A 57671-nucleotide genomic window follows, 5' to 3' on the forward strand; every position below is an offset into this window, starting at 1 on the left:
TTGTGCACCCCAAACTGTTCATTCTACTTGTATAGTTTACATGAAAATAATAAAAAACTCTTTTTATGTGATTGAATGGAGGGCTGATTTTTTCGCTCAGAGTAATTGACATAAAAAATGCACTAGTTTTGCACAACTATTTTTTATAATAGAAAACGTAGCGACACAAAATACCCTATGTTGCGACATAACGTCATGTCATTTTATTTATAAAATGACAATTCCATTCTATTGTGTATGTGAGATAGAGAGGGTTTTCGTATTCACCTCGCATCGGATAAGAAAAATTTCCTATCTCACACTTTTTTTAAAAGGAGATCATACACATGAATTCAAAAGAAGAAATTTCAAAAAAAGAAAAGCAAGATCGTAATACGGTTGTCATGTGCGTTGCCGTATCTATGGTTATTATTATAAGTTGCGTAAATAAAATTTTGGGGATTTTATAATATAAAAAAAGCTGATTGCTTCTTAAGAAGCAATCAGCTTTTTTCGTTGTTAGGGGGAGTATTTCTATATAATAAACCAAGGTAAAATTGCTAATCCAGAAGTTATAATTGCTGTAGTAAATATTAAAAGCATAGCTCGTTTGTTTTGTTTCATGTCACATTCTCCTTTACATATCAAGTACATGCGATCAGTGTGAGATGTGGTTCCCCACTGAGTAAAGTGTCACTTTATATTTTTAGTATAATGAATGGTAAGGATTGGTACGATCGATAAAGGTGACATGAAGATTACATTGTTGTAATGAAAAAAGCATCTTTCTTAATAAAAAGATGCTTTTGGAAAACTATATTGAAGTATTAATCATTTAAGAACAGAACCATATGTTCCTCGTCCCAATATTGACCGTTATGTTTTAATGAGCGCTCTTGTACGCCGTAAGTTTGGAAACCTAATGATTCATATAATTTTTTGGCACCAGCGTTACCAACTACAACATCGAGCATAAGTTGTTCTACATGTAATTTATCGGCATTTTCAATAATTGCTTTAATAAGAGCTCGTCCTGCTCCAAGGCCACGCGCTTTTGGGGAAACGAAAACGGAACCGATTTTTGCTTTATGTTCTTGTTTAATAAAAGGCTTTGTTTCTAAAGTAGCAATGCCGATTAAATCATCATCTTTGAAGACCCCTAGAGTATACTTATCCGGATTGCTTAATCGTTTTGCCATAGCAGCTACAGGATCCTCATGTTTCAAAACATCTTCATAGGAAGAGCTAAAAGCTTCCGGGTTCTTCGTTAAACCTTCCATACAAACTTTTAAATATATTTCTGCGTCCTCTGTCGTTAATAAGCGAATTTCCATAGTTGTAACCTCCTTGGTCGATTTCAAATAAAATAAATCCATTACTTTTATAAGATTGTGTATGTGTTTTGTTAGCAGTCTCTTTTAATTTGTAAAAGAATGAAAAGATATATGCTACAATGTTTTGTTTTTTTAATATGTAATGAAATTATATATTAACTTTATTAACTATTCAAGTCTTTAATATATTACATTTTCATAACTAAAATAACTCCTCAATTTAGGAGTTATTTTAGTTATGCGATTGATAACCATCAATTCGATGTGGATGTGTGTAAATATTGCAGGATTCATTTCTGATAAATCCTACGACTGTAATGCCTAAATCGTGAGCGAGTTGCAATGCTAGTTTTGTTGGGGCAGATTTAGATAGAACAATTTCACATCCGATTTTTGAAACTTTGAGTAAAATTTCGGATGAAATACGTCCGCTAAATGCGATAATTTTTCCTTTAACAGATATATCATTGCGTAAACAATGACCGTATATTTTGTCTAATGCATTATGTCTTCCGATATCCATTCTTGATAGAAGGATATTATTTCGATCACATAGCGCGGTATTGTGAACACCACCAGTTTGGCGAAAGGTAGTGGAAGATTGTTGTAAAGTATTCATTAAGTAAAAACATTCTTCAGGAGTAATTTTTACATGTATATCATGTAAGTCTTTTGCTTTTGCCGCATCGTTTACGAAAATAAAACCTTGTCTACCTTTTCCGCAGCAAGAAGTGATGTATCGTTTATTATATAAAGTTTGATAGAGCGGATTCACTTTTGATGATTTTACATGGACAATTCCGTTATCTTTTTGAATCCATAGTTCTTCAACATCGTTATAGGAAGAAATAATCCCCTCAGAAATTAAAAAACCAATTACCATATCTTCAATATAATTTGGTGTGCATACGACTGTTACATATTCTTCACCATTCAATTTAATAGTAATAGGAGATTCTGTAACAATCTCATCCAGTTGTTTTGAAAATGTACCAGATTGATAACGTACAATTGTATAAGTCTCTTGCGTAGGCCCCATATTTAATTCCCCTTTTATATGTATTTCTCTCCCACATTTATCATAAAACAATGGAAAAAATAAAAACACCTATTAACAAGAAGATCACAGATTATTTTGGTTATTATTGTATATGTACGATATAATAGAACTGTAGAATAGTGATATTTTCAAGCTTTCGTAGTTATACCTTATAACATCTAGAATCGACTTCATAAGAAAGTATTTGGGTAGAGCGTTTCAAAAATATGTACAGTAATGCGATTTTGAAAACGGATTCATGATTGTGTTGTACAGTTGGTTGTAAGGAGAGGGGAAACTATGGCAGAACAGACAGTCCGTGTAACCGTAGATGGTAAAGAATTTTCTGCATCAGGTGAAAAGACGATACTACAATTATTTAACGAGAGTAATTTGGAACATCCTCAAATTTGTCATGTACCAGAAGTAGATCCAATTCAAACTTGTGATACGTGTATTGTAGAAGTAAATGGAAAGTTATTGCGTGCTTGTTCAACGAAATTAGAGAACGGTATGCATATCGAAAGACAGTCCCAGCGTGCAAAAGAGGCACAGACTGAGGCAATGGATCGAATATTAGAGAATCATCTACTGTATTGTACCGTTTGTGATAACAATAATGGTAACTGTAAAGTCCACAATACAGTACATATGATGGGAATTGAGGAACAGAAATATCCGTATGAGCCGAAAGTAAGTGCGTGTGAAGTGGATATGTCACATCCATTTTATCGATATGATCCAAATCAATGTATTGCTTGTGGGCAGTGTGTAGAAGTATGTCAAAACTTACAAGTGAATGAAACTATATCGATTGATTGGAGCTTAGACCGTCCACGTGTTATATGGGACAATAGTGTAAGTATAAATGACTCATCTTGTGTAAGTTGCGGGCAATGTGTAACAGTATGTCCATGTAATGCGTTAATGGAAAAAACAATGCTGGGTGAAGCCGGATTCATGACTGGATTGAAACCGGATGTGTTAGATCCGATGATTGATTTTGTAAAGGATGTAGAGCCTGGATATAGTAGTATTTTAGCAGTTTCAGAAGTAGAGGCTGCGATGCGTAAGACGAAAGTGAATAAAACAAAAACAGTTTGTACATTTTGTGGTGTAGGTTGTTCATTTGAAGTATGGACGAAAGACCGCCACATTTTGAAAGTACAGCCTGTTTCAGATGCGCCGGTTAACGGTATTTCCACATGTGTAAAAGGAAAATTTGGATGGGATTTTGTAAACAGTGAAGATCGTATTACAAAGCCATTAATTCGCCAAGGAGATATGTTTGTTGAAGCTTCATGGGAAGAGGCTCTTGAAGTTGTTGCATCCAATATGCAGCATATTAAATCAGAATATGGAAGTGATGCATTTGGATTTATTTCTTCTTCGAAAGTAACGAATGAAGAAAATTATCTTATGCAAAAACTAGCCCGTCAAATATATGGAACGAATAATGTAGACAACTGTTCCCGTTATTGTCAATCTCCAGCAACAGACGGTTTATTTAAAACTGTCGGTATGGGCGGGGACGCTGGAACAGTGAAAGATATTGCGGAAGCTGGCCTTGTCATTATCGTTGGAGCAAATCCAACAGAAGGACATCCTGTACTTGCAACGCGTGTAAAACGTGCTCATAAATTACATGACCAAAAATTAATTGTGGCGGACCTTCGTAAACATGAAATGGCAGAGCGTGCGGATTTATTCATTCATCCGCGCCAAGGAACTGATTATGTATGGCTCGCTGGTATTACGAAATATATTATTGATCAAGATTGGCACGATAAAAAGTTCATAGCTGAAAATGTGAAGAATTTTGATGAATATAGCAAAATGGTAGAAAAGTATACGCTTGATTATACAGAAGAAATTACGGGGATTTCGAAAGAAAATCTGAAAGAAATGGCTCGTATGGTATATGAAGCAGATGGTACTTGTGTACTTTGGGGAATGGGTGTAACTCAAAATACTGGAGGAAGTACAACTTCAGCAGCAATTTCAAATCTATTGCTTGTTACGGGTAATTATCGTCGTCCTGGTGCAGGAGCATATCCATTACGCGGACATAATAACGTACAAGGCGCTTGTGATATGGCAACATTACCAAACTGGCTTCCAGGTTACCAAGCAGTTTCAGATGATGCGCTCCGTGCGAAATTTGAAAAAGCATACGGTACTACAATTCCGAAAGCACCAGGCTTAAATAATATTGCAATGTTACTTGCGGCAGATGAAGGAAAACTGCGTGGTATGTATGTTATGGGTGAAGAAATGGCTTTAGTAGATTCGAATGCCAACCATGTACAACATATTTTAGCGAATTTAGATTTCCTTGTTGTTCAAGATATGTTCTTATCGAAAACAGCTCGTTTTGCTGATGTTATTTTACCGGCAGCACCAAGCTTAGAAAAAGAGGGAACATTTACGAATACAGAGCGCCGTATTCAAAGATTATATGAAGTATTGAAGCCGCTTGGTGATTCAAAGCCAGACTGGTGGATTTTACAAAAAGTAGCTCGTGCACTTGGCGGGGACTGGAATTATGAAAATCCAAGTGAAATCATGGATGAAATTGCATCGCTTGCACCTTTATATTCTCAGGCAACATACGATCGTTTAGAAGGATGGAATAGTTTATGTTGGGGTAGCCATGATGGCAGCGATACACCACTATTATATGTGGACGGATTTAACTTCCCAGATAAACTAGCTCGTCTATCATTAGATGAATGGGTACCACCAGTTGTAGCGCCAGATGAGTATGATTTACTTTTAAATAATGGTCGTATGTTAGAACATTTCCATGAAGGGAATATGACGAATAAATCGGCTGGTATTTTATCTAAAGTATCTGAAGTGTTCGTTGAAATCTCGCCTGAACTTGCCCTAGAGCGCAATGTGAAAGATGGTGGTCTTGTAGAATTAGCATCACCATTTGGGAAAATTAAAGTACAGGCACTTGTTACAGATCGTGTAACGGGGAAAGAGCTATATTTACCGATGCATGCAACGGTAAATGAAGAGGCAATCAATATTTTAACTGGAACGGCGACAGATCTTTATACGTGTACACCAGCGTACAAACAAACGATGGTAAAGATGCGTGTACTACGTGAAAAAGGGAATCGTCCGTTACCATCTTCAAACCCGAGAGATAAAAAGCGTAATCCGCAAAACGGTGTTGAAATCCAGCAAAAATGGCAAAGAAAACAATACGTATCACTTGTGGACTAGGGGGCGGAGATAGTGGCGAAAGAAATTACTGTAATTAAAAAGAAAGTTGTAACAGAGGAAGAACAGAAACAGCAAGTAGCAGATGAACTTCTAAATGAGCTATCTAATAATCGTGAAGCAGTAGAAGAAATGATGCAGCTTTTAGCACAGTTGCAGAAGGCTGGTATATTAGATGCGGCAATTAGTTTACTTGCTGCGAAGGAAGATGTTTCAAAAATCGCTGTGGAGCAATTAAATCGTGAACCCGTTAAAAATGCGTTAAACAATATGATGGGGGCAGGAGAAGCGTTATCTTCAGTTGACCCAGAAATAACGAAGCAAATTACGTCAAGTTTAGTTACAGGATTGCAATTTGCAACAGACGAATTAAATAGTGGTAAAAAAACAAAAGTGATGGATTTCTTTAAAGTATTAAAAGATCCAGATATCAATAGAGCTATTACATTCGGTTTTAGCTTCTTGAAAGCATTTGGACAAGGGTTAGAGAAAAAATAGAATAGATGAAAAAGTGATGGGAAGTAGCCATCACTTTTTTCATTATATGTATAAGAGTGTTCATGTTAAGCGGAATATATTATTATTAAAAAGATGGATTAGAACTGGAAATATGGAATCCATCTCAAATACCGTTTTAGAATTTGGAGGAATATATGCAACACCGTAAAAAACTATCTATACCAGGAGTAATGAGACATTCCTTTCAAACAGTTAAATTTGCTTTTTGGAATGTATTAACTTTTCAACTTGCTTATAAATTATTAGCAGCGATTGTGTTTGTTCCACTATTTGGAATAATTTTTAATAAATTATTGTATTTTGGTGGTTATGCAAATGCGACAAATGATGAATTATTAGCGTTTTTAAAGACGCCTTATGGCATCTTAGCAATCGTGATTTTGTCATTGTTAGCACTGTTTCTTATCTTTACGGAATTTGCGGTGCTTATTATTATTTCGTATTTCGCTCATAAAAGACAGAAGGTGAAATTACGTCCGATTTTATATAAAACGGTAACGTATTTACCTACTCTTTTCACATATTGCTTACCAGGATTTATTTTATATGCTGTCGTATTGTTGCCTCTTTTAAATATGGGATATGAAACGGCATTAATCCCGCAAATTCAAATTCCTAACTTTATTACAGGAGAACTGTTTAAGACAACGATGGGGCAAGTTGGTTATTACACGTTCTTTGCTGTAGTCGCGTATTTGAATCTTCGATGGATTTTCGTTCTACCTATTGTTGTTTTAGAGCAAAAATCATTTCGCGTGGCAGCACGTAAAAGTGCAAATTTAGTAAAGGAAAGCTTTTTTAAAGTACTACTCTTTTTAGTAGGATTTTTTATTTCAATTGGAATTGTATATGTCGTATTTTTGGGAATATATTTATTGTGCTTATGGGGTGTTTATGAATTTACAAACCCGAAAGGAACATTTGCATTATTAGCAGAATCAACGATTTCTGTATTTTTAACGAGTACATTGTATTTATTTAGTTTTATCGTGACGCCATTTTATATTATGGCGATTACGCGATTATACTTACAAAAGGTACCGGTTGAAGATGTTTTATTAGAAGAAGGATTAGATTATTCGAAAACGAAAGCAGATAAATGTTTCTTCCAAAAACATCGTTGGAAATTCATTGGCGTATACATTGTAGGAATTATTACTGCCGGAATGGTTGTTGCCTTCATTGTAACGTTTATTTCAAATTCGTATAAAGAACCGATTATTATGGCGCACCGCGGGTATATATCAAAAGGCGTAGAAAATACGAAAGAAGCTGTGCAAGGTGCTATTGATGCAAAAGCAGACTACGCTGAAATAGATGTATTACAAACGAAAGACGGTGAACTAGCGGTTATACATGATTTGAAGCTGAAACGTCTCGCAAATGCAAATGTGCATGTGTCAGATTTAACGATGGCTGAGTTAAGGCAACTTACCCTTAGTCAAGATGGACTTTCAGGACAAATAAGTACACTTGATGAAATCATTAAGCTAGCAAATGGCAAAATCAAACTTAATATAGAAGTGAAGCTTCATGGGGGCGAAAAAGACTTTGTAAACAAAGTCTTAAAAACGATTAAAGATAATGAATTTGAGAAGCAATGTGTAATTCAAACGTTACACTATCCGCTTATTAAAGAGTTTAAGCGTGCAAATCCAGATATAAAAGTAGGGTATATATTGTATGCAAGTAGAGCTAACTTAAAGAATGTGAAGGCTGACTTTTACGTAGCAGAAGAATATATGTTAAATAAGAAATTAGTAAAAGAAGCAAGGAAGTTAAACAAACCAATTTACGTATGGACAGTAAATGATATGGAAAATTTAAAGGCATATTATAAGTTAAACGTAGATGGTATCATAACTGATTACCCTGAAGATGCACGTGAAACAATTAAGATGTTAAAAGAGCAAGAAGCGGAAGAAAGTGATCTGTTTGATAAAATTACTGAAACGACAGATGATTTGTTTTTAAAATTATTTATAAGTTACCCAGCTGCTAGCTAAATGCTAGCAGCTGTTTTTTTGTGAAAAGAATATATCTCTAAAGTATTAAGTAAAGTAATAACTGTATATGTATACGTTATCGCTTAGTTTTTTACATTGTTACATTATTGTCAAATAATAAATGATTACTGTTTATTTTGAAGAAGTATAATAAAAATTGAGTGAAAGATAATGGAATGTCACGAAACCCCTAATAGAATCAATGTTTTATATATTTACACTATTCTAAATATATAAACTTTAGAAAAATGATATGTTAGCGTTTTCATAACTTTTAAGTTATGCTAGAATAAGGACATAAGTTATTAATTATTACAAAAAGAAAAAAGAATCTCTTTTTTCTGTTAATTATAAGGGGGCATTTCATTATGCGTATTGGGGTACCAGCAGAAATTAAAAACAACGAAAACCGTGTGGCAATGACACCAGCAGGTGTTGTACATTTAATTCGTAACAATCACGAAGTATTCATTCAAAAGGGTGCAGGTTTAGGATCTGGTTTCACAGACGCTCAGTATGTTGAAGCGGGAGCAAAAATTGTTGATACAGCTGAAGAAGCTTGGAACATGGAAATGGTTATGAAAGTTAAAGAACCAATTGAAAGCGAATACAAACACTTCAGTGAAGGCTTAATCTTATTCACATACTTACACTTAGCTCCAGAGCCAGAATTAACAAAAGCGTTAATTGAGAAGAAAGTTGTTGCGATTGCATATGAAACAGTACAATTAGAAAACCGTTCTCTACCATTACTTGCACCTATGAGTGAAGTAGCTGGTCGTATGGCTGCACAAATTGGTGCGCAATTCCTTGAGAAAAACAAAGGCGGTAAAGGTATCTTACTTGCAGGTGTTCCAGGAGTTAAACGTGGTAAAGTAACAATCATCGGTGGTGGACAAGCTGGTACAAATGCTGCTAAAATTGCAGTTGGACTAGGTGCGGATGTAACAATCATCGACTTAAGTGCAGAACGTCTTCGTCAATTAGATGACATTTTCGGAAACCAAGTAAAAACTTTAATGTCTAATCCTTACAATATTGCAGAAGCTGTAAAAGAGTCTGATCTTGTAATCGGTGCAGTATTAATCCCAGGTGCAAAAGCGCCAAAACTTGTAACAGAAGAAATGATTAAATCAATGGAACCAGGTTCTGTTGTTGTAGATATCGCGATTGACCAAGGTGGTATTTTCGAAACAACTGACCGTATTACAACTCATGATAACCCAACTTACGAAAAACACGGCGTTGTTCATTATGCAGTTGCAAACATGCCAGGTGCGGTTCCACGTACATCAACTCTTGCATTAACAAACGTAACAGTACCATATGCAGTACAAATTGCTAACAAAGGCTACAAAGAAGCTTGCCTAGGCAACTCTGCATTACTAAAAGGTATTAACACATTAGATGGCTATGTAACATTTGAAGCAGTTGCAGAAGCTCACGGTGTAGAGTACAAAGGTGCTAAAGAATTATTAGAAGCAGAAACAGTATCTTGCTAATAGAAGCATTATACAAAACAAAATCGAACAATATATAATACAACATGATAAGAGCTAAGAGATAATACCTCTTAGCTCTTCTTAGTAAAAGGGGGCATACATCGTGGCCAACCTATTTAAAAAGAAATCCGTTACGCAATTGTTAGGGGAAAGTAAAAGTAAAACTTTGACGAAAACGCTAGGGGCATTTGACCTAACAATGCTAGGGATTGGTGCGATAATTGGTACAGGAGTTCTAGTATTAACTGGATTAGTAGCAGCAAGAGATGCTGGTCCAGCAGTTATTTTTTCATTTATGATTGCAGCAATTGTTTGTGGATTTGCAGCATTATGTTATGCAGAAGTTGCATCTACACTTCCTGTTTCAGGTAGTGTGTACACATATTCGTATGCAACAATTGGTGAGTTTGTTGCTCATTTAATGGGATGGACATTACTATCCGTATATGTCGTAACGACTGCCGCAGTAGCTGGCGGATGGACTGGTTATTTCAATAATTTAGTGAGTGGACTGGGACTTGAAATTCCGAAAGCGTTGCTAACAATTCCAGCGCAAGGTGGTATGGTAAACTTACCAGCAGTTATCGTTACGTTAGTGATAACTTGGTTATTATCACGAGGTACGAAAGAAAGTAAGCGTGTGAATAACATAATGGTATTAATTAAAATTGGTATTGTTGTTTTATTCATTGCAGTTGGTGTATTCTACGTGAAACCAGAAAACTGGATACCATTTGCACCTTACGGTTTAAGTGGAGTGTTCGCAGGGGGAGCAGCAGTATTCTTTGCTTTCTTAGGATTTGATGCATTAGCAACTTCTGCTGAAGAAGTAAAAAATCCGCAACGTGATCTACCAATTGGTATTATTGCTTCGTTAGTTATTTGTACAATCATTTATGTTGTAGTTTGTCTCGTTATGACGGGTATGGTTTCTTATAAAGAGCTAGATGTACCAGAAGCGATGGCATATGTGTTAGAGGTTGTAGGACAAGATAAAGTGGCTGGTGTAATTGCTATTGGAGCTGTAATCGGTATTATGGCTGTAATTTTCGCTTACATTTATGCGACAACACGTGTATTCTTCGCAATGAGTCGTGACGGTTTATTACCAAAATCTTTTGCGAAAATTAACAAGAAGACTGAAGCGCCAACATTTTCAGTTTGGTTAACAGGAATTGGTAGTGCTTTAATTGCTGGATTTATCGATTTAAAAGAATTGTCGAATTTAGCGAATATTGGAGCGTTATTAACATTCGCCATGGTTGGTGTAACTGTTATCATTCTTCGTAAAACGCATCCTAAATTACAACGTGGATTTATGGTACCACTTGTACCGATCTTACCGATTATTTCAATTGCATGTTGTCTATTCTTAATGGTAAATTTACCGTTAACAACATGGATATACTTTGGTATTTGGTTAGCGATTGGAGTAGTTGTATACTTTGTTTATTCGAAAAAACATAGTCATTTAAAAGACGATGGAAGTTCGCAGGATAATTTAGAACAAGCTAATTAAAGGGATATAAACACAGTAAGCCTTGTGCGTCTAGGGAGCGCGCAAGGCTTTTTCTTTTGTTGAAATAAAGGGAACATATATTACTTTGTTGAATTTTTATGTCGGAATATGAAAAAAGGGTGTGCGAATTGTACATCCTTTTTTGTATGAGAATATAGAGGATGCGGAAAATATGTATATGCCTTACTAAAATGTGAACGGAATGTTCATAAAAAAAATTCAGATTTCATTGACACATATGAGTAGGCGCTCATATAATAAGAGTATAAGATATATGAATGATTGTTCATATGTTCAATTAAAGAGGTGAGCTATTATGGCTGGAAATAAAGTAGAAACACCACAAGAGACATGTTCTCAAACGATAATTCATGAAGAAGTTGTAGAGCAAGTAAAACAAACAATTCCAACTGATGAAAGTTTAAGTAAAGTAGCAGAACTATTTAAAGTATTAGGTGACCGTACACGTACGAGAATATTACATGCGCTATTTGAAGCTGAAATGTGCGTTTGTGATTTAGCTTATTTATTAGGAATGACACAATCATCTATTTCGCATCAGCTTCGTGTGTTAAAGCAAGCGAAACTTGTGAAGAATCGTAAAGAAGGAAAGGTTGTTTATTATTCGTTAGCTGACCAGCACGTAATTCATATCTTCGAGCAAGCGTTTGAACACGTAAACGAAGAAGAATAAAAAGAACGCGAGGAGGGAGAACGATGGCTGAAGCGTTAGTGAAAAAGAAACTGATGTTAGAAGGTTTAGATTGCGCGAATTGTGCAATGAAAATTGAAAAAGGTGTTGGGAATATAGAAGGAGTAAATTCTTGCTCTGTAAACTTCGCAACAAAGACAATGATCTTAGAAACAGCACAAAATAAAGAAAACGAAGTTGTTACGGAAGCAAAACAACTCGTTACAAAATTAGAACCGCATATTAAAGTGCAAGAAGAACAAAAAAATAAAATTGCTAAAGAAGTATTTATATTAGAAGGTTTAGATTGCGCGAACTGTGCAATGAAAATTGAAAATAAAGTGAAGGAAATGCCAGCTGTCTCAGAAGCAACTGTTGATTTCGTATCGAAGAAACTACGAGTAGAAGTTGCGAATAAAAGAGAACTAGAAGCAACTGTAGCAAATATAACAAATGTCGTTCAAAAGTTAGAGCCAGATGTGAAAGTTGTTCGTGAAGAGAAGAACGGTCATGACCACGGACATAGTCACGATCATGGTGAAGCAAACGTGAAAAAGATGGTAGGGAGATTAGTGGTCGGCGGAATTTTGACAGCAATTGCTGCATTAGCGAGCTTACCACAAATGGTAACAATTCCGTTATTCGTCCTTGCTTATTTATTAATAGGTGGAGATATCGTTTGGAGAGCGGTAAGAAACATAACTCGCGGCCAAGTATTTGATGAAAACTTCTTAATGGCAATTGCAACTGTAGGAGCCTTTGCAATTCAGCAATATTCAGAAGCCGTAGCAGTAATGCTATTTTATCAAGTAGGAGAACTATTCCAAAGCATTGCGGTAAACCGCTCTCGAAAATCAATTACTTCATTAATGGATATTCGTCCTGATTATGCGAATGTAAAGATTGGGAATGAAACGAAACAAGTATCACCAGAAGATGTACAAATTGGCGATTATATTATCGTTAAGCCAGGTGAGAAAGTACCATTAGACGGAAAAGTAATTGAAGGAACATCAATGGTAGATACTTCAGCATTAACTGGTGAATCTGTACCACGTGAAGTTGAAGTTGGAAATGATGTATTAAGTGGCTTTGTGAACCAAAACGGTGTATTAACAATTGAAGTTACAAAAGAGTTTGGTGAATCAACTGTATCGAAAATTTTAGATTTAGTTCAAAATGCAAGCAGTAAAAAAGCACCAACAGAAAACTTTATTACGAAGTTTGCACGTTACTACACTCCAGTTGTAGTTATTACAGCGGCAATCATGGCGTTTATTCCACCACTTATTTTAGAAGGAGCTACATTCTCTGAGTGGATTTATAGAGCTTTAGTGTTCTTAGTAATCTCTTGTCCATGTGCGTTAGTTGTATCCATTCCTCTTGGATTCTTTGGAGGTATTGGTGGTGCATCTAAAAGTGGTGTGTTAGTAAAAGGTAGTAACTATTTAGAAGCTTTAAATGATGTGAAATATATTGTTTTTGACAAAACAGGAACATTAACAAAAGGTGTTTTCAAAGTTACAAAAATGGAACCGAGCGAAGGTACTACAAGTGAAGAGTTATTAGAGTATGCGGCATTTGCTGAAGTATATTCTAACCATCCGATTGCCCAATCTATTCGAAAGGCATATGGAAAATCAATTGATGAAAAAATAATCGATGATTATAACGAAATTTCTGGTCACGGTACAGTTGTAAAAGTACAAGGAAAAGAAATTTTTGCAGGTAATGCAAAATTAATGAGAAAAGAAAATATTGAATTTAAACAACCAGAAACAGTAGGTACATTAGTTCACGTTGCTGTAGATGGAAAATATGCAGGTTATATTGTTATCTCTGATGAGGTGAAAGAGGATTCGAAACAAGCGATTCAAAAGTTAAAAGAACTAGGTATTAAAAAGACAGTAATGTTAACTGGTGATGCAAAAACAGTTGGTGAAGCTGTCGGTAAAGAATTAGGCTTAGATGAAGTTCATGCGGAATTACTACCGCAACAAAAAGTAGAAGAGATTGAAAAAATTGATGCAGCGAAGCACGGAAAAGAAAAAATTGCCTTCGTTGGTGACGGTATTAATGATACACCAGTATTAGCCCGTGCAGACGTTGGTATTGCGATGGGTGGTTTAGGATCAGATGCAGCAATTGAAGCGGCAGACATCGTTATTATGACTGATGAGCCTTCGAAAATTGCGACAGCTGTAAAAATTGCAAAACGCACAAGAAGTATAGTATGGCAAAATATCATCTTTGCTTTAGGTGTAAAAGGGATCGTTCTATTACTTGGTGCCTTTGGTATTGCAACAATGTGGGAAGCTGTTTTCTCAGATGTTGGTGTGACACTACTTGCAGTGTTAAATGCAATGCGTGTATTACGAGTGAAGGATTTATAAAAAGAGGACGCAACCTGCGTCCTCTTTTTTATTAGTGATTTTGTTGAAATTGATTCAATAAAATAATATCAAATATTATTTTACTTTTAAATAGTATAATATTAAAATTTACAAATAAAAAACATTCGTCTTATTATTTTAATATATTTTTACAAATATCCATATAGTATTGAAAAAAACAGAGAAGGAGAAACTTCTCTGTTTACTTTTGTATGTTTTTTTCAACTTGTTCTCGAACAGTTTGAATGTAATTCATTTTATGATCCCAACATTCTTGGCTTAAATCGACAGGATACTCTTCGGGATTTAAAGTTCGCATGTATTCTTCCCAAAATAGAGCGAGACTCTGTTCATTATATTTTTGAATATCTAATATACTTGGTAGTTCATATGTTCTTTCACCGTTAACGAAAATGTCTTTATGGAGTTCACGGGCTTCAAAGTTTGTTACGAATTTACTTATATATGTGTGAACTGGATGGAACATTTTTAAGCGCTCTTCTTTTTCAGGTTCTTCAGAATCTAACGCAATATAATCGCCTTCTGCATGATCGTTAACCCGATTGATAATACGATAAATTCGTTTCAGTCCTGGAGTGGTAATTTTTTCAGGATTAGATGAAATTTTAATCGTATCATTTAATTTTCCGTCAGTATCTTCAATCGCAACTAGTTTGTAAACAGCCCCTAATGCAGGTTGCTCAAAGGACGTAATTAATTTCGTCCCAACGCCCCATACGTCAATTTTTGCTCCTTGAGATTTAAGGTGCATAATTGTGTATTCATCTAAATCGCTAGAAGCGATAATTTTTGTATTTGTAAACCCTGATTCATCTAGTAGTTTTCGTGCCTTTTTCGATAAATAAGCCATATCACCACTATCAAGACGTATACCATAGAAGTCAATACGATCCCCAAATTCTTTTGCAACACGAATTGCATTTGGAACACCAGATTTCAATGTGTCATATGTATCAACGAGAAAGACGCACTTTTTATGAGTTTCAGCGTATTTCTTAAATGCGACGTATTCATCGCGATATGCTTGAACGAACGAGTGCGCATGTGTGCCAGCTACAGGGATCCCAAAGCGTTTCCCAGCACGAACATTGCTTGTAGAGGAGAAACCACCAATAAAGGCAGCACGCGTCCCCCAAAGGGCAGCGTCGAACTCGTGGGCACGTCTTGTGCCGAACTCTAAAAGCTCATCATTATTTGCAGCATGTTTCATACGGGCTGCTTTTGTTGCAATTAATGTTTGGTAATTCACAATATTTAAGAGAGCGGTTTCAATAATTTGTGCTTCACCGAGTGGTGCATCAACGCGTAATAAAGGCTCGTTATTAAATACAACTTCACCTTCTTGCATACTACGAATCGTCCCAGTGAATTTCATATTTTGTAAATAATGAAGGAATTCTTCTTCAAATTGTAATTCTGCTAAATAAGCGATATCGCTTTCAGTAAAGCTGAAATTTTCTATGTACTCTACAATTTTCTCAAGGCCAGCAAAAACAGCGTAGCCGTTCTCAAATGGAAGCTTTCGAAAGTATAAATCAAACACGGAACGGCGATTATGAATACCATCTTTCCAATATGTATAAGCCATGTTGATTTGATATAGGTCTGTATGTAAGGCATAACTATCGTCTTTATAATGAGTCATCGCGAGAACACCTCCATAATTTGGTTATAGTATACCAATTTTTCACCATTCGTAGCAAAGAAGAGATATTGAAGTGAAGTCAAGAGAGAAAAAAATGAAATTATGCATATTTTTTAGAAAATTTATATTTATCAATTTATATTTCTCCAAATTTTATGTATTATTAGAGTAATGGGGTAATGAGAATGGAGGAGGACAATGCAACAAACATTAGAAAAAATAGGCAAACAAGTCTTTTACAAACGGCTTCAGCAAAAAATGACACAAGAAGAATTATGTCAGGGCATTTGTTCTGTCTCATACTTAAGTAAGATTGAAAATGGAAAGATCGAAGCATCAGAAGAAATTCTACAATTGCTCTGCACAAGACTAGAAATTGCCGTGACGGATTTGAGAGATGTAGAAGAAGATGTGAAGGGGAAGCTGGATGAATGGTTAAATGCACTAGTTCATTTAGACAAGCAACAAGTAGAACGTATATATGAAGAGTTGCAAGGTGAAATGAAGCATGTGTTGGATTTTGAAATTATAAATTATTATAAACTGCTGTATACACGTTATTTAATTATGAAAAGGGATATTTCTGCACTCGAAGAAGAATTAGATAAGTTGAAGAAGGTATATAAAAAATATTCTCCATTTCAGAAGTTGTTATATATGTATAGTAGAGGATTATTGTGCTGTTTACAGTATAGATGGAAGGATGGGCTAGATTACTTATTAAAAACAGAAGTAATGGCCAAAGAACAAGGGTATCATGAAACAGGCTTGTATTATAATATAGCGCTTGCATATACTCATTTAGATATTCATCATCTTGCAATTCATTTTGTAAATATGGCATTAGAAGGATTTCGTAGTGAATATAAGTTTAGAAACATAATTAATTGCCAAATCCTTATTGCGGTAAGTTATACAGAAAAAGGTCAGTATGAAGAAGCTTTAAAAATGTATGAGAGTATATTGAGAGAGGCCACATCTTTTGCTGATAAGGATGTACTATTAGCTATTACTTTAAGTAATATGGGAAGTATCTATTATAAAAAAGGCAAATATCAGCAAGCGAAAAAATATTATTTAGATAGTCTACAACTTCAAAAACAAATAGATTTAAACTATTTAGATACAATATACGAAATGGCATTAGTATGCATTAAATTAGAAGAATTGGAAGAGGCAAGGACATTAATTGATAAGGGAATTGATGCAGCAAAACAGGAAGAGAGATTTAATGCAAAGTTATATTTGCTTTTAATGCTTAGATATAAATATTTTGAAGAAGCAAAAGATTATAAAGCATTTTTGGAAAATGAGGCTATCCCGTTGTATAAATCTGCAGGAAATAAAATAGAATTAAAGAAAGTATACGTTGAACTAGCAGAACATTTTTCCAGTTTATCGAGATTTGAAGAAAGTAATCGATATTATAGGTTAGTTATTGATTTAATGAATGATAATAAGGAGGAATAAACATGAAAAAGATGATATTTGGAGTATTGGCGTTTATATTGACTCTTACAGTTGCTGGAGGAATACATCAATATAGCAGTAAACCTGATATTGTTGGTCAACAAGCTAAAACTGTTGAACAAGTTAATTTATAATCTCCACCCTTTCCAATCGGAAAGGGTTTTTTCAATATTTGTTCCTCAAAATTCTACAAAACTTGAGAAATAAATTAATTGAATTTTTAGTATATTAATAGTGGAAACATAATGCTAATATGAAACTACTCTTTTTCAAAAAAATTTTTATTAGGGGGAAGGTTCATGAAAAAGAAAAGTTTAGCGTTAGTGTTAGCGACAGGAATGGCAGTTACAACGTTTGGAGGGACAGGCTCTGCATTTGCGGATTCTAAAAATGTACTCTCTACGAAGAAGTACAATGAGACAGTACAGTCACCTGAGTTTATTTCTGGTGATCTAACTGGAGCGACTGGTAAGAAAGCGGAATCTGTTGTGTTTGATTACTTAAATGCAGCAAAAGGTGATTACAAGCTAGGGGAAAAGAGTGCGCAAGATTCTTTCAAAGTGAAACAAGTGAAGAAAGATGCTGTAACTGATTCAACAGTAGTACGTATGCAACAAGTTTACGAAGGAGTACCTGTATGGGGTTCTACTCAAGTAGCTCATGTAAGTAAAGACGGTTCTTTAAAAGTATTGTCTGGAACAGTTGCACCTGATTTAGACAAGAAGGAAAAGTTGAAAAATAAAAATAAGATTGAAGGCGCAAAAGCGATTGAAATCGCGCAGCAAGATTTAGGGGTAACACCGAAATATGAGGTAGAACCAAAAGCGGACTTATATGTATATCAAAATGGTGAAGAAACAACATATGCATACGTTGTAAATCTAAACTTCTTAGATCCAAGTCCAGGAAACTACTACTATTTCATTGAGGCAGACAGCGGTAAAGTATTAAATAAATATAATAAATTGGATCATGTAACAAATGAAGATAAATCACCAGTTAAGCAAGAGGCTCCTAAACAGGATGCGAAAGCAGTAGTAAAACCTGTAACAGGAACAAATAAAGTAGGGACTGGTAAAGGTGTATTAGGAGATACGAAATCACTTAATACAACGTTATCTGGTTCATCTTACTACTTACAAGATAATACGCGCGGGGCAACAATTTTCACATATGATGCGAAAAATCGTACTACATTGCCAGGAACTTTATGGGTAGATGCAGATAATGTTTTCAATGCAGCGTATGATGCAGCGGCAGTAGATGCTCATTACTATGCAGGTAAAACATATGATTATTATAAAGCTACATTTAATAGAAACTCTATTAATGATGCAGGGGCACCGTTAAAATCAACAGTTCATTACGGAAGTAAGTATAATAATGCATTCTGGAACGGCTCACAAATGGTATACGGAGATGGAGATGGTGTAACATTCACTTCATTATCTGGTGGAATTGACGTAATTGGTCACGAATTAACGCATGCTGTTACGGAAAATAGTTCGGACTTAATTTATCAAAATGAATCAGGAGCGTTAAATGAAGCGATTTCTGATATCTTTGGTACTTTAGTAGAATTCTATGATAACCGTAACCCAGATTGGGAGATTGGTGAAGATATTTACACGCCTGGTAAAGCAGGAGATGCGCTTCGCTCTATGAGTGATCCGGCGAAATATGGTGACCCAGACCATTATTCTAAGCGTTACACTGGTACTAGTGATAACGGTGGGGTTCATACAAACAGTGGTATCATTAACAAACAAGCTTATTTATTAGCAAATGGTGGTACGCATTCGGGTGTAACTGTAACGGGCATTGGTAAAGATAAGTTAGGTGCGATTTACTACCGTGCAAATACACAATATTTCACGCAATCTACTACATTTAGCCAAGCTCGTGCTGGTGCAGTACAAGCTGCAGCTGATTTATATGGTGCGACTTCTGCGGAAGTAGCAGCAGTTAAGCAATCATTTAGTGCTGTTGGTATTAACTAAGGATTTAAAGGATAGCTATTAATAAGATACCTCAAAAATAAAGAAGGAGCATAGGCTCCTTCTTTATTTTTTTCTCCATTTTTTCCACAAATAGAACAATCCAATGCAACCTGCGATTGTCACAATCCACTTCGCTTCATTTGTTCCGTTCATGACTTGGTATGCCGAATATACTTCAATCAATAATGCCGGTATTTTACCTATTGTACTGGCAATACTGAAGGAGAGTAATGACATTTTCCCTAGAGCTGCAAATAAAGTCACGATACTTGATGGGATGAAAGGTATCAATCGAAACGATAGAACGAGTAGAAAGGCCTCTCTACCTTGTACATAAAGAAGACGCTCTACCTTTGGGTACTTATTTACTTTATCGTGAGTGAACTTTTGAAGGCCTATTCGGTAAATATAAAACGAGATAATAGCCCCTAAGGCCTCACCTGCGATCGAAATGATTGTGCCATTTGTTACACCGAAGAGCTGTATATTAATGGCGGTTAAAAAGATGCTAGGAATAACGCCTAAAAGACTAATGATGATGTTAATTAAGATACTAAGTGGAATTGCGATTGAATAGTATTCTGTTAAGAAATTTTGAATCGTTTCAGCCATTGTTTAAAATCCTTTATCTTTTTTTGCATTACACCATATTTCGTTTGTATAGGCAAGGGTAAATTTACATAATGTAGAAAAATGTTGATAAGAAGGGGTCTTTATACCTTATATGGGTATTAGGTATATAAAAACAGGGGTATTTTAAAATATTTTGAAAAACACTATAAAAACCTTTGTATGAAAGAGTTTTATAGTTATATTATCAGTGTTTTCATATGGGAAATAATCATAAAATATAGGGGGTATATATTATAAAAGTCGAAAAATAGAGGATTGATGAAATTGCGCGGGTAAATATGGAAAATATATGGAAAAAATGAAAACTGATAGATTTTTTCGTTGTGAAATTGACTTTTAGTGAAGTTGCGATAATAATCATGAAAGAGGTGATATGATGAAACGAATAAGTAGTCTTTTCTTGAGTGGTTTATTGGCACTAATGCTGATCTTAAGTGGATGTGCAGGAAAAGAACAAAAAACAGAGAAACAAACAGGGAATCAATCGACATCAGTAGAAAAAATTAGTGATAATATTTTAGATGAAATGGAAGGGCCACCTAAAAATGGTCATACGATTGAAAGACATGTAGGCAAATCAGAAGAAGATTTGAAGAATCGCTTGAAGACAGATAAAGTATCAGCAGCAAGTACATACTATGACAAGGAAACAGCAACGAAAGCTGTAAAAGATAGTTTGAAGCAGCATGATAAGGAAATTCAAGACTGGTTAAAAAATTCTAAAGAGGCTCGTCTCGTATTAAATACAACACATTCATTCCCGGTTGGAAAAACGGTAATAAAGAAAAATATGAGTGTAAAAGACAAGTTGGTAAAAACTGTTACTGTTTTAGCAAGAGATAAGTCAGGAGAATTAGGGTTTAAGATTATTACTTCTTATCCATCTGATAAATAAGAAGGGGGAGTACATTATGTATACGACATTACAATACTTTCTTAAATCGTACTGTACGTTAAGTATTCATGAGGATGAAATAGTAAGCGTGATGGAAGAGTTTATTGAACAAGAAGACGAAGAAATTGTTTTGAAATTACGTGATGAATTAATAAATATGAAGAAAAAGAACGCGTGGGAAGAGGCGTGTGTATTAGCTGCGAAGCAAGGCAATCGTATGTGGTCTTTAGAAGAAACGAAAGACCATCTTGAAACTTTTTTACTATTACTGCAAAAGAAAAAGGCGTGATATAATCACGCCTTTTTCTTTATGCTATTCGGTTGATATTATCTATTCTTTTGGAGCGCTTTTATATACGCTTTTTGAAATTTGTCCATTTGATATTACTGCCCCGTTTTGTGTTACTTTTTTATACGTAACCGCTGTGATTTTATCACTAGTCCTACTAATTACTTGAGAAGAAACTTCAACATTTTTACCAGTATTTGTACCGAAAATGCGTGTAGTAATACTACCTCCATTTGAAAATGCTTGAATATAAATATGATTGCCCGTATTATTTTTAAATTTTAAATCTGGACCATAATCTGCTACTGCTGCATCTTGCCCAAGTGGTAAATAATTTACCGGCATAGAATGATTGCTTCGAGAAACAATGCCTAAATCTGCCCTTAAAGCTGCGCTGTATAAAGTACTACTGACTTGGCAAACTCCTCCGCCTGCACTTTGTATTACTTTACCTTGTGAATATACTGCTGCAGATTTATAACCATGTGCAGCATCAGTTACGCCAACGCGGCCATTAAAACTAAATGTTTCATCAGGTGCGACAATAACCCCACTTAAAGTATTGGCTGACTTATTTACGTTAAATGATTGATTTCCGTTACGGCCAGCCATTGGCGTAGAATATTCAGCAATGACTTCTTTAATACCCATTTTCTGTATGTCTTCTGTAGAACGTTCTGGTTTTATAAATGTAACTGGCAATGTAACATCTGATTTACCAGTAGTAATAGCTTCGTTTGTTAAACCGTTTAGTTTCCCTTTATCAATTTTTTCTCCGTTTTGGCTTTGACTAACATTTACTGTTGAGCCTTCAATACTCAATTCTGCATTAACAGGATTTTTTAATGTTTCATTATATTTATCTTTTATAAAGGTTTCATAAGCTGTTGCATTTAATTGTGGTGTTAATTTATAGTCACGTTTTAATTCACCGTTTTCAGCTTGCTTACGCATTTTGTAACGATTCATTACGTTTCCTTCTTGTTCTTTGAAGATTTTGTCAATAATATCTTTTTCTTTATAATTTATCCCTAAATCTTTCCATGTGTAAGTTTGTTTATCGTTTTGGAATATGTAGGTAAGGGATTTTTGATCTAACTCAGTTACCTTTTGATTAATAATTGCTTGAATATCTTTCTTATTTTTTCCTTCGAGAGAAATACCTTCAAATGTAGTATTTGGTAATGCAGTAGTATCTAATTGATTATTTAATTTGGATACATATTTATATCCCCCAACACCGCCTACACAAAGTAATATGCCCCCAGCAATTGCAGAACCAATCAGTATTTTACTTAGCTTCATTTATTTCCCCCCAGAAATTTATGTATAAATATATGTATTACATTTTTTGTATAAAAATGATGAAAATAACATTATGTACGTACTAGTATACTATTATTTTCACTGTGTGTGTAATGTTTTCATAAAAAATGTTACATCGCTGTAATAATTGTCACTTCTTGTCACAATGTGTATGAAAAATATGTTGAAAAATATAATAAAAAGGCTGTCTAGAAAGATCTAGCAGCCTTTTTATTATAATTTTTTATGTTCATTTTTATTCGTAACACCGAGATGTTTTTGAAGGGTAGTTGAAATAGTGTCGACGCTTTTTTCATTTGGAACGTAATAATAAATACCACCTATATATTTATCTGTACCTTCTACTTGCATTTTTTCCATCTTTAAATTTGAATCCATTGAATTTTTTGTAATTGTCATCATATCATCAAACGTTAAATTGGTTTTTAAATCCTTATCGACAGCGTCTAGTAGGCCACCGATTTTATTAATGGAATTAAGAGATAGTGCCTTTTCAGCAATGGCCTCTAATACAAGCTGTTGTCGTTGGCCACGCATATAATCACTATCGATATGACGAGTTCTAGCTAGCGCCAATGCTTCTTCTCCATTTAAATGTTGACGTCCTTTTTTTAGATGAATTGCATCTGCTTCATCTTTACTATTTTGCTCTGTGAACTCAACTGGAACGTCTACAGTAATACCACCAAGAGAATCAACAATTTTAATAAAGGATTTAAAGTTGAATTTTACATAGTAATCAACTGGAACATCTAAAAAGTTCTCTACCGTATCAATTGTGCTGTCTACACCACCGAATACGTGCGCATGTGTAATTTTATCGTATTTATCACGTGATTTAATGTAGACGCGTGAGTCACGTGGAATGCTTACAAGTTTAACGGATTTATCGTTTTTATTAATTGTTGCAAGTAATAACGCATCTGTTCGAGTCGCTTTTCCATAACCTTTTTCCCTAATTTCACTTTCATCAACACCCATAATAAGTACGGAAATGTTGTCGGTCATAGGTTTAACAGCTTTTTCACGTTTGCTGGACTTATCTCCTCGACCTAGTTCAGCATAAGCATTATTTAAGACGGACTTTGCTTTACTGTATATATGGAAGGAGTAGCCTCCTGCTCCAAGTGCTACAATTAGTAATGGAATAAGAAGGAACCAAAGTAGGCGTTTTTTCTTTGAGCGTCCTTTTTTGGCTCGCGTATTGTTGTTCGTGTCGGATTTCATCATTTTTTCTCCTTTAAAACTATCAAAGTGTATACATTTAGAAGTGTATTCAAACACATAAAAAATATTTTACGCTAAATAAAAGCGATTGTACATGTATAAAAAATAGATGTCTTGATTATTTATAAGACATCTATTCGTTATTGTATACAAAAGATAGGGATAAGAAAATGATAAAATTTTACCTAATTACAACATAATGCTTACGATAATTGCAGATAAAATGCTAACGAGAGTAGCTCCATATAGTAATTTAAGGCCAAACCTCGCGACAACGTTTCCTTGTTCCTCGTTTAGTCCTTTTACCGCACCTGAAATAATACCAATGGAAGAGAAATTGGCAAAAGACACAAGGAAAACAGAAATAATACCAACTGTACGGGGAGAAAGGCTATTAGAAATTTTACTGAGGTCCATCATTGCAACAAATTCATTCGTTACAAGCTTCGTTGCCATAATGCTGCCAGCTGCGACAATTTCAGAACTTGGTACACCGATAAGGAATGCGATAGGTGCAAATACATAGCCGATTAATTGTTGGAACGTAATACCGAATATAATGAGGAACAGGTCATTAATACAACTAATTAATGCGACGAATCCGATGAGCATAGCGCCGACAACAATGGCTACACGAAAACCATCAAGAATGTATTCTCCAAGCATTTCAAAAAAGCTCTGTTTTTCACCTTTGATTTCTAAAATATCTTCGTCATCTTTAACGTCGTAAGGGTTAATGATGAGTACGATAATAAAACCGCTAAATAAATTGAGAACGAGTGCAGTTACTACATATTTAGGTTCAATCATTGTCATATAGGCACCTACGATAGACATAGATACGGTTGACATAGCAGAGGCACAAAGTGTATAAAGACGGTGTTTTGGAATTTGAGCTAATTGCTTTTTCACTGTAATAAAAACTTCTGATTGGCCGACAATGGCAGAGGCGATAGCGTTGTAAGATTCTAATTTCCCAAGACCATTTATTTTACTAAGAAAGTACCCGATCCAATGAATAAAAAATGGTAGTATTTTGAAATGTTGTAATATGCCAATTAAAACAGAAATAAAGACGATTGGTAATAATACATTAAGGAAAAATGGCATTTCACCTTTATTTGCAAGACCACCAAATACGAAATTTATTCCATCAGCAGCATACTCGAGTAGCTTGGTAAACAAACTGGAAATGATTCTAATTAGTATGAGGCCGACTTCTGTATTTAGTAGTAAATAGGTTAAAATTAACTGTATAATAAGCATGATAAAAATTGGTTTAAATTTAATATGCTTCTTATTATTGCTAGCAATATAAGCGAGCAAGAAAACAACAATTAGTCCGACGAAAAAAGTAATGAATTTCATGATAAGCCCCCTAAAAGAGATATTCTGCTATATATGTTTTTCATTTCAAGAGAGAATATGCATCTTTGGTAAAGAAAGGAATAGAGAGAGTATGAATATATGTAGAGTGCATCACGTTGCAATTATTTGTTCGAATTATGAGACGTCAAAGGATTTTTATACTAGAATATTAGGATTTAAAGAACTGAATGAAGTATATAGAAAGGAACGAGATTCTTATAAATTAGATTTATGTGTAGGAGAAGAGTATCAAATCGAATTATTTTCATTTCCAAATCCGCCTGAGCGCAAAAGTTTTCCAGAAGCAGCAGGTCTTAGACATTTAGCATTTGCTGTTACAAATATAGAAGAAGCTGTGAAGCATTTAAATCAATGTGGTGTTGAGACAGAATCGATCCGTATTGATGAAATAACGGAGAAGAAATTCGTCTTTTTCCAAGATCCCGATGGTTTACCTTTAGAATTGTATGAGGTTTGAAAATTGGTGGATTTTATATAGAGTTGCTTTCCAATAATTGAAGAAACTAAAGTGAAACTTCTTTTTAAAAGGAGGTGTAACTTTAGCTAAGAAAGCTAAAGGACATATGTGGATATTTTAAAATTATTGATGGTAGTCATTCTTATTGGGTTAACAGCATTTTTTGTGGCTGTTGAGTTTGCAATTATTAAGGTACGTAGCAGTCGTATTGATCAACTCGTTAGCGAAAAAAGACGAGGTGCACTGGCAGCTAAAAAGGTAACGTCAAATTTAGATGAATATTTATCGGCCTGCCAGCTAGGTATTACAATTACTGCTTTAGGGCTCGGGTGGTTAGGGGAACCAACTATTAAACACTTACTCGAGCCGTTGTTTTTAAAATTACAATTCTCACCTGCAATTTCCAGTACAGTTTCATTTATTATTGCCTTTGCAGTAATTACATTTTTACATGTTGTCATTGGGGAACTTGCTCCAAAGACATTTGCTATACAAAAAGCAGAACAAGTTAGCTTATTGTTATCGAAACCACTTATTTATTTTTACCGAGTTATGTATCCGTTTATTTGGGCTTTGAATGGTTCAGCGAGGGTTGTAACTGGTTTATTCGGATTACATCCAGCTTCTGAACATGAAGTAGCTCATTCAGAAGAAGAATTAAGGTTAATCTTATCTGAGAGCTATGAGAGCGGAGAGATTAACCAAAGGGAATTTAAATATGTAAATAATATTTTTGAATTTGATAATAGAGTAGCAAAAGAAATTATGGTACCTCGTACGGAAGTTGTAGGCTTATATGAGGACGAACCATTTGAAACACATATTAAAGTAATCGCACAAGAAAAGTACACGAGATATCCTGTATTTGGTGAAGATAAAGATGAAATTATTGGGATGGTTAATGTAAAAGATTTATTTATTCGTTATATGGATGGGAATCGGGACGAGGAGTGCTCGATTATGCCATATACAAGGCCAGTTATTGAAGTGCTAGAAAATATTCCAATTCATGATTTACTATTACAAATGCAAAGAAAACACATTCCATTAGCTGTATTGTATGATGAATATGGTGGTACAGCAGGGATTGTTACACTAGAAGATATTTTAGAAGAAATTGTTGGAGAAATTCGAGATGAATACGATGAAGATGAGAATCCACCTATAGAGCATGTAAGTGAAGGGTATAAAATCGTAGAGGGAAAAGTGCTTATTAGTGAAGTAAATGATTTGCTTGGCATACATTTAATTGCTGATGATGTAGATACAATTGGTGGCTGGATTATGGTACAAAAACAAATCGTTGCTGAAGGAGATGTTATTGAGAAACACGGTTTTTATTTTAAAGTCCTTGAAAAGGATATGCATCAAATTAAACGAGTGGAAATAAGGAAAGTAGAAGAATGATTTTCTATAAACTTTAATAAAAAGGATATACAGAAAAATAAATGTTTGCGCTTTCAAAAAAGGTGCTATATAGTGAAGGTGGATACTGAAAAATTCTTCTGAATGATACTCGTGTTTTTAGAGGGCGGATTTTTTGGATAAGGATTTAGAATGAAAAAGTATAGGTGATAAAAATGATAGCAACGAAGGATATACGTATAGAAAAAGATTTTTTAGGTGAAAAAGAAGTACCAAGTGCAGCTTATTATGGTGTACAAACATTACGTGCCGTAGAAAACTTCCCAATTACAGGATATCGCATTCATCCATCACTCATTACAGCAATGGCAATTGTGAAAAAAGCGGCGGCGCTTGCGAATATAGATACTGGTTACTTAGCTAAAGACATTGGATATGAAATTGCAGAAGCAGCGCAAGAAATTGTTGATGGAAAGTTTCATGATCAATTTATCGTGGATCCTATTCAAGGCGGAGCCGGAACTTCTATTAATATGAATACAAACGAAGTAATTGCGAATAGAGCGTTAGAACGTATGGGATATGAAAAAGGGGCGTATGCGAAAATTAGCCCAAACACTCATGTGAACATGGCCCAATCAACGAACGATGCGTTTCCAACAGGGATTCATATTGCAACTCTTATGATGTTAGAAAAGCTTCTTATTACAATGGAAGAACTTCATTCTGCTTTTCGTAAAAAAGCAAAAGAGTTTGATCACGTTATTAAAATGGGACGCACACATTTACAAGATGCAGTTCCAATTCGCCTTGGGCAAGAATTTGAAGCGTATAGCCGAGTGCTTGCGCGTGATATAAAAAGAATTAAACAGTCTCGTCAACATTTATATGAAGTGAATATGGGGGCGACAGCTGTTGGTACAGGATTAAATGCAAATCCTACGTATATTGAACAAGTAGTAAAACATTTAAGAACGTTTAGTGGATTCCCACTTGTTGGTGCAGAGCATTTAGTTGATGCAACGCAAAATACAGATGCATACACAGAAGTATCTGCAGCACTTAAAGTATGTATGATGAACATGTCTAAAATTGCAAACGATCTTCGTATTATGGCGTCTGGTCCACGTGTTGGGTTAGCTGAAATTCAATTGCCAGCACGTCAGCCGGGTTCATCGATTATGCCAGGTAAAGTAAATCCAGTTATGGCAGAAGTGATTAACCAAGTCGCATTCCAAGTAATCGGAAACGATCATACAATTTGCTTAGCATCAGAAGCAGGACAATTAGAGTTAAACGTAATGGAGCCTGTGCTTGTATTTAATTTAATTCAATCTATAAGTATTATGAATAATGGATTCCGTGTATTCCGTGAATATTGTATTGAAGGAATTACAGCAAATGAAGAATTGCTGAAGCAATATGTTGAGAAAAGTGTTGGAATTATTACAGCAGTTAATCCTCATATTGGTTATGAAGCAGCATCTCGTATTGCACGTGAAGCAATTGAAACAGGAAAATCTGTTAGGGAGTTATGTTTAGAACATGGTGTACTGACAGAAGAGGAATTGGATATTATTTTAGATCCATTCGAAATGACTCACCCTGAAATTGCTGGAGCTTCTTTATTAAAAAATAAAAAAATGTAATGTGAAAAACACCGATCCATTTGGATCGGTGTTTTATTTTTAAAAGATATTAAATACAGCGTTTAATTGAAGTAAGCTAATAACAGCTAAGAAGATTAAACTGTATTTCATTGCTGTTTTAAATAGAGCAGATTCTTTCCCAACTAGTCCAACTGCGGCACAAGCAACTGCTACAGATTGTGGTGAAACCATTTTTGCCATTGTACCACCTACTACGTTTAAGGCAACGAGTGTAGAAGGAACGATGTTTAACTGGTCTGCTGTTACTGCTTGAAGTGGTGCGAATAAAGAACCACTTGAAACTACTGAACCTGTAATGAATACGCCAATCCATCCTAAGATTGGAGAAAGAACTGGGAATGCATTACCAGTAGAAGAGAATGCAAGTCCAAGTGTAGACGACATACCAGAGTAGTTCTCTACGTAAGCTAAAGCGATAACGCTACAAATTGTATATACTGGAGCTTTTAATTCTTTCATTGTTTCAATCATTAATTCTTTAACCATTTTACCTTTTACGCGGTAAACGATAAGTGAAACGATAATTGCTAGTACAATCGCAGTAGTTGTAGAAGAGAATACATCGAATTTGAAAACAGCTGCGAAAGGTGTATCAGCTTTTGTAATTGGTGTAGTTTTCATAACAGCATTATGAAGACCAGGGAACTGAATGTTAAATACTAAGTTTGCTAACGCACCATCTGGAGCAAATAAAGCTTTAATCGGTTTTAAGTTAAAGATTGTTACAAATGCAGTTAAGAATACGAATGGAGACCAAGCATATAAAATTTGATTGAATGTATGTGATACTTTAGTTTCTTGTTTTTCTTCTTTAGTAGAAGATTTTGGTTGCCAAACACGTAAGAATAATGCAAGAGCAATCATACTTACAACGGCTGCGAAAATGTTAGTAAGTTCTGCACCTAAGAAGTAAGTTACAAGGAACTGAGTAATTGCGAAAGAAACACCACTTACAAGAATACCTTGCCAAGTTTCTTTAATACCTTTAATTCCATCGACCATTGAAACAAGTAAGAAAGGTAAGATGATACTAATGAAAGGTAAAATAAGAACAGTTTGACGACCGATAGTTAATGCGTCAAGTTCAGTTAATTGTGCTGGTACTGTAACTGGAATACCCATAGCACCCATAGCACCACCAGCGATATTAGCTACTAAACAGATACCTGCTGCTTTTAATGGGTTAAATCCCATACCTACAAGTAGTGCAGCTGTAATAGCAACTGGAACCCCTAAACCAGCTGCGCCTTCTAAGAAAGCACCGAAAGAATAAGCGATTAATAACACTTGTAAACGTTGATCATTTGTAATGCTTGAAATACTATCGCGAATAATATTGAATTGCTCTGTTTTAACAGTTAATTTGTAAAGGAAAATTGCAGCGATAACGATAGTACAAATTGGATAAAATCCAGATAAAACACCGAACCCGGCAGATGCTACAGCTACTGTTGCTGGCATTTTATAAACAAATATTGCAAGGATAATAGCGACAATCACACTATAAAGACCAGCCATGTAACTTTTCATTTTGAATCCCATTAAACAAATGATGAAACAAAAGATTGGAAGTGCTGCGATTAGTGCAGATAACCAAATATTGTTTAATGGGTCATAAATTTGTGTCCAAGTACTCATAATAATGACAACTCCTATCTATTATATGTGAAGAAATTCACATTATTTGTGAAACTATTCACAATCAACTTACATGCTTAGTATATTCTCCTTCAACACTATTGTCAACGTAAAAAAGTATAATTATTCCATAATAGTGTTAAAAGAAAAGCTTTGTTCATAAAGTGGACAAAAAACACACTCAAATGAATTTAAGTGTGCTGTATAAGTTATTTGCATATTATTTTGCTTATTCAGATGGCATGTTCCTTATAGGTGTATATTAGATGCCATCTTTTATATCGAGTATAAAGTTTGATATATGAACTGATTTGTCCTGTTTGATCTAGTGAGGGAGGAATGGTGAGTGGATTTAATAGGAAGTTTTGCACAACAGTCCAACCGCTTGCAATACGAATAAAAAATTAGAAACAAATTTTTAATACCACATCATCTCTTTTTACTGAAAATTCCTTTTAGCGTAACAAAAAGGTTAAGTATAGTTCAGCTACATTACGATAGGTTATCAATTATAGACGGTATTTTACAATACCGTTACTGTGCATTTCAATGAGGTGAAAATATAACAAAAAGCCTGATAAAACAACGTTTGCAAGCAAAGTATTCGTAGGCCATTATTTTGCTTTTTCGTTATATCATATAGTATAATATTCAAAATCAACAAGGATTTTTTCCTGAATTTTTGTTGATGAAAATGGAAAAATTTTTCGGCTTTATAGGTTGATAAAGTTATGTCGTAACAGGAAATATAAGAACAGATATATAAATAAATAAAAAGAACATAAAAACGCAAATAAAAACGAAAATGAGGGGAACTTTATGAGCCAAAATCAATTCGAATGTCGTATTTCAGAAGAAGATGTACAAATGTTAAGAGCGTTAGCTCACCCACTTCGTCTACGTCTAGTAATGGAACTTATGCAAAGAGGAACATGTAATGTAACACAACTACAGGAAGTATTAGAAATTCCGCAATCAACGGTTTCACAACATTTAACGAAGTTAAAGCAAAATAAAGTAGTGCGCTTTGAAAGACGAGGATTAGAAGTGTATTACCAAATCCATAATGATAAAGTAAGTGCGGTAGTAAAAACATTATTTTCTTAAAATTTGAATATTATGGAAAAAGACGTGTAGAATATACGTCTTTTTTTATTTGTCAGAAAGGTAGCGAGAGAGTAAATATTAGCATGTGAGGAAGAAATGACTATCAATCAACATGCTGCTTTACGGAATATATTCTAAAAGGAAAAGAAAAAATAGAAAGGAGTGTAGTAAGCAAAAGGAGGGATATTAGTATGGATGTGAAACGTGTGAAACAAATCTTATCTTCTTCAAGTAGAATTGACGTTACATATGAGGGCGTACCAGTATGGATTGAGAGCTGTGATGAGCAGAAGGGGAGTGCTCAAGTGTATGATGTATCTAATCCTGGTGAGAGCGTTCATGTGGACGTGACAGCTTTAGAGGAGAAATAATAAAAAAGACGCTTCTAATTTTAGAAGCGTCTTTTTGTGTGTTATTCCATCATACTCGCAACTTTTTTAGAGAAGAGAAGGAGTACAAGTCCTAAGACGATAACGATAATACCGATACTTGCAAATACTTCAAGGTATCCTAATGATTGTGTAAAGGAAGCAAGTTTACCAGCTAACCAGTTAGCCATACCTGAACCAGCTAACCATACACCCATTAGTAATGATGCTAATTTAACAGGTGCAATTGCACTTACCATTGATAGACCGATTGGTGATAAGAATAGTTCTCCAATTGTATGGAACATATAAGTGATAACGATGAATAATAAGTTTGCTTTAACAGTTATATCAGCTTCACTACTTCCAGTTTTTAGAACCGCTAATGTTAAAACCAGGTAACCTATACCTAGTAAAATCATACCAAATGCCATTTTTGTTGGTATTTTTAAATCGCCACGCTTTGATTTAGAAAGTTTTAACCATAGCATAGATACGAATGGTGCAAGGAGTACGATGAACGCTGGATTAACGGATTGGAACCAAGATGTTGGAACTTCCCATCCAAAAATTGTACGATCAACAAATTTATCTGTATAAAGTGTTAAAGAACTACCAGCTTGTTCAAAGCCTGCCCAGAAGAATACTACGAAACAAGTTAAAATTACAATTGCCCAAGTGCGATTTTTTTCTTGTTTTGTTAAAGGTTTCTTTTCGATTGCAGGTTGATTTTTTGTTTTTTTACCAACAATTGTTGTTCCTGCTGTACCAAGGTAGCGAGGAGCTAATAAGTTGAAAACAATTTGTCCAATAATCATACCGATACAAGCTGCTAAGAATCCGTATTTATATCCCATAACCATAACGCCATCAACGCTTGTTTTAAAGAAATCTTCTGCTAAAAATCCACAAATAAGTGGAGCGAAGAAAGCACCTACGTTAATACCCATATAGAAGATAGTAAATGCACTGTCACGACGTGAATCATTTTCACCATACAATTCACCTAACAGTGTAGAAATATTTGGTTTGAAGAACCCATTACCAATAACTAATAGTATTAATCCTAGAAATAGTCCTGTTTTTGTATTCATTGAGAATAGTACAAAGTTGCCGATTGCCATAATAATTCCGCCGAGAGTAATGGCATGACGTCTTGTGATATAATGATCAGTTAGCCATCCGCCTATAATTGGCATGAAATATACTGCCGCTGTAAAAGTACCATATAATTGCACTGCGACTGCCTTATCAAATCCTAACCCACCACTAACAGCAGCAGTTGTTAAATAAAGAACTAAAAGGCCACGCATTCCATAATAACTAAATCTTTCCCACATTTCTGTTAAGAACAACAAATACAACCCTGGTGGATGTTTTTTTGGTGATTGTTGCTCTCCAGCTTTGTCTAATTTTAAAGCTGCATCCATTTTTGTTTCCCCCTAATCCTGTATAACGGATATTTATGTAATCATTTTAATTTACAAAATATTTAGAAGTCAATAGAATTATATGGAAATAGAAAGAAAATTTCTAAAAAAGTTCTATTTTTCTTCAACCGTTACTGTATTTTGCCCTGAAAACGAGATGATAAGCGTTTTCAAATGTAATAATTGAATTCTAAAAGAAAATAAAATAGTGATTAATCAGAAAATTTAGATTACAACATCTATTCTGATATAGAGAAAATATATTCTATTTACTTTTATAATATAACATATTGGGAATAAAAATACAAAATGAAATAATGTGACACTTCAGTGAAATGAAAAAAACAGCTCCATCAAAGAGAGAGCTGGTTAGAATGAAATTATTTAACAAAGCGCTTTTCGATATCATCTAGTAATAGGTTAGCAGCCATTACACCGCCAGCTGTATTCCAAATAACATCGTCGACTTTGTATGCTTTACCATTTTTTACGGCATTTAAATTTTTAAATAGAGGATCGTTTATGTATTCTTTTTCTAGTTCAGATCCTTTTTTCTCATTTCCTTTATCGAATGTGAAGTAGAATAATACGTCACCATCCATAGCAGAAATACGCTCTTTAGATACGTTACGCTCTGCAAAATCATCTTTGTTTTGATCGCCAGGACGTTTAAATCCAAGTTCTTTTAAAATAACACCAGAGAATGTATCGCCATGATAAATACGAACATCACCAGGCATGAAACGAACCATAGAGATTTCTTGATTTACTTTATCGCCAAGTTTGCCTTTTAAATCTTTCATACGTGATTCGTAATCAGCTACAACTTTTTGACCTTCTTTTTCTTTATTTAATGCTTTTGCATAAAATTTGAAGTTATCTTTCCATTCCCCACGTAATGTTTCTGAGAACACAGTAGGTGCAATTGCTTTTAGTTGTTCGTACACTTTTTCGTGACGCATTTTGTTACCGATAATTAAGTCTGGTTTTAAAGAAGCAATTGTTTCAACGTTAACTTGTCCTTCATCACCAACAACTTTTACATCTTTCATTTTATCCTTAATATGTGGATACCATGGGTCACCCGTCCAAGACTTTACAGCACCAACTGGTTTCACACCTAATTCAAGTAAAGCTTCAGTTCCTTCATTTGTTAAGATAACTACACGTTTTGGATTAGCAGGAACTTCTGTTTTACCCATTGCATGTTCTACAGTAACCACTTCTTTTTTATTATCTTCTTTTGTAGATTCTTCTTTGTTATTTGATTTTCCACAAGCGCTTAAAAGCATTGAAAATGCTAGTAAAAATACAAATACTGTAAACGATTTTTTTCGCATGAAATTCATTATGTACCCCCTACATGTTGAGAATATTTTTCAATAGCAAGCATGATATTAAGCCTTTATCTTTTGATTGTCAATACATATGGTTGAAAATAATTCTCATTTCCGTTGACAATAAGAATTAAGTTGAAATACACTTACAACGTATCATTATACATTGAAGGGGAAACGCTGCATGTTATTAAAAACAAATCAAGCAAAATGGATTGGATTATTTGTTGGAATCATTGCAGTCGTTATTTGTATTTGGGGAAGTATTATTTTCGGATATACAAATACGAGCTGGAAATTAGCGCTAGATGCTTTTTTCCATTTTAATGGTTCTAATGAACATATTATTATTCAAAATGTGCGCCTTCCAAGGGCACTTATAGCAGCAAGTGTTGGTGCTAGTTTAGCCATCGCGGGTTGTCTTATGCAAACTTTAACTAAGAATCCACTTGCTTCTCCAGATTTTATTGGATTAAATTCAGGTGCTGCGTTCTTCATAGTTGTAGCAATTGTAATCTTTTCAGTAACATCATTATCAGCTTTCACATGGATTGCCTTTTTAGGAGCTGCGGTTGCAGCTGTACTTGTATTTGCTTCTAGTTCTTTAGGAAAAGAAGGGACTACTCCTCTTAAGTTAACGTTAGCAGGGGTCGCAATTAGTGCGTTATTTTCATCATTAACACAAGGATTACTTGTGTTAAATGAAAAAGCACTTGAAGAGGTATTATTTTGGCTTGCTGGATCTGTGCAAGGGAGAAAGTTAGAAATTTTACAATCTGTATTCCCATATTTATTAATAGGATGGATTGCATCTCTTATGATGGCAGGGAAAGTAAATACATTGATGATGGGAGAAGACGTCGCGAAAGGACTTGGACAACGAACAATTTTAATGAAATCATTCGTGTTACTTATTATTGTACTGTTGTCTGGTGGTTCAGTTGCGGTTGCTGGTCCAATTGGATTTATTGGAATTATTACTCCGCATTTTGCTAGATTTCTTGTTGGAGTTGACCACAGATGGAGAGTACCTTATAGCGGATTGTTAGGGGCAATACTACTAATATTGGCTGATATAGCAGCAAGATATGTCATTATGCCACAAGAAGTACCAGTAGGAGTTATGACAGCATTTATTGGAGCACCGTTCTTTATTTATATTGCACGTAAGAGAGGGCTTAGCAAATGAAGAAATATATTCCGTTTCGTATAGGAAAAGGCGAGCTCTCGTTTTTAATGTATAAACGAGCTTGTCTCGTCTTGTTAAGTTTACTAGTTGTTTTAATAGGATTATTCTTTGCGAGCGCAGGTATGGGAGACATGAAAATTGCTCCTTATGACGTATGGCAAGCAATTACCGGAAATGGCGATGCAATGTCAAATATGGTTGTAAATAAGTTTCGTATGCCACGTATTTTAATTGCTATCCTCGTAGGAATTGCGCTTGCGGTAGCGGGCTGTATTTTACAAGGGCTCGTTCGAAATCCACTTGCTTCTCCTGATATCATCGGGATTACGGGCGGGGCAAGTGTCGCAGTTGTATTATTTTTAGCGCTATTTAGTGATAAAAATAATGCACTAACGGTAAGTATTCATTATATGCCGCTCGCAGCTTTTGCAGGAGCAACGATTGTAGCGGTTTTTGTATACTTATTTGCATGGAAAAATGATGGGTTATCACCAATTAGTCTCGTTTTAATTGGTGTTGGATTTTGGGCATTAACGAAGGCGGCGACAACATTATTTATGTTGCTAGCACCAATTTATCAAGCGAGCCAAGCGAATGTATGGATTACGGGTACCGTTTACGGCTCTTCTTGGCAAAATGTTATGGTACTTGCGCCTTGGGTTCTCATTTTAACAGTAATATCATTTATCGCAGCTAGGCATTTAAATGCACAAGAGCTAGGGGATGATATAGCGGTAGGACTTGGGGTTCCTTTAACGAAGTCGCGTGTATTTATGTTATTACTTAGTACAGCTTTAATTGGTGGTGCGGTAGCTTTTGCCGGAGGGATTGGATTTGTCGGTTTAATGGCACCTCATATTTCACGAAGATTAGTTGGTTCTTTATACGGTGCATTACTCCCAGTTGCAGCTATTGTCGGTGCAATTCTAGTACTTGCTGCAGATTTAATAGGGCGTACAATTTTCACACCACTTGAAATTCCAGCAGGGGTATTTACATCAGCAATTGGTGCACCTTATTTCATTTATTTACTTTATAAAAGTCGGAATTCATAAAGGGAGATGAATATGCAAAAAGCATTGGAGACGAAACGCTTGACGTTGTCTTATGGTGAAACAATTATTATTGATGAGCTGAACTTAGAAATTCCAAAAGGAGAAATTACAATTTTTATCGGTTCTAACGGTTGTGGGAAATCAACTTTATTACGTTCACTAGCCAGATTATTAAAGCCAACAAATGGTGATATTTTGTTAGATAATCAAGCAATTCAAAGTATGCAAACGAAGCAAATTGCTCGTCAAATGGCGATTTTACCGCAAGGACCACAAGCACCAGAAGGACTTACAGTATTACAACTTGTAAAGCAAGGACGCTATCCATATCAAACATGGCTGAAGCAATGGTCAGAAAAAGACGAGGAAATGGTACAGAAGGCACTTGCAGCAACAGGTATGACAGAATTTGCTGAGCGTGATGTGCATGCTCTTTCAGGTGGGCAGCGTCAACGTGCTTGGATCGCAATGACACTTGCACAAGATACAGATATCATTTTACTGGATGAGCCAACTACATACTTAGATATGACTCACCAAATTGAAGTGCTAGATTTATTATTCGAATTAAATGAAACAGAACAAAGAACAATTATTATGGTATTACATGATCTGAATTTAGCATGCCGCTATGCAGATAACATTGTAGCAATTCAAGATAAACAAATATATGCACAAGGTAAACCTGAAGAAGTGGTAGATGAGAAACTAGTACGTGATGTATTCCGAATGGAGTGTCAAATTAGTACGGATCCGTTGTTTGGAACACCGCTTTGTATCCCTCACGGAAGAGGAAGACGTGTAGTTAAAGAAGTTGCTCAGGCAATGAGATAAAAAAACGATGAGTGAGTCATCGTTTTTTTTATTTGGTACAAGAAAATAACAGGAAGAGAGGAATACGTAAGCGACGTTTATACTCTTCTTCATCTTGAAAATAGGTTGGATTTGGTGTAGCTTCTTTTAATGATGTAATGGTAAATCCGGCTTGCTGTAATAATGTGAAATACTCTTCCGTTGTACGATGATATTTAATAACTTCTTGGTCAATCCATGGTTCAACCCGTTTGCCTAGTTTAAAATAATCATCGACGAGCCAACTCGTTCTTTTACCACTTGTTTGTAAGCTTTCAAATGAAGAAGTAATAACGGGATGTTGAACACTAAAGGTAAAGGTGCCATTTGTTTTTAAAGTTTGAAACACATTTTGAAAAATGATATCAAGATGTTCAATATAATGTAAGGCGAGTCTAGAGGTTACTAAATCAAAAGTGGAAGAGGGATAGGTATAATCTTTGAGGTTTAAAAAATGAACAGATCCATTTTTATTTTCTAGTTGTTTTTTAGCTTTTCCATACATAAGCTCGGAGCCTTCAATGCCGGTGTAAGAGTAGCATCCCTTCTCTAATAATTCCGCACCAAACTTAGCATCACCACAGCCTAAATCGAGAATTTGTTTTCCTTGCACATGACCAATGAGCTGAAAGAATACTGGTTTTTCAATGGATTCATTTGGGCTATTTTCTCGGTATCTTCGTTTCATATATTGTTCGAAAAATGCTGTGTTATTGTATACATCAGATTCTGTAAATGCCATGTTTGAAGCCTCCCTAAATATTTTTTTAATTCTATCAAATATGAAAAGTAAATGATAGATTTATTGTAATGAATCATATATAATCTAGAATTGTAAGCGGTTACTTTAAACTATTTTTCTATAATAAATTCTGAAAACGTGTTAAGCTAGTAGAGGGATTATTAGAACTATTAAGACAATAATCCGCTTACATGAACGATGGGAGGCTTCACAATGTCTAGTAAAACACTTGCGAAATTTTTAGAAGAAAATTTAGAGGATTTAAAATCAAAGGGGCTTTATAACGTAATTGATCCGCTTGAGAGTTCGAATGGACCAATCATTACAATTGGCGGAAAAGAATATATTAACTTATCTTCAAACAACTATCTTGGATTAGCAACAGATAGCCGTTTGCAAGAAGCAGCAATTGGTGCTATTCATAAGTACGGTGTTGGAGCAGGGGCTGTTCGTACAATTAACGGTACTTTAGATTTGCATATTAAGTTAGAAGAAACAATTGCAAAGTTTAAACATACAGAAGCAGCGATTGCTTATCAATCAGGATTTAACTGTAATATGGCAGCGATTTCAGCTGTTATGGATAAAAATGATGCGATTCTTTCAGACGAATTAAATCATGCATCTATTATTGACGGTAGTCGTCTATCAAAAGCAAAAATTATTGTTTATAAACATTCTGATATGGAAGATTTACGCCAAAAAGCAATCGCGGCGAAAGAATCAGGTCTTTATAATAAATTAATGGTAATTACAGACGGTGTTTTCTCAATGGATGGAGATGTTGCAAAACTACCAGAAATTGTTGAGATTGCAGAAGAGTTAGATTTAATGACATACGTAGATGATGCACACGGTTCAGGTGTACTTGGAAAAGGTGCAGGAACTGTAAAGCACTTCGGTCTTTCTGATAAAGTTGATTTCCAAATTGGTACATTATCAAAAGCAATTGGGGTAATTGGTGGATATGTAGCAGGGAAACAAAACTTAATTGACTGGTTAAAAGTTCGTTCACGTCCATTCTTATTCTCTACAGCATTAACACCAGCTGATGCGGCAGCTTGCATGAGATCAATTGAAATCTTAATGGAAAGCACAGAGTTACATGATCGTCTATGGGAAAATGGTCGCTATTTAAAACAAGGGTTAAAAGAACTTGGCTTTAACATTGGGGAAAGTGAAACGCCAATTACACCTTGTATTATTGGGGACGAAGTATTAACACAAGAATTTAGTAAACGTCTAAATGAAGAAGGCGTATACGCAAAATCTATCGTGTTCCCAACTGTAGCAAAAGGAACAGGTCGTGTTCGTAATATGCCTACAGCAGCTCATACGAAAGAAATGTTAGATGAAGCAATTCGTAAGTATGAAAAAGTAGGGAAAGAAATGGGCATCATTTAAGTAACGACATCTTTTGAATAGCTTGCAAATGAGGAGTGGGGAAAATGAAAAAAATTCTAGTAACCGGTTCTTTAGGGCAAATTGGTTCTGAACTAGTAATGAAACTTCGTGATGTATACGGCGCATCAAATGTTATTGCAACAGATATTCGTGAAACAGACAGTGAAGTAGTAACGTCTGGTCCATTTGAAACGTTAGATGTAACAGATGGACAAAAACTACATGATATCGCAAAGCGTAATGAAGTAGATACAATTATTCATTTAGCAGCTTTACTTTCAGCAACAGCAGAAAAAAATCCGTTATTTGCATGGAATTTAAATATGGGTGGACTTGTAAATGCTCTAGAAGCAGCTCGTGAATTAAACTGTAAGTTCTTCACGCCAAGTTCTATCGGTGCATTCGGTCCATCGACGCCAAAAGATAATACACCGCAAGATACAATTCAGCGTCCTACTACGATGTATGGGGTAAACAAAGTAGCAGGAGAATTACTGTGTGATTATTATCATCAAAAATTTGGCGTAGATACGCGCGGTGTCCGTTTCCCAGGTTTAATTTCTTACGTAGCTCCTCCAGGAGGCGGAACAACTGATTATGCAGTTGAAATTTATTATGAGGCGATTAAAAAAGGTGCATACACCTCATACATTGCTGAAGGAACATACATGGACATGATGTATATGCCTGATGCTTTACAAGCGATCATTTCATTAATGGAAGCTGATCCAAGTAAGCTAGTGCATAGAAATGCATTTAACATTACAGCAATGAGCTTCGAGCCAGAGCAAATTGCAGCGTCAATTCGTAAACACATTCCGACGTTTACAATGGATTATGCAGTAGATCCAGCTCGTCAAACAATCGCTGATAGCTGGCCAAACTCTATTGATGCAACAGCAGCAATGAAAGAGTGGGGCTTCAAAGCAGAATACGATTTAGATAAAATGACAACTGACATGCTGGCTAAGTTAAAAAAAAAGCTCACAGCTGAGTTAGTGATGAATTAATAGGAAGAGTCGATTCTTAGGAATCGACTCTTTTTATTTGTATTTTGGGAATATGCAAATAATTACAAATATGATAGAATGAGTTAATTTGTGTGTAAAGGGGAGACAAGGAATGGAGAAATGGGAGTTAGCAAAGGAAATTTACAATACGTCACGTTTAACGGGAACATTTAAACTTCGATCAGGACAAGTATCAAATCAATACTTTGATAAGTACTTATTTGAATCTAATCCAGTACTGTTATTAGAAATTACTAAACAGTTGAAAGAGCTCATTCCTCCTGATACAGAAGCACTCGCTGGTTTAGAGATGGGAGGAATTCCAGTAGCAACGGCATTATCTTTACAAACAGGTATACCAGTCGTATTTGTAAGAAAAGAAGCGAAGAAGTACGGCGCATGTAAGTTGGCAGAGGGTGTTGATATTGCTGGGAAAAATGTTTGTGTTGTTGAAGATGTCATTACGACAGGCGGTCAAATATTATTAAGCACGAAAGATTTAAGAGAACTAGGTGCGAAAGTTAATCATGTTCTAGGTGTGATTGAACGAACAAAAGAAGGAAGAGATAACTTATTAGAAGATGGATTGCAGTTGCACTCCTTATTTACAATGGATGAGTTAATTGAAGGGGAAATGCAACATGCAAAGAGTTGATGTCGTATATGCACTAATACATGACGAAGAAACAGATAAAATATTAATGGTACATAATGTAGAACAAAACGTTTGGTCATTGCCAGGCGGGGCTGTGGAAAAAGGTGAAATATTAGAGGAAGCACTAATAAGAGAAGTGAAAGAAGAGACAGGTTTAACTGCTGCGTTAGCTGGACTTGTTGCGATTAATGAAAAATTCTTTGAAGAATCAGGGAATCATGCGCTATTTTTTACATTCCGAGCGAATGTAGTAAAAGGTGAACTTATTGCGGAAGATGAAGGTGAAATTTCTGCAATAGAGTGGGTGGATCGAACAATTGCGAATGAGCGCTTCTCATACTATGACGGAGGATTTGAATCTTTGTTAGAAGTAGCCATTCCATACAAGTTTCAACCAGAAACAAAGTAATTGAACGAAAAAACAGGAGCCACAAGGCTCCTATTTTCTATTCAATCGTCTTCAGTAATAATTTTTTCAATAGTGGTTTAATCTTTAGACGTAAATCTTCAGCGTGATTTGCAACTAAGAAGTGATGGTTATAAATGTTTTTCATCAATTGATAAGTTGCTTCTTTCGCTTCGCCTTCTTCGATGAAGATACCGATTACTTCCATACCACTTTTACGCGCGAGTTTAACAGCTTCATGCGTATCTAAAATTCCGTCTTGTTGATAGTCTAGCGCAGAAGGCTCACCGTCTGTGAAGACTAGTAAGAATTTATGTTTCTCAGGTCTTTTGGCAAGCTTTTCAGAAACGATACGAATAATATATCCGTCGCGGTTATCTTCTTCTTCACGAAGTTGCATAATTTCTGGACCAACGTTTGGTAACGTTGAGTTTTTATAATTTACAACTTCATGGATAACGTTCGGCTTATCTTCAGGTATAGCGCTAGAGGCATCTTCCCAAAATCCGCTAATAGCGTGCGGGATTTTTAAAGATTTTAAAGCTTCATGGAATAGTACAACACTCTTCTTCGTTTCTTCCATTTTGTTATACATAGAACCAGAACAGTCAACTAACAGTTGGAATGCAACATCGAGTTCTTGTGACTCTTGTCCTTTTTTATAAAACATACGCGGTTGTTTTTCGGTATAAATACGAAGGAATTTCTTACGAAGTCTTCCGTAATATTTATCACTATTCGCATTCGTTTTATTTTCAATCGTTTTTTCGATAATTTTCTTTAATTCTTTTACATCTTTATTGACGACTGATTTGATAGCTTGGTAATCTTTTTTCTCATCGATATTTGCTTTGCGAGCTTCTTTAAATGTATGAGAAGCACCTACATTATACTTACCGTATGCACCGTCGGGATGGCTAGAAGCGTGTGAAGCCCTTGCTTCTTCTGTATCAGCGCCATCAAAGTTGGATTGTGTACTTTTTTGAGAAGTACCTTGTACAGAACCAAGTGCTTGGTCGCCATCTTCTGATTCACGAGCAGTATCGCCCATCATGTTTGTTTTTGTTCCGCTTTCTAATTCAAAGCGTAAAAAGTTCTCGTTTTCGTTATTTTTATTTTCACGATGCCATGTGGAGAAACTTTCATCCATTTTGTTTTTATTTTCATCGTCGTCTATAAGCTGCGTATCATCATTTGCTAAATCTTCGACGCGACAGTTCTTTTCGTCTGCAAGGACAGATAAGTAAAGTGGAGCATGTCCGAAATAGTTGTTAAGCATATCACTTTCAAGAAGCGCCTCTAAGCGATAGCGAATTTTCTCAACGATATACATAATATCTTCTGTATTACGTGCTTGGAATGTTTCATGTAAAATCGCTTCAATTTGCTCAAAATATTCATTATTAAACATTTCATATTTATCGCTCGTTAATGAAAGATAGCATAGGCAAAATAGACGATCACCGTGATAATTACGAACGCGGTTTATTTCATTTTGAGAGCCGAAATAGTTGCGGTACATTTCTTTTCGGCGTTTAAAAACATGCTTCGTGCCAGGACGTAAGTTCTTTACGATTTCCTCAACGCGTAAATCTTCTAATAGAACAAATAATTGTGTTAAAAACTTTTTTAGGGGCGATTCTTGCAATTCAATCGCATACGAACGAATTAAAGTCATGTCCGAGTAATGTTTATTACCAAGTGCTTTTAAGAACACTTCGCTTTTTAATCCGATTACTGTATCTTCTTCTTTTCGATCATCCCAAAAGTGACTAATGACAACTTTCTTTTCAATTTCGTCGTAGTATGCTTTATAGCCATATTCAAGATAGGCATCGTCTTCTTTTAGAAGGGCATACATTAAATTTTCCATTTGTAGAAACAGCGACGCATCAATTTTTTTGTCACTAAAAATTTGTCTCATAAATTATCCCTCAAAGAAATAACTTTCTGCTAATTCACGGACAGTCATTTGTTCTGTTTCATCATTAAGTTTTGCAATTATGCTTCGTTCAATCGCTCGCATAACAGGAATATATACACCTAAATCACATGCGTCGATAATACCACGAATACTTGCTGCTTCTTCACTTACACGTCCATCGCGAGCTAAAGGCATAAGGTCGCTTGCAAATGCAACAAACTTTTCAATTGTTGCAACATCATTTAATTTTGATTCTGCTAATAATAGTTCTTTTAATGTGTCACCTTGAATGTAAGGAACTTCAATAATAACGAAACGGTTTTTTAATGCTTCATTTAGTTCACTTGTTCCAACGTAACCTTCGTTAATCGCAGCAATTACACGGTATTCGTCATCCCCGTATACAACCTCTTGTGTAAATGGGTTTGTGATCATTTTACGGTAATCTAATGCGCCGTGAAGTAGCGGTAAAGTTTCAGGTTTTGCCATATTGATTTCGTCAATATATAGGAAGTGACCGTTCTTCATTGCTTTCATAAGAGGACCGTTAACGAATGAAACTTCAGATGCACCATCTTTCGTTTGTAGTGTGTTGTATCCTAAAATACCTTCTACATCTAAGTCGACAGAGCAGTTAATGCTATGCATTGGTTTTTGGAATAAAGAAGAAAGAGTTTCCGCTAGTACTGTTTTACCACTACCAGTCGGTCCTTTTAATAGAATGTTCTTGCCAAGAAGAAGTGCTGTAATCGCATCTTCAATAATGCTATTATCAGACGCTTTATATATTTTCGTTCCGATTAAATGTGCATTTTCACCAGCTTGTTGTTTATTCTTTTCATGAATCGTAGAAAGCTGTTGTTTTAAATCAGAATGTATATGAAATTGTTCTAACATGTATTTCCCACCTAACATTATTTTCATAAAGTAATACATCTTATGATAACTTGTTTTAATATGGTATGCAAAGAAAAGGAAGGAGGATAAAGGGAAAAGAAAAAGCAATCAAGATGAAGTTGATTGCTTACAGTAAAGGAGAAATGAGCCTCATGAAAGACTCCAATATGCGTTTTTTTATACTTCTTTTTTGGAAAGAGTTCCATTTAATTTCAGTTGAATGTTTAAAGTCTTCTTCAAAATCACGTTTAATATCGTGAACTGTTTTTGATTCATAAAGTACGCTAATAATTTCGTAATTCAATTCAAAGCTACGTACATCCATGTTTGCTGTTCCAATAGTTGCAATTGTATCATCAACGAGTACAATTTTTGCATGCATAAAACCATCTTTATAACTGTAAATAGAAGCACCAGCTTTTAAAAGCGGAGTGAAATAGGATTGAGATGCTTGATCACTAATGATGCTATCACTTTTACCTGGATATAAAATCCGTACATCTATTCCGGCAATTGCACTTAAGCGTAATAATGTTAAAGTTTCTTGATCTGGAATAAAGTAGGGTGTAGCAATCCAAATTGATTTTTTTGCAGAGCCCATAACAGCTAATAATGTATTACGAATACTTTTATCATCGGAGCTTGGTCCGCTGGCTACGATTTGAACAGCACCTTCTGCATTTGAAATCTCTTTACCTGGGAAGTATTGTCTATTCATGAATTGATCCCAGGAATAAGTATTTAAACCACTAGAGGCATAGAGCCAGTCTTCTAGAAAGATTGCTTGTAATTTATATAATGCTTTTCCTTCTATTTTTAAATGACTATCACGCCAAACAGGAAATTTCTTTGAACGGCCAAGATATTCATCACCGACATTGAGTCCTCCGGTAAAACCAATTTCTCCATCTACAATAACAATTTTTCGATGGTTACGATAATTGACAGTTTCAAGTAACCAAGCTGAAAAAATAGGGTCAAATTCTACAATTTCAATCCCAGCTTCTTTCATAGGTTGTAAAAATCGTCTTCTTAACGTATTACTTCCAAGGCCATCATAAAGGAAGCGTACAATAACACCATCTTTTGCTTTTTGTATTAAAGCATCTCGAACTTTTGTACCAATTTCATCAGATTTATAAATGTAGTATTGAATATGTATATGATGTTTTGCCTGCTCTATAGCTCGCAAAATTTCTGAAAATGTTTGATCTCCGTTTGTTAAAAGTTTTGTAGTTGTTTTATCTGCGGCAGGACCGCCTCCAAATTTTTGTATGACTTCTGTTAAATGTAAGGAACGTTCATTTAGTGGGACTGTGAGTAATAACTCTAGTCTTCTTCCTTCTAATATTTCACGGAATAATTTTCTTTGTTCTTCTGAACGATGGAGATGTTTTTTTCTTCTCCAGCGGCTGCGTCCGAAAATAGCGTATAAAAGCACACCTATAATAGGAAGAAGTGCTAATACTAAAAACCATGCTAATGTACTTTGTGGAGATCTATTTTCTATAAAAATAACGAATGAAATTCCTACGATTGTGATGGACCATAGAGCACCGACAAATGTATATAACGAGATATACGATGTATTTAATAGGAACAGAACGATAGATACAATTGTAAATATTAATAGTAATTGAACGATAGGCTTCTTCATTTCTATATAATTCCCCTAATCTTTTTTCAATATAGACTTCTTAAATAGAAGATGTAATATGACATCTTTATTATAAGGTGTTTTGCTTTTTTTACAAAATATAGACATTTCACCTATACTTTCCGCATTTGTCCTACATACAGTGTACTATCCCATTTTTTATCTCACTCTTAACGCATATGAAAATGAAAAAATCGAAAAGGAGCGGAGAAACATGAATTATATAGAAAATAATGGATTGTACTATCGGAATCATCATGGAGGACACAATCATGGTGGGCACAATCATAACGGCGGACATCATCACCATGGAGGACACAATCACTATGATCACCATCATCATCACGGAGGCGGATGGGGCTGGGGTGGTGGTAGTTCATGGGGAGGCGGATTTTTCCCTGGAAGCTTTGCAGGAGGAGTATTAGGCGGACTGACAGCGGGTGCATTAACAGGTGCAACAAGTGGAGGATATTATCCGGCTCCATATCCAGTAGCTTATCCATCACCATACCCTGTAACGTATCCAATGCCATACCCAGGTTATCAGCAAATACCATATTCGTATTAAACTAAAAAAGAGGCTATCCTCTTTTTTAGTTTAATACGGTATTTATTTATAAAATACTTCCAAAATTAAGGTGAAAATATGTTAATATTTTGTTATTGTAATTCAAAAACATATACATTGATGTAGAGTTTTATATTATTATTCGTGAATAGTTATGTAGTATGTTCTAATTTCTATTTCGTTATTAAAAACAAAGAGATCAGATGTGAGTGGTATTAGTTGGAAACAAGGCTTGCATAGAGCCACTTAAAGGGATTGCAGTATAATAAGGCGCGAAATAATTAGGGAGATGAGAAGCTACTAGTTATAATTGGAACGGTATAATATTGCTTTTTATTACAAATAATATTATGTTATTTTAATCGGTCTATTTAAAAAGATAATTTATGTAATGGGCTAGTATTAGAAAATGAAATATCTCTATTTCTATGAAGAGAAACAGGTTGTGTTTTAGTCAGATAGAAGCAAGGAGAGATGCGCATGCTAGAACAGAGAGGTCATGCATTATATGACTCTTCATTGCGAGATTTAAAGTTAGCATTAGATGAGTCTTCAATTGTTGCAATTACAGATCGAAAAGGTCTTATTACATATGTAAATGATAAATTTTGTGAAATCTCTAAATACAAAAGAGAAGAATTAATTGGAAAAGATCACCGTATTTTAAATTCAGGACATCATCCAAAAACCTTTTTTCAAGACTTATGGAAACGTATTTTGAATGGGAAAGTATGGACAGGTGAGATTCGGAATCGAGCAAAAGATGGTACATATTATTGGGTCAAAACAACAATTGTTCCATTTTTAAATGAAAAAGGAGAGCCATACCAGTTTATCGCAATTCGAAATGATATTAGTAGTAGAAAAGAAGCGGAACATAGATTACGGCTAAGTGAAAGTCGTTATAGGGAACTTGCCTATCACGATGCTTTAACGAGTTTGCCTAACCGTTTACAATTAATAACGACCGTTAATAAATTGATTGCAGATAAAAAAGAATTTGGTATGATTTACTTTGATTTGGACCGTTTTAAATTAGTAAATGATACGTTAGGTCATATGATAGGAGATTTACTTTTAAGCGAAGTTGCTTCAAGGTTGCATTATGTACTAGGAGAGAAAGATGTTCTGGCTAGGCTAGGTGGCGACGAATTTGTGCTGTTAACAAAAAATCATAGACAAGATGATATGAGTCAGTTAGCGACATCTGTGTTGTCATGTTTCCAGGCACCATTTATACTTGAAGGCCATGAAGTATACATTTCAGCTAGTCTAGGACTTTGTTCTTATCCACAAGACGGACAAGATGTGGAAACTTTATTGAAAAACTCTGACTTAGCTATGTATAGTGCAAAAGAACAGGGGAGAAACGCTGCATGTTTCTTTACAGATGAGCTACGCGCGAAAATAAATCGTAGAATGAAAGTTGAGTTTGCTTTGCAAAAGGCAATTCGTGATGAAGAGTTAGATGTAGCATTGCAGCCTATTATTGATTTGAAAACGAAGAGATATTCTGGTATAGAAGCTCTAGTACGTTGTATGACAGAAGACGGACCTATTTCACCAAGCGAATTTATCCCTGTTGCTGAAGAGTCTGGACTTATTATAAAGCTAGGAGACTGGGTATTAGAAAAGTCATGCCGATTGTTTAAAACATTGCCAAATTACCAAGAAGGACTAAAGTTATCTGTGAATTTATCTATACAACAATTAATGCAGAAACGTTTTATTTTGTCTGTACGTAGCATTTTAAAGAGGACTGGTTTTCCTCCGAACCGTTTAATATTAGAAATAACGGAAAGTATTGCAGTTCGCCATTTTGATTATATTATTGCTACATTACAAGAATTAAGAAATATGGGTGTTTTAATTGCTTTGGATGATTTCGGAACTGGCTATTCTTCCTTATATTATTTAAAACAACTACCACTGGATATTGTAAAAATTGATCGTAATTTTATTCGTGAATTTCATTATGATCACGCACAACCAGAACGAACGATTGTAAAATCCGTTATTGAAATTGCTCATAGTTTAAATTTAGCAGTAGTTGCTGAAGGGGTAGAAACAGTAGAGCAAGAGAGTTTGTTACAATCAATGAGCTGTGATTATGTACAGGGATTTTATTATGCGAAACCTTTATCTGTAGGAGAGCTAAAAGAAAAGTTAATTACAGATTTTTAATAAAAAAGAGAAGCCAGCAGCTTCTCTTTATTTAATCCGTTTTTTGTGAGTCTTTCATTAGTACAGGATAAAGAATAAGACCTAATACGAACAATCCAATTCCTAAGAAGAACGTTTTTAAGTCAGCAGTTCCTGTTTTGATAACCCAAATTGAGTATACAAATGCTAATGTAGTGATGATCCCGTCCTTTATTCGAGAACCAGGCATTATATCATACGTTTCTCCTGTAATAACCAGTTTGAATTGGTACAGAGTAGAAACAAGGTATGGAATTAAATAGGCTAATGTTGCTACGACGATAGCGAAACTATACGCTTCTGAAACAGTACCAGAAATCGTTGAAAATAAGAAGATTTGCGTCATTACATTTGTAATCAACAATGATTTTGAAGGACTACCTTTTTTATTTGTTTTCCCGAAAAACTTAGGGAAAAGTCCATTCTTTGCTGCCTGGTAAGGTACTTCTGAACTAACAACAATCCAGCCAACTGTAGATCCAAATAAAGATATAAGAGCGAGTAAAGCCATTATATATGCACCTTTATTTCCAATTGCTAAATTTAATGCGTCTACTAAAGGTTTTTGAGACTCTTTTAAAGCATCTTGCGGAAGAGCTCCCATTGTAAGTAAAGTAATTGACATGTAAATAAGAAGAGCGATAATTAATCCGAAAATCGTAGCTTTTTTTACATCGCGCTGTGATTTTGCACGATTAGAAAGCATAACTGCTGATTCAATACCGATAAATGCCCAGAGTGTTGCAATAGCAGCTGAATTGATTTGTCCACCTAATGAGATTGATTGTCCAGCTTCATTCATAAAGGTTTGACCATCTCCGAAATTAGAGGCGTTGAAAATGAATAATGTAATTACAATAAACATTGTAAATCCGATAATTTTTGCAATGGTAGCAAGTAGATTCATGTTTCCAGCTCGATCAATATTTTGAGAAAGAATATATTGAATTCCCCACAGCATAAGGCTACATACGAGGAAAGTTAACCCTTTTCCGAGTTCCAGTGAAAATCCATTTATTGAAAAAAGAATTTGCTTACTTTGTAAAACTGGAAAGAATGTTGATAAATATCCAGCAAAGGAAATAATAACAGATGCTGTTGCAGCCCAGTTAGCAGCCCAATATCCCCATGCCATACTATATCCTGCAACTTTACCAGCTTTTTTTGAAGGAAACATCGCTTGAGCATAGCTTTGTGGTCCAGCTTTTAATTCTGGTTTCCGAATCGCTAAATTTCCAAATACAAGTGCAATCATAAATACGCCAAGGCCTGTAATACTCCATGCGAGTGTAGAACCCATTGGCCCTGATACTTGTGCTAAATTTGCTGGAAGCATAAATACGCCACCGCCAACCATATTCCCGATAACAAATGCTGTTAAAACCCATAATCCCCATTTTTTCGTTTCCATTTTTGTTAACTCCTTTGTAGTAAGTTTTGCTTAAACATCATTTTTTACTAGCTTTTTGACAATAAAAAAAGAGCCATGTAGATAAAAAATACCTACATGGCTCTTTGCCTAACGTAGGTACAACGGGAATAACCCTTGTACCTACGCGTAATTTTTCCGCTAGGTTTCAAGGGTTACGTATGATGATGATGTTTTTGTGCAAATGTAACTACAGTTGTTGTATAAGTAAGCATAGTTCTTTGCTCCCTTTCTCCTCTGATTTTGAAGTTAGTATACTACATGTTTTTTTGAATGAAAAGAAAAATATAAAAATTTTTATAAAAATACGTTTTAAAGATTAAATATTTACCTATATTTTTCTTGTACTGGAAAATAAGTGAGAGATTGGCAGAAGAGTGAAGCATGTTATAATACATATAGAATTAGAAGGTGACAAGGGGCTATTGTAGATGATGAGTAAGTATGAACAAATTTATACAGAAATCAGTAAATCTATTGATAATAAACAATTAAAAGAGGGATGCAAAATCCCATCAGAAACAGAATTAATGAAGCAGTATGAGGCAAGCCGAGGAACGGTAAGAAAAGCGGTAGATTTACTGCAAGAGCGTGGATATGTGCAAAAAATTCATGGAAAAGGTGTTTTTGTTTTAAAGCGAAAGAATATTGAATTTAATTTTGGCGGTATTGTAAGTTTCCAAGAAGAAAATGAACGTTTAGGACGTCATTGTATTACAGAAGTTGTGGAAATGGGCAAAGAAAAAGCCACAAAAGAAATTGCGAAATTATTAAATGTAAAAGAAAAAACAGAGATTGACCATATTAAACGTGTACGAAATATTGATGGAGAAAAAGTAATTTTAGATATAAATCATTTTGTATCTGAGTTTATTCCAGGATTAACGAAAGAAATTGCAACAGCATCGATTTATAAATACATCGAGAAAGAGCTTGGGCTACACATTAGTTATTCGCAGAGGGTAATTGAAGTACAGCCATGTACAGAGGATGACAGAAAGTATTTAGATTTAAATGGAACAGACTATGTTGTCGTTGTGAAAAACTTTACACATTTGTATGATGGAAGTCAGTTTGAATATACAGAATCACGCCACCGTTTAGATATTTTTCACTTTTCGGATGTGGCACGCAGGAAGTAAAGAGGTGGAACAAAATATTGTTTCATCTCTTTTTTTATAAAAAAAACACAAACTCATATATACGAGTGTTGACTAACTTATATATACGAGTTAATATGTAATTGTAAACGGTATCAAAAAAAGAAAAGAGGGACGGGAATATGGGGAAAGACTATCGTAAAACAGCAGAGGAAGTGTTGCAGTATATTGGTGGGAAAGACAATATTGAACAAGCTGCACATTGTGTGACGAGGCTCCGTATCGCTTTAAAAGATGAAAGTAAAATAGATAATGATAAATTACAGTCTGTTTCATTAGTGAAAGGAGCGTTTCATAACGCTGGTATATTTCAAGTTGTAATTGGTCCAGGGGATGTAGATCGTGTTTACGCTGAATTGATAACGCTTGCAGGTATGAAAGAATCGACTGTAGCTGACGTAAAAGACTCTGGAAATCAGAAGTTAAATCCAGCTCAAAAGTTTGTAAAAATATTTTCGGATGTATTTATGCCGATATTACCAGCGATCGTAACAGCTGGTTTACTAATGGGTATTAACAATTTATTAGGGGCAAAGGACTTATTTTTTGATGGGAAAAATTTATTAGATGTTTATCCGAACTTAGGCGGGCTTTGGGATTTAATTAATATGATGGCCAATACAGCATTCGTATTCTTACCAGCACTTGTCGGGTGGTCAGCAACGAAGCGTTTTGGTGGTAGTCCAATACTAGGGATTGTTATGGGATTAATGCTTGTGCACCCGGCCTTATTAAACGCTTGGGACTATGGAAAAGCAGCGACTGGTTTAGAGGGTCAAAAGATTGAGTACTTCAACATTTTAGGACTGTTCCAAATTGAGAAGGTAGGATATCAAGGACAAATTTTACCTGTTTTAGTAGCAGCATTTGTATTAAGTAAAGTGGAAATTTTCTTAAAGAAACATGTACCAAATGCAATTCAATTATTAGTTGTACCAATTACAACAATCGTTGTGACAGGTGTGTTAGCATTAGGAATTATCGGTCCGGTTACACGTCATATTGGAGATTTATTAACAGTAGGATTAGTAGGTGTATATGAAACAGTACCAGTAGTTGGAGCAGTATTATTTGGAGCGTTATATGCACCGCTCGTAATTACAGGTATGCATCATATGTTTATTGCAATTGATTTACAATTGATTGCACAACATGGCGGCACATTTATTTGGCCGATGATCGCTCTTTCTAACATTGCGCAAGGTAGTGCGGCACTTGCGATGTTCTGGATTTCTAAAAATCAAAATGATAAAAGTATGGCATCAACATCAGCCATTTCAGCATACTTCGGTATTACAGAACCAGCGATGTTTGGTGTGAATTTACGAAATAAGTTCCCGTTCTATGCAGCGATTATAGGGTCTGCTGTGGCAGCGATATTCATTACATTAAATGGTGTATTAGCACCTGCTATCGGAATTGGCGGATTGCCAGCATTTATTTCTATCATTCCGAAATCGATTCCAATGTTTATTGTAGGAATGATTATTGCAGTTGTAATCCCATTTACTTTAACATGGTTATTTGCAAAAAGAGTCAAACAGAAGTAGGAGGAAGTTAAACATGAAGGATTGGCATAAAAGTGTAGTCTATCAAATTTATCCGAAGAGCTTTAATAGTTATTACAATAGAGAAACCGGGGATATAAAAGGTGTTACAGAGAAACTAGATTATTTAAAAGAACTCGGAGTGGATTATATATGGTTAACACCGATATACCAATCACCACAAAATGATAATGGATATGATGTAAGTGATTACTACAGCATTGATCCATCTTACGGAACGATGGAAGAGTTTGAAGAACTTTTAGCAGAAGCGAAAGTACGTAACATTGAGATTATGCTTGATATTGTTGTAAATCATAGTTCGACTGAACATAAGTGGTTTAAAGAAGCGAAGGAAGATAAAAATAGTCCATATCGTAATTACTATATTTGGCGTGATGAAAAAAATAATTGGCAGTCTAAGTTTGGTGGATCTGCTTGGAAATATGATGAGAAGACGGAGCAATATTATTTACATTTATTTGATGAAACACAAGCTGATTTAAATTGGGAAAATGAAAAACTTCGTGAAGAAGTATATGATATGATGCGTTTTTGGCTGGATAAAGGAGTAACAGGATTCCGATTAGATGTCATTAACTTAATTTCAAAAGACCAATGCTTCTTAAACGATGAAGGTAGTACTGCGACAAGTGATGGACGCAAGTATTATACAGATGGTCCGCGTGTTCATGAATATTTACAAGAGATGAACCGAAATGTTTTTGCAGGAAAAGATGTAATTACAGTTGGAGAAATGTCATCTACGACAATTGATAATTGTATTAAATATTCTAATCCTGAGCGTAATGAATTAAGCATGACGTTTAGTTTCCATCATTTAAAAGTAGATTATCCGAATGGTGATAAATGGACGAAAGCAGAGTTTGATTTTATTAAATTAAAAGAGATTATGTCTAACTGGCAAATTGAAATGCAAAAAGGCGGAGGATGGAATGCGTTATTTTGGTGTAATCATGACCAGCCTCGCATCGTGTCACGCTTTGGTGATGATGGAAAGTACCGAAACGAATCTGCAAAAATGTTAGCGACAGCCATGCACATGCTGCAAGGAACGCCTTACATTTATCAAGGGGAAGAAATCGGTATGACGAATCCTAAATTTGAGTCCATCGAGCAATATCGTGATGTGGAATCGTTAAATATATACGATATAAAGCTAAAAGAAGGGCTATCAAAAGAAGAGATTGTAGGGATTTTAAAGCAAAAATCTCGTGACAACTCTCGCACTCCAATGCAGTGGAATGAAAAGATGAACAGTGGTTTTACAACAAGTACACCTTGGATTTCAGCGGCTGAAAACTTTAAAGAAATAAACGTAGAGAAGGCCTTAGAAGATAAAGAGTCCGTATTTTATCATTATAAAAAGTTAATAGAACTTAGAAAAACATATGATGTAATTACAGAAGGAGAATATGCTATTTTGGATAAAAATGATCCTAAAATTTGGGCATATACTCGTACTACAGGAAGTGAAGTACTACTTGCTATAAATAATTTCTACGGAGAAGAAATAACGTACTCTGTACCAGCGCAAGTTCAATTAGATGGAATGAAACAAGAAATACTACTGTCGAATTATAAAGATGCTAGCAAGGATATTGCAAAACTTAACTTAAGACCATATGAATCAATTGTGTATCGATATACGAAATAAAAGGTTGTATGCCGCATGGGCATACAACCTTTTATTTTAGGACACCACTGTACAAAATGTTTACCTCTACCTCAGGTTTGAATTTTACTTTTGCATAATCTTTATTCCAATTTTTCTTCTTCCATAAGTCAGGGTGATAGGCGATAAGGTGTCTGCCGATACCGAAAGCATCACAGTTTGCTTTTTGTAACTTTTTCGTTATCTTTTTAGCTTCTTTCGTAAGTTGTTTAGACAATTCTTTATTTAGTTTTTTTCTTTCATCCATTTTGTAAAGATTATCTCTCGGAGCTTCAAGCGCTATAACTTTTAGTTGGAGCTTAATGTGAGCATAAACATTTCCTTTTTTATCTGTTGTTATTTTTAAGTCGCGTTTTAACTTTCGATTGCTAATTTCCATTGTTAAATAATCAGATGTTTTCTCTGATTCATCGCTAGTAAGCTTTTGGGTTATACGGGCACTTGTTCCCATTTTTCCAGTTAATAATACGAATAAAACAGATTGTTTCAAAGGTAAATGCCCAGTTAATTTATCATTATTAAATAAAGCTAGACCGTTTGTAATCACTTCTTTTCCTTTTATTTTTATAGAAGGGAGGGTAAAGTCTTTACCGGGATCTAACATTTTTGTAGCAGCTGTCTCTAAAGTTTCTTTTGGAAATACACTCATATCTTCTAAGCTTTTCACTTTTTTCTTTAGAAAATCTCCAATTAGTAAATTTCCTACTTTCTTTTTTTCTAGTATCTCGGATGTTTCACCATCTACTGCAATAAGTTTTACTAAAGCAGTTGGGTTTGTTGGGTCCCGAAAGCTGACATCTAAATAAGGTAATATACCTTTTTTTAGAATTTTGGTTCCTAGTAATTGAACACCATATTTAAAATAACGAATATTCCCAGTCACATTTTTTTTTAGGGCATCGCTTGTATCCCTTATGTTATGCCCCGTTGCTGAATGTATTTCATTTTCGAATGAAGATTGCTCTCCGCTTGAACTTTTTACGAGCTCGATTGTTTGCTGGAGTTTATTCTCTTCCGTAATATCAGATCCAATACTATAAGCTAACCTTGCTTCCCTTAATGGTTCTTGATCCCAACAGCCAGAAAGGAGGGAACTAGCACATAATATAGAAAGTAATTTAACTTTTCTTGTGAACATACTGTTCTCCTTTCTTATTTCGTATCACAGAATAAAGTAGAAATAAAAGAGGGAGGACAACAATAAAAATATACGTGAACTTATCAGTGAAAGTTGAGATTACTTTTAATTCTTCAGGTGTATCTATAAATAAGGCTACACTAAAAGCAATAATACCAATGATTGGAACAGCTTTTTTATGATTAGCAAGATTGAATATATGTCCCACTCCGATTGAAGCAGCGCAATAATAACTAGCGATAGAAGCTGCAACTGTTATCATCCATATGGGAATGAATAGTAAATCCGTCCGGTCTATAATCCCAATATGTAAGGAACGTAATAAGTAAGCAACTGGTTCTGGAATAAGCTCAATTTGTTTTGGACTAAATACGATAAAGCAAATCCAAACAGTAAAAGTATAAAAAAGTGTTACAAATCCATTAGCGATAGAAATGGCCTTCAGTTTTGCGACAGAACTGCCATTTACTTTTGGAAAAGCGATAAGAATGATTTCAAAACCATACATGGCTGTAATTGTTTCCTTGGATGCTTGAATTATATTCCACCAGCCGGCTTCTGTAATTGGAAAAATATAAGAGAAATCAGCTCGGGAAAGCCCTAGGGCAATTAAAAGGGCCATTGGAATAATGAGGATAGAGGCCATGACATAAAATCGTACGATGACTTTAAATGTATTATAGGCTATATAGCAGCAAGCTATCGTAAATAGCATGAGAATGGCAGACCAAGGAGTAGCTTGTAATATCCATACTTTAATGACATTACAAGCATTCAACATAACTGTCATACCGATAAGCGTAAAATAAAAAACATAAGCAAAGCCTAATAGTTTTCCAAACTTATTACCAAATAGCATACAAACACTTTCATACATATCTGCATCAGGGAATCGTTTTAAGAAAAGCCACATTAGTAAAATAATAAGCTGAATCGCAAGCCCGGCGATGAGCGCGGAAATCCATCCACCACCTTTTGCTATTGGGTGAAGACGGTTAGGTAGAGAAAGGATACCAACTCCGATTTGGCATTGAATAACGAAAAAGGTAAATTGAACGAGCGAAATTTTACTTTGCGTGTTTGTCACCGTCCTCATCCTCTCTCGTTACATGTTGTCGTTGCATTTTTTTCGGTTTTGGATCATGTGGTCGTTCCCAAAACGACCAAATTGGAAGTCTTACAAAAGAATCTTTCATATCTTTTATCCGCATCGGGGCAACAGGAGAAAGATATGGCGTATGAAATGAATGTAATTGACATAAATGAACGAAAGTTATAATTAGACCGAATGATATTCCGACGTATCCGAATATAGCAGCAAGAATCATTAATGGAAAACGAAGAATTCGAACTGCTGAACTCATATCGTTTGATGGAACGAGAAAAGATGAGATGGCAGTTAAAGCTACAACAATGATCATCGTATAAGAAACAAGTCCAGCTTTTACAATTGCATCACCAATTACTAAACCACCTACAATACCGATTGTTTGTCCAACTCGGCTTGGTAAGCGAATACCAGCTTCCCGTAATAATTCAAAGATTAATTCCATTAAGAGAGCTTCAAAAATAGGAGGAAGTGGTACTTTCTCTAATGAAGCTTTAATTGTATACACAAGTTCGAGCGGCAATACATCAGGATGAAAGGCTACGGTTG

48 protein-coding genes (1 of these 48 only partly in view) are annotated in these 57671 nt (G+C 35.0%); 30 read left to right on the plus strand and 18 right to left on the minus strand.

The genetic code is table 11. The features are described from left to right. The first annotated feature begins 326 nt into the window (after positions 1-326). Positions 327-449, plus strand: coding sequence for a hypothetical protein (locus MRP26_RS30840; protein WP_001085006.1), 123 nt, complete (start codon positions 327-329; stop codon positions 447-449). Positions 450-806: 357 nt separating this feature from the next. Here MRP26_RS30840 and MRP26_RS24420 read toward each other — a convergent pair whose 3' ends face one another. Beyond that, positions 807-1313, minus strand: coding sequence for a GNAT family N-acetyltransferase (locus MRP26_RS24420; RefSeq protein WP_000405868.1), 507 nt, complete (start codon positions 1311-1313; stop codon positions 807-809). 232 nt (positions 1314-1545) lie between these two features. Further along, positions 1546-2352 (minus strand): formate dehydrogenase accessory sulfurtransferase FdhD, encoded by an 807-nt coding sequence (gene fdhD, locus MRP26_RS24425; RefSeq protein ID WP_242807031.1) that lies wholly within the window; start codon positions 2350-2352, stop codon positions 1546-1548. 300 nt (positions 2353-2652) lie between these two features. Here fdhD and fdhF point away from each other — a divergent pair, with 300 nt between their 5' ends. The 7 genes from fdhF to MRP26_RS24460 all read left to right on the plus strand — a co-directional run bounded on the left by fdhF (position 2653) and on the right by MRP26_RS24460 (position 14216). Further along, a complete protein-coding gene (gene fdhF / locus MRP26_RS24430) occupies positions 2653-5589 on the plus strand; it encodes a formate dehydrogenase subunit alpha (protein WP_242807033.1) in 2937 nt (978 codons plus the stop codon). A gap of 12 nt (positions 5590-5601) precedes the next feature. Continuing rightward, complete coding sequence (locus tag MRP26_RS24435) at positions 5602-6084, plus strand: helical membrane plugin domain-containing protein (protein WP_053565274.1); 483 nt, start codon at positions 5602-5604, stop codon at positions 6082-6084. Between the two features lie 155 nt (positions 6085-6239). Beyond that, entirely contained in the window at positions 6240-8111 is a 1872-nt protein-coding gene (locus MRP26_RS24440) for a glycerophosphodiester phosphodiesterase (protein ID WP_001164720.1), read from the plus strand. 368 nt (positions 8112-8479) lie between these two features. Continuing rightward, positions 8480-9613: an alanine dehydrogenase gene (ald, locus tag MRP26_RS24445; RefSeq protein WP_001219741.1), complete on the plus strand. Its 1134-nt coding sequence runs from the start codon at positions 8480-8482 to the stop codon at positions 9611-9613. A 103-nt stretch (positions 9614-9716) separates the two neighbouring features. After that, the gene (locus MRP26_RS24450; RefSeq protein ID WP_001284897.1) at positions 9717-11132 is read left to right on the plus strand and encodes an amino acid permease; all 1416 of its coding nucleotides are present in this window, start codon (positions 9717-9719) and stop codon (positions 11130-11132) included. 316 nt (positions 11133-11448) lie between these two features. Further along, positions 11449-11826 (plus strand): ArsR/SmtB family transcription factor, encoded by a 378-nt coding sequence (locus MRP26_RS24455; protein ID WP_000918378.1) that lies wholly within the window; start codon positions 11449-11451, stop codon positions 11824-11826. Positions 11827-11849: 23 nt separating this feature from the next. After that, a complete protein-coding gene (locus tag MRP26_RS24460) occupies positions 11850-14216 on the plus strand; it encodes a heavy metal translocating P-type ATPase (protein WP_000796571.1) in 2367 nt (788 codons plus the stop codon). A 202-nt stretch (positions 14217-14418) separates the two neighbouring features. Here the strand turns inward: MRP26_RS24460 and MRP26_RS24465 are convergent, their stop codons facing one another. Next, positions 14419-15882 carry a nicotinate phosphoribosyltransferase gene (locus tag MRP26_RS24465; protein WP_197241431.1) on the minus strand — a complete coding sequence of 488 codons (1464 nt, stop codon included), beginning with the start codon at positions 15880-15882 and terminating at the stop codon, positions 14419-14421. 198 nt (positions 15883-16080) lie between these two features. On the opposite strand from MRP26_RS24465, the gene MRP26_RS24470 reads away from it, so the two are divergent. From MRP26_RS24470 to MRP26_RS24480, 3 genes are all read left to right on the plus strand, one after another. Continuing rightward, entirely contained in the window at positions 16081-17352 is a 1272-nt protein-coding gene (locus tag MRP26_RS24470; RefSeq protein WP_001187961.1) for a tetratricopeptide repeat protein, read from the plus strand. A gap of 2 nt (positions 17353-17354) precedes the next feature. Further along, the gene (nprX, locus tag MRP26_RS24475; RefSeq protein WP_197241432.1) at positions 17355-17486 is read left to right on the plus strand and encodes a quorum-signaling peptide NprX; all 132 of its coding nucleotides are present in this window, start codon (positions 17355-17357) and stop codon (positions 17484-17486) included. A gap of 165 nt (positions 17487-17651) precedes the next feature. After that, positions 17652-19352 (plus strand): M4 family metallopeptidase, encoded by a 1701-nt coding sequence (locus MRP26_RS24480; RefSeq protein ID WP_000730381.1) that lies wholly within the window; start codon positions 17652-17654, stop codon positions 19350-19352. A 63-nt stretch (positions 19353-19415) separates the two neighbouring features. Here the strand turns inward: MRP26_RS24480 and MRP26_RS24485 are convergent, their stop codons facing one another. Next, a complete protein-coding gene (locus tag MRP26_RS24485) occupies positions 19416-19964 on the minus strand; it encodes a TVP38/TMEM64 family protein (RefSeq protein ID WP_088022943.1) in 549 nt (182 codons plus the stop codon). Between the two features lie 397 nt (positions 19965-20361). Here MRP26_RS24485 and MRP26_RS24490 point away from each other — a divergent pair, with 397 nt between their 5' ends. Next, the gene (locus MRP26_RS24490) at positions 20362-20880 is read left to right on the plus strand and encodes an RNase A-like domain-containing lipoprotein (RefSeq protein WP_000822706.1); all 519 of its coding nucleotides are present in this window, start codon (positions 20362-20364) and stop codon (positions 20878-20880) included. A 16-nt stretch (positions 20881-20896) separates the two neighbouring features. After that, the gene (locus MRP26_RS24495; RefSeq protein ID WP_000288803.1) at positions 20897-21169 is read left to right on the plus strand and encodes a hypothetical protein; all 273 of its coding nucleotides are present in this window, start codon (positions 20897-20899) and stop codon (positions 21167-21169) included. Between the two features lie 42 nt (positions 21170-21211). On the opposite strand, the gene MRP26_RS24500 is transcribed toward MRP26_RS24495, so the two are convergent. The 3 genes from MRP26_RS24500 to MRP26_RS24510 form a co-directional block, all read right to left on the minus strand. Next, the gene (locus MRP26_RS24500; RefSeq protein WP_088022945.1) at positions 21212-22474 is read right to left on the minus strand and encodes a VanW family protein; all 1263 of its coding nucleotides are present in this window, start codon (positions 22472-22474) and stop codon (positions 21212-21214) included. A 234-nt stretch (positions 22475-22708) separates the two neighbouring features. Further along, positions 22709-23725, minus strand: coding sequence for an LCP family protein (locus MRP26_RS24505; protein ID WP_002153524.1), 1017 nt, complete (start codon positions 23723-23725; stop codon positions 22709-22711). 186 nt (positions 23726-23911) lie between these two features. Then, positions 23912-25090 (minus strand): NupC/NupG family nucleoside CNT transporter, encoded by a 1179-nt coding sequence (locus MRP26_RS24510; RefSeq protein ID WP_000668875.1) that lies wholly within the window; start codon positions 25088-25090, stop codon positions 23912-23914. Between the two features lie 91 nt (positions 25091-25181). Here MRP26_RS24510 and gloA2 point away from each other — a divergent pair, with 91 nt between their 5' ends. From gloA2 to aspA, 3 genes are all read left to right on the plus strand, one after another. After that, the gene (gene gloA2, locus MRP26_RS24515; RefSeq protein WP_001017676.1) at positions 25182-25568 is read left to right on the plus strand and encodes an SMU1112c/YaeR family gloxylase I-like metalloprotein; all 387 of its coding nucleotides are present in this window, start codon (positions 25182-25184) and stop codon (positions 25566-25568) included. Between the two features lie 108 nt (positions 25569-25676). Continuing rightward, positions 25677-26975 carry a hemolysin family protein gene (locus tag MRP26_RS24520; protein ID WP_000353320.1) on the plus strand — a complete coding sequence of 433 codons (1299 nt, stop codon included), beginning with the start codon at positions 25677-25679 and terminating at the stop codon, positions 26973-26975. Positions 26976-27148: 173 nt separating this feature from the next. Next, positions 27149-28582, plus strand: coding sequence for an aspartate ammonia-lyase (aspA, locus tag MRP26_RS24525; protein ID WP_075718941.1), 1434 nt, complete (start codon positions 27149-27151; stop codon positions 28580-28582). 39 nt (positions 28583-28621) lie between these two features. Here the strand turns inward: aspA and MRP26_RS24530 are convergent, their stop codons facing one another. Then, on the minus strand, positions 28622-30241 hold the full coding sequence (locus tag MRP26_RS24530; RefSeq protein ID WP_016083562.1) for an L-lactate permease: 1620 nt from the start codon (positions 30239-30241) through the stop codon (positions 28622-28624). Positions 30242-31060: 819 nt separating this feature from the next. On the opposite strand from MRP26_RS24530, the gene MRP26_RS24535 reads away from it, so the two are divergent. Next, a complete protein-coding gene (locus tag MRP26_RS24535; protein WP_000081428.1) occupies positions 31061-31348 on the plus strand; it encodes an ArsR/SmtB family transcription factor in 288 nt (95 codons plus the stop codon). Between the two features lie 191 nt (positions 31349-31539). Next, the gene (locus MRP26_RS24540) at positions 31540-31719 is read left to right on the plus strand and encodes an acid-soluble spore protein H (RefSeq protein ID WP_000382679.1); all 180 of its coding nucleotides are present in this window, start codon (positions 31540-31542) and stop codon (positions 31717-31719) included. 41 nt (positions 31720-31760) lie between these two features. Here MRP26_RS24540 and MRP26_RS24545 read toward each other — a convergent pair whose 3' ends face one another. Both MRP26_RS24545 and MRP26_RS24550 read right to left on the minus strand, forming a co-directional pair. Next, positions 31761-33146, minus strand: a complete 1386-nt coding sequence (locus MRP26_RS24545) for a peptide MFS transporter (RefSeq protein ID WP_069354950.1) — start codon at positions 33144-33146, stop codon at positions 31761-31763. A 380-nt stretch (positions 33147-33526) separates the two neighbouring features. After that, positions 33527-34495, minus strand: a complete 969-nt coding sequence (locus MRP26_RS24550; RefSeq protein ID WP_001010277.1) for an ABC transporter substrate-binding protein — start codon at positions 34493-34495, stop codon at positions 33527-33529. Positions 34496-34667: 172 nt separating this feature from the next. Between MRP26_RS24550 and MRP26_RS24555 the strand changes: the two genes are divergently transcribed. From MRP26_RS24555 to MRP26_RS24565, 3 genes are read left to right on the plus strand one after another with little or no spacing between them, the layout of a single operon-like run. Further along, complete coding sequence (locus MRP26_RS24555; protein WP_000925211.1) at positions 34668-35672, plus strand: FecCD family ABC transporter permease; 1005 nt, start codon at positions 34668-34670, stop codon at positions 35670-35672. After that, positions 35669-36727, plus strand: coding sequence for a FecCD family ABC transporter permease (locus MRP26_RS24560; RefSeq protein ID WP_000760057.1), 1059 nt, complete (start codon positions 35669-35671; stop codon positions 36725-36727). Before MRP26_RS24555 ends, MRP26_RS24560 begins: the two co-directional genes overlap by 4 nt. A gap of 12 nt (positions 36728-36739) precedes the next feature. Continuing rightward, positions 36740-37561 carry an ABC transporter ATP-binding protein gene (locus MRP26_RS24565; protein ID WP_197241433.1) on the plus strand — a complete coding sequence of 274 codons (822 nt, stop codon included), beginning with the start codon at positions 36740-36742 and terminating at the stop codon, positions 37559-37561. Positions 37562-37589: 28 nt separating this feature from the next. Here the strand turns inward: MRP26_RS24565 and MRP26_RS24570 are convergent, their stop codons facing one another. Next, positions 37590-38321 (minus strand): class I SAM-dependent DNA methyltransferase, encoded by a 732-nt coding sequence (locus tag MRP26_RS24570; RefSeq protein ID WP_000885974.1) that lies wholly within the window; start codon positions 38319-38321, stop codon positions 37590-37592. Between the two features lie 213 nt (positions 38322-38534). Here MRP26_RS24570 and MRP26_RS24575 point away from each other — a divergent pair, with 213 nt between their 5' ends. From MRP26_RS24575 to MRP26_RS24590, 4 genes are all read left to right on the plus strand, one after another. Further along, the gene (locus MRP26_RS24575; protein WP_000095906.1) at positions 38535-39725 is read left to right on the plus strand and encodes a glycine C-acetyltransferase; all 1191 of its coding nucleotides are present in this window, start codon (positions 38535-38537) and stop codon (positions 39723-39725) included. A gap of 44 nt (positions 39726-39769) precedes the next feature. Beyond that, the gene (locus tag MRP26_RS24580) at positions 39770-40735 is read left to right on the plus strand and encodes an L-threonine 3-dehydrogenase (protein WP_000723125.1); all 966 of its coding nucleotides are present in this window, start codon (positions 39770-39772) and stop codon (positions 40733-40735) included. A 112-nt stretch (positions 40736-40847) separates the two neighbouring features. After that, on the plus strand, positions 40848-41390 hold the full coding sequence (pyrE, locus tag MRP26_RS24585) for an orotate phosphoribosyltransferase (RefSeq protein WP_197241434.1): 543 nt from the start codon (positions 40848-40850) through the stop codon (positions 41388-41390). After that, entirely contained in the window at positions 41377-41799 is a 423-nt protein-coding gene (locus tag MRP26_RS24590; RefSeq protein ID WP_053565263.1) for an NUDIX hydrolase, read from the plus strand. The genes pyrE and MRP26_RS24590 overlap by 14 nt, the downstream gene beginning before the upstream one ends. Positions 41800-41836: 37 nt before the next feature. On the opposite strand, the gene MRP26_RS24595 is transcribed toward MRP26_RS24590, so the two are convergent. The 3 genes from MRP26_RS24595 to MRP26_RS24605 form a co-directional block, all read right to left on the minus strand. Beyond that, entirely contained in the window at positions 41837-43720 is a 1884-nt protein-coding gene (locus MRP26_RS24595; protein WP_053565262.1) for a vWA domain-containing protein, read from the minus strand. A gap of 3 nt (positions 43721-43723) precedes the next feature. Next, positions 43724-44617 carry an ATP-binding protein gene (locus MRP26_RS24600; RefSeq protein WP_075718949.1) on the minus strand — a complete coding sequence of 298 codons (894 nt, stop codon included), beginning with the start codon at positions 44615-44617 and terminating at the stop codon, positions 43724-43726. Between the two features lie 127 nt (positions 44618-44744). Next, on the minus strand, positions 44745-46274 hold the full coding sequence (locus tag MRP26_RS24605) for a cardiolipin synthase (protein WP_023521037.1): 1530 nt from the start codon (positions 46272-46274) through the stop codon (positions 44745-44747). Between the two features lie 214 nt (positions 46275-46488). On the opposite strand from MRP26_RS24605, the gene MRP26_RS24610 reads away from it, so the two are divergent. After that, entirely contained in the window at positions 46489-46842 is a 354-nt protein-coding gene (locus MRP26_RS24610) for a hypothetical protein (RefSeq protein ID WP_001106379.1), read from the plus strand. Positions 46843-47322: 480 nt separating this feature from the next. After that, a complete protein-coding gene (locus MRP26_RS24615; RefSeq protein WP_064532017.1) occupies positions 47323-49026 on the plus strand; it encodes a putative bifunctional diguanylate cyclase/phosphodiesterase in 1704 nt (567 codons plus the stop codon). Between the two features lie 31 nt (positions 49027-49057). On the opposite strand, the gene MRP26_RS24620 is transcribed toward MRP26_RS24615, so the two are convergent. After that, entirely contained in the window at positions 49058-50455 is a 1398-nt protein-coding gene (locus MRP26_RS24620) for an amino acid permease (protein ID WP_000448446.1), read from the minus strand. A gap of 449 nt (positions 50456-50904) precedes the next feature. Between MRP26_RS24620 and treR the strand changes: the two genes are divergently transcribed. From treR to treC, 3 genes are all read left to right on the plus strand, one after another. Next, positions 50905-51615 carry a trehalose operon repressor gene (gene treR, locus MRP26_RS24625; protein ID WP_053565260.1) on the plus strand — a complete coding sequence of 237 codons (711 nt, stop codon included), beginning with the start codon at positions 50905-50907 and terminating at the stop codon, positions 51613-51615. A 140-nt stretch (positions 51616-51755) separates the two neighbouring features. Then, positions 51756-53183 (plus strand): PTS system trehalose-specific EIIBC component, encoded by a 1428-nt coding sequence (treP, locus tag MRP26_RS24630; RefSeq protein WP_000513942.1) that lies wholly within the window; start codon positions 51756-51758, stop codon positions 53181-53183. A gap of 13 nt (positions 53184-53196) precedes the next feature. Beyond that, on the plus strand, positions 53197-54858 hold the full coding sequence (gene treC, locus MRP26_RS24635; RefSeq protein WP_197241435.1) for an alpha,alpha-phosphotrehalase: 1662 nt from the start codon (positions 53197-53199) through the stop codon (positions 54856-54858). Positions 54859-54889: 31 nt separating this feature from the next. On the opposite strand, the gene gerKC is transcribed toward treC, so the two are convergent. The 3 genes in view from gerKC to gerKA are tightly spaced (each overlapping or abutting the next) and all read right to left on the minus strand, a layout consistent with a single transcriptional unit that may run on beyond the window. Next, complete coding sequence (gene gerKC, locus MRP26_RS24640; protein ID WP_071732232.1) at positions 54890-56014, minus strand: spore germination protein GerKC; 1125 nt, start codon at positions 56012-56014, stop codon at positions 54890-54892. Continuing rightward, entirely contained in the window at positions 55995-57101 is a 1107-nt protein-coding gene (locus MRP26_RS24645) for a GerAB/ArcD/ProY family transporter (protein ID WP_061456776.1), read from the minus strand. The genes gerKC and MRP26_RS24645 overlap by 20 nt, the downstream gene beginning before the upstream one ends. Continuing rightward, positions 57082-57671, minus strand: the final stretch of a protein-coding gene (gene gerKA, locus MRP26_RS24650) for a spore germination protein GerKA (protein ID WP_088115043.1). The gene runs 913 nt beyond the window's last position; the window shows 590 of its 1503 coding nt (coding positions 914-1503); its start codon lies beyond the right edge, outside the window — the gene reads right to left on this strand; its stop codon occupies positions 57082-57084. The genes MRP26_RS24645 and gerKA overlap by 20 nt, the downstream gene beginning before the upstream one ends.

It is taken from the genome of Bacillus sp. CCB-MMP212 (genome assembly GCF_022748145.1).
Taxonomy (GTDB): Bacteria; Bacillota; Bacilli; order Bacillales; family Bacillaceae_G; genus Bacillus_A; species Bacillus_A cereus.

Coding starts and splice junctions, on each gene's coding strand:
- fdhD (WP_242807031.1), bottom strand. CDS start 2,352: ATGGGGCCTACGCAAGAGACTTATACAATTGTACGTTATCAATCTGGT.
- nprX (WP_197241432.1), top strand. CDS start 17,355: ATGAAAAAGATGATATTTGGAGTATTGGCGTTTATATTGACTCTTACA.
- MRP26_RS24560 (WP_000760057.1), top strand. CDS start 35,669: ATGAAGAAATATATTCCGTTTCGTATAGGAAAAGGCGAGCTCTCGTTT.
- treP (WP_000513942.1), top strand. CDS start 51,756: ATGGGGAAAGACTATCGTAAAACAGCAGAGGAAGTGTTGCAGTATATT.
- MRP26_RS24420 (WP_000405868.1), bottom strand. CDS start 1,313: ATGGAAATTCGCTTATTAACGACAGAGGACGCAGAAATATATTTAAAA.
- gerKC (WP_071732232.1), bottom strand. CDS start 56,014: ATGTTCACAAGAAAAGTTAAATTACTTTCTATATTATGTGCTAGTTCC.
- MRP26_RS24480 (WP_000730381.1), top strand. CDS start 17,652: ATGAAAAAGAAAAGTTTAGCGTTAGTGTTAGCGACAGGAATGGCAGTT.
- MRP26_RS24620 (WP_000448446.1), bottom strand. CDS start 50,455: ATGGAAACGAAAAAATGGGGATTATGGGTTTTAACAGCATTTGTTATC.
- MRP26_RS24580 (WP_000723125.1), top strand. CDS start 39,770: ATGAAAAAAATTCTAGTAACCGGTTCTTTAGGGCAAATTGGTTCTGAA.
- MRP26_RS24440 (WP_001164720.1), top strand. CDS start 6,240: ATGCAACACCGTAAAAAACTATCTATACCAGGAGTAATGAGACATTCC.
- MRP26_RS24495 (WP_000288803.1), top strand. CDS start 20,897: ATGTATACGACATTACAATACTTTCTTAAATCGTACTGTACGTTAAGT.
- MRP26_RS24490 (WP_000822706.1), top strand. CDS start 20,362: ATGAAACGAATAAGTAGTCTTTTCTTGAGTGGTTTATTGGCACTAATG.
- MRP26_RS24470 (WP_001187961.1), top strand. CDS start 16,081: ATGCAACAAACATTAGAAAAAATAGGCAAACAAGTCTTTTACAAACGG.
- MRP26_RS24485 (WP_088022943.1), bottom strand. CDS start 19,964: ATGGCTGAAACGATTCAAAATTTCTTAACAGAATACTATTCAATCGCA.
- MRP26_RS30840 (WP_001085006.1), top strand. CDS start 327: ATGAATTCAAAAGAAGAAATTTCAAAAAAAGAAAAGCAAGATCGTAAT.
- MRP26_RS24615 (WP_064532017.1), top strand. CDS start 47,323: ATGCTAGAACAGAGAGGTCATGCATTATATGACTCTTCATTGCGAGAT.
- MRP26_RS24605 (WP_023521037.1), bottom strand. CDS start 46,274: ATGAAGAAGCCTATCGTTCAATTACTATTAATATTTACAATTGTATCT.
- MRP26_RS24465 (WP_197241431.1), bottom strand. CDS start 15,882: ATGACTCATTATAAAGACGATAGTTATGCCTTACATACAGACCTATAT.
- MRP26_RS24455 (WP_000918378.1), top strand. CDS start 11,449: ATGGCTGGAAATAAAGTAGAAACACCACAAGAGACATGTTCTCAAACG.
- MRP26_RS24550 (WP_001010277.1), bottom strand. CDS start 34,495: ATGAATTTCATGCGAAAAAAATCGTTTACAGTATTTGTATTTTTACTA.
- pyrE (WP_197241434.1), top strand. CDS start 40,848: ATGGAGAAATGGGAGTTAGCAAAGGAAATTTACAATACGTCACGTTTA.
- MRP26_RS24600 (WP_075718949.1), bottom strand. CDS start 44,617: ATGTTAGAACAATTTCATATACATTCTGATTTAAAACAACAGCTTTCT.
- MRP26_RS24565 (WP_197241433.1), top strand. CDS start 36,740: ATGCAAAAAGCATTGGAGACGAAACGCTTGACGTTGTCTTATGGTGAA.
- gloA2 (WP_001017676.1), top strand. CDS start 25,182: ATGAATATATGTAGAGTGCATCACGTTGCAATTATTTGTTCGAATTAT.
- MRP26_RS24595 (WP_053565262.1), bottom strand. CDS start 43,720: ATGAGACAAATTTTTAGTGACAAAAAAATTGATGCGTCGCTGTTTCTA.
- ald (WP_001219741.1), top strand. CDS start 8,480: ATGCGTATTGGGGTACCAGCAGAAATTAAAAACAACGAAAACCGTGTG.
- MRP26_RS24505 (WP_002153524.1), bottom strand. CDS start 23,725: ATGATGAAATCCGACACGAACAACAATACGCGAGCCAAAAAAGGACGC.
- MRP26_RS24460 (WP_000796571.1), top strand. CDS start 11,850: ATGGCTGAAGCGTTAGTGAAAAAGAAACTGATGTTAGAAGGTTTAGAT.
- aspA (WP_075718941.1), top strand. CDS start 27,149: ATGATAGCAACGAAGGATATACGTATAGAAAAAGATTTTTTAGGTGAA.
- MRP26_RS24535 (WP_000081428.1), top strand. CDS start 31,061: ATGAGCCAAAATCAATTCGAATGTCGTATTTCAGAAGAAGATGTACAA.
- treR (WP_053565260.1), top strand. CDS start 50,905: ATGATGAGTAAGTATGAACAAATTTATACAGAAATCAGTAAATCTATT.
- MRP26_RS24510 (WP_000668875.1), bottom strand. CDS start 25,090: ATGAAATTCATTACTTTTTTCGTCGGACTAATTGTTGTTTTCTTGCTC.
- MRP26_RS24610 (WP_001106379.1), top strand. CDS start 46,489: ATGAATTATATAGAAAATAATGGATTGTACTATCGGAATCATCATGGA.
- MRP26_RS24545 (WP_069354950.1), bottom strand. CDS start 33,146: ATGGATGCAGCTTTAAAATTAGACAAAGCTGGAGAGCAACAATCACCA.
- MRP26_RS24590 (WP_053565263.1), top strand. CDS start 41,377: ATGCAAAGAGTTGATGTCGTATATGCACTAATACATGACGAAGAAACA.
- MRP26_RS24570 (WP_000885974.1), bottom strand. CDS start 38,321: ATGGCATTTACAGAATCTGATGTATACAATAACACAGCATTTTTCGAA.
- fdhF (WP_242807033.1), top strand. CDS start 2,653: ATGGCAGAACAGACAGTCCGTGTAACCGTAGATGGTAAAGAATTTTCT.
- MRP26_RS24575 (WP_000095906.1), top strand. CDS start 38,535: ATGTCTAGTAAAACACTTGCGAAATTTTTAGAAGAAAATTTAGAGGAT.
- MRP26_RS24530 (WP_016083562.1), bottom strand. CDS start 30,241: ATGAGTACTTGGACACAAATTTATGACCCATTAAACAATATTTGGTTA.
- treC (WP_197241435.1), top strand. CDS start 53,197: ATGAAGGATTGGCATAAAAGTGTAGTCTATCAAATTTATCCGAAGAGC.
- MRP26_RS24555 (WP_000925211.1), top strand. CDS start 34,668: ATGTTATTAAAAACAAATCAAGCAAAATGGATTGGATTATTTGTTGGA.
- MRP26_RS24500 (WP_088022945.1), bottom strand. CDS start 22,474: ATGAAGCTAAGTAAAATACTGATTGGTTCTGCAATTGCTGGGGGCATA.
- MRP26_RS24540 (WP_000382679.1), top strand. CDS start 31,540: ATGGATGTGAAACGTGTGAAACAAATCTTATCTTCTTCAAGTAGAATT.